Below are 56,659 nucleotides of genomic sequence, written 5' to 3'. Positions count from 1 at the left end.
ACGTAGGACTCCCTGCGCCGGCCCAGCGTACGCAGCCGCATCAGCGCCTGGCGGGTGGCGATCCGCACCAGGTAGGCACGGGGATCCTGGACGGTGCCGAGGTCGACGCCCACCCACCGCAGCCAGGTCTCCTGCAGGGCATCCTCGGCGTCGGCGGCCGAGCCGAGCATCTCGTAGGCGACGGTGAACAGCAGGTTGCGGTGGGCGACGAACGCCTCGGTGGCGGGGTCCATGCGGTCGTCCTGGCTGATGCCCTGGCCGCGATCTTCTGGTGCGGTTCGCGGCGTGCCGGCCATGGGTTGCTCCTCTTCACTCTCGATCGTTGTCACCCACTAGATGCCGGTCCCTGCAGTTCTGTGACACCGAAACGGTAGCCAATCTACGAGACAGCGGGGTCCATCCGCTCGCGGTCCGATGTGACATGACCGGATGTCACACTCCACCCGGCGACGGTCTCTCAGACGCCGTTGAACGTCTTTCAGGACCGACCACTACAGGGAGTTCCCATGCAAATCGCCTATGTCGTGACCACGCTGGTGACCATCGCCGCCAACACCTTCTCCGGATTCGCGGCCATGACCCGGCTCCAGCCCATCATGCGGGTGCTCGGGCCCTCGCTCGCGAACGCCGGGGTGCCCGAATCCTGGCTGGTCTGGCCGATCGGCGTGCTCAAGGTTCTGGGCGCGATCGGGCTGGCGCTCGGCCTGCTCGGCGTGCCGGTCATCGGAACGGCCGCCGCGACCGGGCTCATCCTGTACTTCGTCTGCGCGCTCTACACCCACGTGCGCGTCGCCGACTACTCGCGGACCTTCTTCCTGGCGACCGTGTTCTTCGGCCTGGCGGTGCTCACACTGGCGCTCGACCCCGCCGTGACACGCTGATCGCCTGGCTGTGTGTGGCGTGCCACGACGACACCAGCCGCGCCACCGGCCAGCACAACGCGCCGGCCGGACCGCCGGCGCATGATCAAGGACATGAACATCTTCTAGGCGGCCGGGCGGATCTCGCTGAACAGCCTGAGCGTCACCGGCCGCGCCCGATGCAGGCCCAGACCGGGCAGCCGCAGGCTCCGGGGGGAGAACGCCGTCTCCAGGACGATCTTCACATAGGCGGGCTCGCCGGGGACCACGACGCACAACGCCGACACGTCGGCGCGCGTCTCGTTCTCTCCCAGTCGCAGCGACACGCTCTCGTCGGTGTCCAGGTCCGCCGCCTCCCACGACAACGTCACCGGCTCGCCCCAGCGCCGCGAAAAAGGCAGCTCCAGGGAGAATCCCGCCAGTGAGCCATCGGGACGCAGGTAGAAGGCGCCGCTGATCTCAGAGGTTCGATAGAGCGTTCGCGGGCCTCTCGCCGTGCTCATCGACAGTGTCGCGTCGGTGGCCTCCAGCGCGATCTGCCACGAGCCGGGGTCGGTGTATGCAGGGGTCTCCATGTTTCACCTCGCTGTGCGGTTCGGGACCTCGCTAATGAAGACGGGATACGGCCGGAAAATGTGACACCCGGGCATGTCACACTCGGGCGGCCGGAGGAGCTCTGAGGAGTGTCCGCCGGGAAAGGAGCCCCCTGATGCGTGAGATCCCCGTGGCCGAGGCCTCAGAGGTGTTCGCCGACCACCGCGAGTTGTTGTTCTCCATCGTCTACAACATGCTCGGCACCGTCGCCGACACGGAGGACGTGCTGCAGGAGACGTGGCTGGCGTGGTCGGCGCGCGGTCTGGACGGGATCGGCAATCACCGCGCCTACCTGGTGCGCGTCGCGGTCAACCAGGCCCTCGCCCACCAGAGCGCCTTGCGCAGGCGCAAGGAGTCCTACCTCGGGCCATGGCTGCCGGAACCGTTGATCACCGGTCCCGACGCGGGCGACCCCGCCGTACGCGCGGAGACGGTGTCGATCGCGATGCTGGTCGTCCTGGAGACGCTCAGCCCCCTGGAGCGGGCGGTATTCGTGCTGAACGAGGTGTTCGCCTACCAGCACACCGAGATCGCCACCATGCTCGGCCGCAGTCCCGCCGCGGTCCGGCAACTCGCCCACCGGGCACGCGAGCACGTAAGGGCCCGGCGTCCGCGCGCCCGGACCGACCGGCGGACCCATCGGGAGGTGACCGAGCGCTTCATCGAGGCCGCGTTCGGCGGTGATCTGGGCGCGCTGATGGAACTGCTCGCGCCCGAGGTGACCCTGTGGTCCGACGGCGGCGGCAAGTCGGTGGCGGGCGGGCCCCGGCCGATCCGCGGCCGGGACAAGGTCGCCAGAACCCTCGTGGCCAGTACGGGCCGCGTCGGCGGCGTGGATGTCCGCTACCACCAGGTCAACGGCGACCCCGCGGTGGTGATCTTCGCGCAGGACGCGCCGTACGCGGTGATGGTGCTCGACCTCGACGCCGCCGGGGAGCGGGTGCAGGACGTGTACGTCGTCAGCAACCCCGACAAACTCGCCTCCATCTCAGAGATCAACCGGTGAAACCGGCCGTCGTCCAGTCCAGGTACTTGTAGCCGCGGGCGCCGAAGTTGGCGAGCGTCTTCTTGACCGCCCAGATCTCGGGACGCTGGTAGAGCGGGATGGTGTGGACCATGTCCCAGAGGAGCTTGTCGGCGGCGTTGGCCAGTTCGGCGGCCTTGGCCGGATCTGTCTCGTCCACCACCGCCTCGATGGCGGCGTCGACGGCCGGGTCGCTCGCCTTCGGGTAGTTGCTCTCGGAGCCGGTCTTGTACTTCTGCGGCAGTGAGCCCAGCGGCAGCGGCGTGCCGATCCAGGCGAACGGCGCCAGGTCGAAGTCGCCCTTGTTGAGATAGTCGGTGAAGAGCTTGTCGGCGGGGACCGGGCGGATCGTCAGCTTGATCCCGGCCTCCTTGAGCATGGCCTGCGTCAGCTCGGCCTCCGCCTTGGAGGCAGGCATCTCCGACGGGATGACGATGGTCAGGTCCAGTTCATCGCCGCCCTTCTTGCGGTATTCGCCTTCCTGCTTCCAGCCGGCCGTGTCCAGCAGCTGCTTGGCCTTGCCCAGGTCGTACGTGCCGGTGCCGCCGGAGTTGTCGGCGTAGCGCTTGTCGTTGTTCATGAAGACGTGGTTGCCGAGCGTCTGCATCGGCCAGTCCATGTCCTTCAGGTTCGACCGCGTGATCACGTCGCGGTCGATCGCGTGCTGCACGGCCTGGCGGACCGGCTTGTCCTTCAGGAACTCGCTCTGGTTGTTGACCGTGATGTGCCGCCAGTTCGGGCTGAGCGCCTTGCGGATCTCCGTGTCCGGCACCTCCTTGGCCCGCTTCAGGTCGGCCGGGCTGCCGCTCGGGACCTCCACGGCGTCGAGCTCGCCGTTGGCGAAGGCGTTCACCTCGGCCGCCGGGTCGGAGATCGTACGGAAGATGAGCTTGTCGAGCTTGGGCTTGCTGCCCCACCACTTGTCGTCACGCACGAGGGTGAGCGTCTTGGTGCTCTCGTCGATCGACTCCACCTTGAAGGGCCCCGCGGTCACCGGGATCTTCTGCAGGTAGTCCTTCTCGAACGCCTGCTGCGTCGCCATGTGCCCGGCCGGGAAGAGGTGCGAGGTGGCGCGGTTGTACAGGCCCTGCCACTCCGAGTACGGCTTCTCGAAGGTGATGACGGCGACCTTGTCCGAGTCGCCCTTCTCGATCGACTCGATCTTGTCCCAGCCGTCCGTGGAGGCGGTCTTGAAACCCTTGTTCTCGCCGTTGTCGGCCTTCCACGCCGCCGCGAGGTCCTTCCACGTGATCGGCGTGCCGTCCGACCACGTGGCCTTGTCGTTGAGCGTGTAGGTGACCACCTGCTTGCCCGACGACCTGTCCTCCTTGACGTCGGTCACGTAGTCGGGGTTCGCCTTGAAGCTCGCGTTCTCGTCGGCCAGCATCAACTGCGGCATGAGCGGGTCGAGCATCGTCGCCGTGTCCGCCTGGTTGCCGTCGATGTGGTGGACGTTCCACTGGCTGGGCCACTGCCCGATCGACAAGGTCAGCGTGCCGCCGTCCTTGACCTGGTCGTACGGGACGGGGTTGATGCTGAACGACGGGGTCTCGGCCATCTGCCGCTGGGCCTGCTTCGACTGCTCGGCGCTCGGCTGCCTGTTGTCCGAGCCGCTCCCGCCGCTGCAGGCCGCGACGGCCAGGGTCAGGGCCGCGACGCCCGCGGCAGCTCGGTAACGAACCTTCACTCTTCCTCCGGGGGACTATGACGGTCTCCCTACCGCGACGAACAGCGATCGACCTCATGGGGACGACCAGTGCTCAAGTAAGGTACCTTTTGTCCCTTAATGTTACCATCCGGCGGCCTTTCAACGGCGCGGATACAGCCCGCCCGCCCAGAGTTCGTCGACCCTCAGTTTCTGGTAGAAGTTGGGCGCCGACGGCGCGGCCCAGATGCTGTCCACCTGGAGCTTGAGGTACCGGGCGCGCTTGAGGTCGAGGTCGATGAAGCGCACGCCTCTCGCGCTCAAGTGGCGGGCCGCGGCGCAGGACCTCATCACGGGAGGCAGGACCGTCGAGCAGGTGACGGCCGCGCTGGACGACGAGTGGTCGAAGGTGTCCTGACCCATGGCGGTGCGGACCCAGGCGACACCCGCTCGGACCACGCGACGACACGCGAGCCGGCCCCAGGGGACGGTGGCGGAGAAGATCAGGACGTTCGCCTTCTTCGGCGCGCCCGGCCTGTTCGTCTACGCCTGCTTCGTGCTCGCCCCCATCCTGATCAGCCTCGGCTACAGCCTCACCAACCACAACCCGTTCAACCCGCCGACGCGGTTCGTCGGCCTGCGCAACTACCTGGTGCTCTTCACGGACGCGGAGTTCCTCACCTCGCTGCGCGTCACCACGATCCTCACCGTCATCGTGGTCATCGTGCCGAACGTGGCGGGGCTCGGCATCGCGCTCCTGCTGGACCGCAGGAGCTGGTTCTACAACGCGATGCGCACGGTCTTCTTCACCCCGATGGTCCTCAGCTCGGTCGTGGTGAGCATCGTGTGGACCCGCATGCTGGACGACCAGGGGCTGGTCAACCAGGCGCTGCGCGCGCTCGGGATCGCCGACCCGCCGGGCTGGCTGTCGGACCCGCGCATCGCGCTCTACTCGATCGCGGTCATCCTGTCCTGGCAGTTGCTCGGCTTCTGCGTCGTGGTCTATCTCGCCGGGCTCCAAGGCGTGCCCAGGGAGCTCACCGAGGCCGCGGCGATGGACGGCGCCGGTCCTGTGCGCCGCTTCCGCTCGGTGACCTGGCCGTTGCTGGCGCCGGCGCTGACCATCAACACGGTGGTCCTGCTGATCTCGGCCTTCAAGACCTTCGACCACGTACAGGTGATCACCCACGGCGGCCCGGGGACCGGGACGACCGCGACGATCGCCTACAACATCCTGCAGACCGGCCTCGTGGCCAACCGGCAGGGGTACGCCTCGGCGATGGCGATCGTCATGCTCGTCATCATCGCCGCCGCCTCCGCCGTGACGCTCAAGATCCTCAGCCGGCGGGAGATCAGCCTGTGAACGACTCGCGAGCGCCGTGGCTGCGGCCCGTCACCGCGCTGGTCATCAGCGCGTTCTTCGTGGTCCCGCTGTACATGATCCATGCTCCTGCTGCTGTCCGGCCTGATGATCCCGCCACAGGTCATCCTCATGCCGATCACCCAGGTCCTGCAGTTCCTCGGGCTGATGGGCACGGTGCAGGGACTGGTGCTCTTCAACGTCGGCTACTACATCCCGTTCGGGGTGTTCGTGTTCTCCGGCTTCCTGCGCGGCATCCCGATCGAGCTGGAGGAGGCGGCGGCGATCGACGGCGCCTCCAGGACACGGATCTTCTGGCGGGTGGTCTTCCCGCTGCTGCGCCCGGCGACCGCCAGCGTGCTGATCTTCCTCGGCGTGTGGATCTGGAACGACTTCATCGATCCGCTGGTCATCCTCGGCCCCTCCCAGGGCACGACGATCACCACCGGCATCTACCGGTCCATCGGCCAGTACCAGGCCGACTTCGGCACCGTGTTCGCGCTGATGTTCCTGGCCACGATCCCGGTGCTGATCTTCTACCTGTTCCTGCAGAAGCAGTTCGTCAAGGGCCTCACCGGGGGCGCGACCAAGGGCTGAGCGCGTGGCGACGCCCTCCGCACTCCTACTGGCCGTTCACCCGCCGCTGCTTCCAGAAGCGGCGGCTCACGACCACGAGCCCGCAGAGGACGACGAGGAGGAGCGGCAGCGTCCAGGGGACGGTCCAGGTGTCCGCGGTGCTCTCGACGGCGGTGAGCGGGGAGATCGAGTTCGCCGCGTCGGTGAGCAGCGGGACGAGGTTGATCGTCCCCGTCAGCCGTAGCGCGGGAGCCACGCCGTGCACCGGCACGGAGACGTGCCAGGCGCCGCCCGGCAAGAGCTGGGGTGAGTCGCCGATCTGACCGGCGCGGACGCCCGGGCCGCCGAAGGGGCCGGACACCGACACCGTCTGCCGGGCGGTCAGGATGGCGTTGCCCGTGTTGCGGATCGTGTACGTGACGGTGGCCTCCCCCTTCCCGAACGGATTGGGCGTGCCCGAGTAACGCACCCGGGGGTTCTCCACCGACAGGCCCGGCTTCAGCGCGCCGCCCACCCGCAGCCGGATCCGGATGCCGAGCCGCCGGCCCGTATCCGCTTCGCCGGCCTGGGCGAGCGAGGTGACGATGCCGCCCATGTACTCGCCGGGCGCGGCGTCCTCCGGTGGGGTCACCGTGAACGGCACCTCGGCCGACCCGCCCGGCGGGATCGTCACCTCGGGCCGCTCCGTGTGGACCCACGCGCCCACCGCCGCCGGCCTGGTGTCCTTGGCGGCCAGGTCGAGCCGGCCGTCCTCGGTGGTGAGAGCGTCGGCGGTGTACACCGCGAGGTGGAGCGGCGTCGTGCCGGGGTTGGCGACCACGAGGCCGTCGGTGAGCCGCCCGCCCGGGTCGACGGTGTAGCCGTAGTTCGGCCGGTCGGCGCCGAAGTCGTTGGACGCCGTCCGTACCGTCCAGGAGGTGTCCGCCGCCGCGGCGGGTCCTGGCCACACTGCCGCGAGGCCGAGCAGCAGCACGGCGGTGGCCTGGGCGATGGTCGTACGCATCCGGTGATCCTCTGGACGAAGGTGGTGGGGGTGGCGCCGGGCGTTCCGGCGCCACCCGGGTTCCTCTACTGCAGCCAGGCGGACTCGTCCGCGGCCGGCTTGGCCTCGGCGGACCTGCCCTGGTGGCCATTGTCGTCGTACGGGCGGATGACCACCTTGTCGACGGTGGAGCCGACCGGCTGGGCGGCGCTGGCGCCGCTGTCCGGGCCGCACCACGACTCCTGGCCCAGCTCGATCGCGGCGTTGGGGGCGGCGCAGGTGCCGCTGCGCAGGTTCTCCACGACGAGCTTGTCGCGGCGGACCTGGACCTTCACGTACGTACGGACGTGCTCCTGGTTCTCGACCGAGTTGGCCCAGTGGCTCTGGGGGTTCAGCGGGTCGGGGCCGTAGTCCGGGTCCTTGGTCGTGTCCGGGGCGGTGATGTCGTAGTACTTGGAACCGGACGCGGAGTTCGCCGTCACGTAGATGACACCACCCGGGCCCTGGGCCACCTGGGCGGCGCCCGGCTGCTCCTTCGGGTTCGCCTTCTGGCCGTTCTTGATCTCGTAGCTGCGGGTGTAGCTGTGGTCGTGGCCCTGCAGCACCAGGTCGACGCCGAGCTTGGAGAAGGCGGTCGGGAAGTCCTTGCGGCGCAGCTGGTTGTCGCCGTCGTTCGCGTGGCTGGCCGGCGAGTAGATCGAGTGGTGGTAGGCGAGCACCGTGTACTTGGCGTCGCCGCCGTGCTTCTTGATGACGTCGGTGACGTAACCGATGTGCGCGGCGTCCGCGCCGTTGGCGTAGGCGTTGCTGTTGAGGTCGATGAACAGCACGTCGTTGTACTCGTACCAGTAGTCGCCGCCCGACCGGGTCGCCGCGTCGCCGTTGTAGTACGGCGCGGAACGGTCGGTGTTCGGGGTCCAGAAGTGTTGTTCGTAGGCCTTGCCGCCGACGTCGTGGTTGCCTATGGTGGCGGCCCACGGGTACTGGCGCAGCTTGTCGGGCGCGAGGAAGGCGTCCCACTGCGTCTCGGTGTTGGCGCTCTCGACCTGGTCGCCGCCCGAGACCAGCAGCGCGGCCTTCGGGTTGGCGGCGAGGGCGACGTTCAGGGTGTCCGCCCATCCGGCGCCGTCCTTGGCCACGTCGCCGGACGCGCCGATCTGCGGGTCGCCGAAGAACAGGAAGTCGAAGTCGCCCTTGAAGTCCTGCGTCTTGAAGGAGTACGTGGGGGACCAGTTGCCCTCGAAGCCGACGCGGTAGGAGTAGGCGGTCTTCTTCTTCAGGCCGTCGATGGTGACGTGCGCGTTGTAACCGCCGTTGACCACGTTCGCGGTGATGGTGGCCGGGAAGGTGGCGGCGTGCTTGTCGAACTGGCCGTGCTTCAGCTTGGAGGTCGGTACGACCTGGACCACCTGGGCGGTGCCGGTCGAGGAATACCAGGACACGGCGCGCTGCGACTCGCCGGCGCCCACACCGAGGATGATGCCGGTGAGCGTCGCGGCACCGTCGGCGTGTGCGGCGGTCGCCAGGCCGCCGCCGAGCGCCGCGGTGAGGCCCATGACGGCGGCGGTGGCGCCCACGGCCACCCGGCGCCGGACCAGCCCGGCGCCCTGTGACCGATTTTCGAACTTCATCGGGTTTTCCATCCATTTAAGGGGTATTGAAGAGCTTTGTCACGTTTTCGGGCGTCGGTGTCCGGCAGGTGAACCGGGGGCGGGCGGTTCGTTGCTCTTGGCGGAAGTTGTGATGCGCTCAGCCGCCGAGAACCCGCTGCACGAACCAGACCAGGCCCATCACGGACACACCCGCCGCGATCACCCCGGTCGCCCACAGGCCCGCGACCGGCCTGCGGTGGCGCAACACGGCGAGCAGCGGGAAGACGACGATGATGATCGCGAGCTGGACGGCCTCGATGCCCACGTTGAACACCACCAGCGACCACAGGAGCGTCCACGACAATGCCTGGTCGATGCCCAGCGCCGCGGCGAAGCCGAGACCGTGCACGAGGCCGAAGCAGAAGACCACCGCGAGCCGCGTCCAGCCCGCGCGGTCCAGGCCGAAGCGGCCGTGACCGGCCCTCTCAAGATCCGTGGCGTGCGATCGCCGCCGCCAGAGCCGCCACAGATGCCAGCCCGCCACGACCGCGATCGACAGGGCGATCACCGGCTCCACGAACGCCGCCGGCACCCGTACGAGGCCGAGGGCGGCGAGGATGAAGGTCACCGAGTGGGCCAGCGTGAACGTGGTCGCCGCCAGCACGATCTCGCGCAGGCGGCGTGAGCCCGCGATGAGCGCCAGCAGGAACAGGATGTGGTCGAGGCCGGTGAGCAGGTGCTCGGCTCCCAGCCTGAAGAACTCCCAGAACCGCTCGGCCCAGCTCTGCCGCGTGGAGAACGACGGCCGCTCGGCGTCCAGGGCGGCGCTTCCCGAGGTCAGGTCGAGGTCGTAGGTGACCACCGTCTTGGTGTCGCGCACGAAACCCTCGGAGCCCGGGAACAACCCGCTGCGCACCTCGTGCGCCTCCGCGGAGCGCGGGCACCGGTGGTCGAGGATCAGCAGCGCGTACGGGACGCCGTCGCGCTGCTCGATCGTGAAGCCGCCGTCCTGGACCGGGGCGCACGCCCGGCCCCCGGCCGTGACGGCGAAGCGATCGGTCACGTACGCGATGACCGAGGCGGCGTGGGCGTCGAGCGCGGCGGCCTGCTTCGCCGCGTCGCCGGCCTCGAACGCCGCGGTGCCCGCACGGAAGAGCGGATCGTCCTTGCGCGCGTCCGCGGCCGAGACGACGAGCAGGTCGTACTCCAGCCCGAGCGCGGAGCGTACGTGCCCGGTTCCCGGCGAGGTGAGGTCCGCGTACACGGTCGAGGTGAACCCGTGGGCGAGGGCGGGGAAGGCGCTGAGCAGGACGGCCACGGCTACCGCGGCGACGACGGCACAGACACGACGCCGGGCGGCGTGGAACATGTGGCTCCTCTACGGTTGACGACCGCAATCTGCTCGGTGGAGATGAACGAACGCCAACGCATGCGCGAATCATCGATGAACCACATCAGGCGGAAATAACTCCCATCTCTAAAGATTGGGCGCAATGAGGTAGGAATTAGGCGCACTTCACGTCATTCCGGAGGACGATTCCCCATGCGCTCACGGCTCCTGCCCGCGGTGGTCGCGACCGCCGTACTGATCAGCGGGTGCGGCTCGGGCCAGGACTGGTCCCGGCCGCACGAGAAGCCGACCGCCATAGGCACCCTCGGCCCCGGGTTCTTCGACCCCGCCACCCCGCCCTCGCCGGAGGCCACGATCACGCCACGCCCCCGCTCGTGGGACGGGGTCCGCCCGTCGGAGGGCTACCGGGTGGTGCTGCTCACCGCGGGGTCGGACACCCGGACCACGACGCTGGCGAACGCCGTGACGGAGTGGGCGGAAGCGGAGGACGTCAGCCTCAAGACGGTCACGGCGGCGGCGCCGCAGGAGTACATCAAGCGCATCAGCAGCGCGATCGACCTCTCGCCCGACCTCGTCATCAGCGCCGGCGACGACCTCGTCGACCCCCTGGCGCTGGTCACCGCCAGCCACCTCGACCAGCAGTTCCTCGTGATCGGCGCCGAGCTGGCCGAGCCCACCGCGAACGTCACCGCCGCCGACTGGACCGGCGCGTCGTTCCGCGGCGAGGGCCTGGGCATGTCCTCGGCCCACGACCCGGCCACCTTCACGCCCGAGCGCGCCGGGCGCGCCGTCCGGGCCGGCGTCTCGGCCGTGCTCAACGGCCTGACCGGCATCGTGATCTGGCTCGACTAGGGCCTACCACGGGGCCCGAAGTGACCGTGATGTGCGGGACGTCCGATGATTGTCTCCTGTGCCCAGCGAGACAAGGACCTTCGTGACTCACCCTGTCGACCAGAACCCCACCGCCCCCGCCCCCGCCTCCCACACCAGCACCAGGCCGGGCGCCGGCGTCGTGCCGCAGTTCGCCGACCCGGACCCGTCGCGCCCCCGCCGCCGGTACGCCGTGGCCGGCACCGGCCACCGGGCCGGCATGTACGTCGCCGCTCTGACCGGCGAGCACGCCGACGTGGGCGAGATCGTCGCCTGGCTGGACCCGAACCCGGCGCGTATCGACTACCACGACACCCAGGTGGGCGCCGCGCTCGGCCTGGACGGGCCGGCCGGGCTGCCGCGCTACGGCCCGGAGGGGCTGGAGGCGATGGTCGGCGAACAGCGGGCCGACACGGTGATCGTCACCAGTGTGGACCGCACGCACGCCGAACTCGTCGACCGCGCCCTGCGGGCAGGCGCCGACGTCGTCGTCGAAAAGCCGCTGACGACGGACGCGGACGGATGCCGCCGCATCACCCAGGCGGTCGCCGACACTGGTCGCGACGTGGTGATGACGTTCAACTACCGCTACGCGCCGCGCAACTCCACGCTGCGGCAGGTCATCGCCTCCGGCGCGATCGGCGAGGTGACGAGCGTGCACTTCGAATGGGCGCTGGACACCGTGCACGGCGCCGACTACTTCCGCCGCTGGCACCGCGACAAGGCCAACTCGGGCGGCCTCCTGGTGCACAAGGCCAGCCACCACTTCGACCTGGTCAACTGGTGGATCGACGACGCCCCCGCCAAGGTGTACGCCTCGGGCGCGCTGCGCTTCTACGGCGAGGAGAACTCCGCCGCACGGGGCATGCGCGAGCGCCCCGAACGCGGCACGGGCGCCCACGGCGACCCCTACTCCCTCGACCTGCGCGCCGACCCCCGCCTGGACGCTCTGTACCTGCGGGCCGAGCGGCACGACGGCTACCGGCGCGACCAGGACCCGTTCGCTCCCGGCATCACCATCGAGGACAACATGTCCGTCCTCGTCGACTATCGGCGCGGGGCCACGCTCACCTACTCGCTCAACGCGCACAGCCCCTGGGAGGGTTACCGCGTGACGGTCAACGGCACCGCCGGCCGCGCCGAACTCCAGGTCGTCGAACGCGGCTTCATCGAGCTCGACGACGACGGCAACGCCGTCCTCGACCCCTCCGCCACCCCTCTCGGGGCGCACGACCCGCTGCGTCCCGAGGGCGACCATCTCATCCTCCAGCGGCACTGGCAGCGCCCCGAGGAGGTGGCGATCCCCGACGGCATCGGCGGGCACGGCGGCGGCGACGCCATCCTGCTCAAGGACGTCTTCCGCCGCGACCTGCGCATCGGCGACGACCCCCTCGGCCGGGCCGCCGACTACCGCGACGGCCTGCGGGCGGTCGCCGTCGGCATCGCCGCCAACCGGTCGTTGCTCACCGGGCAGCCCGTCGTCGTCGAGCAGCTCGGTCTCCTTCATGAGGACGGGCCCCAGTGACCGGACCGGCCGGCGCTCCACGCGTCCTGCTCGCGGGCGACTCGACGGTGGCCGCCTGCCCGGCCCACGAGACGCCGATGTCCGGCTGGGGCCCGCACCTCGGCGCGCCGCTCAACTCCCGGCTGGCCGCCGCACTCGGCTCGCCCGCGCCCACGGTCGCCGTGCTCAACACCGCCAAGGGCGGCGCCACCACGGAAAGCCACCGCGACGAAGGACTGTGGGCGGCGCTCCTGATCGAGCTGCGCCCCGCCGACGTCGTACTGCTGCAGTTCGGACACAACGACCAGAAGCAACCGCACCTCGCGGCCAGGACCGGCTACACCGCCAACCTCGAACGAGCCTGTGACGAGGTCCTGGAACGCGGCGGCCGGCCCGTCCTGTGCACGTCGGTGGCCCGGCGGCGCTTCGTCGCCGGACGCCTGGAACCGACGCACGGCGACCACCCGCAGGCCGTCAGGGACCTGGCCGGGCGGCGCGGCCTGCCCTGCATCGACCTGGCGCGCAGCACCGCGCAGTTGTACGCCGGCCTGGGGGAGGAGGCCTCAAGGGCGCTGTTCACCCACGTCGAGCCCGGCCACCATCCCCTCTACCCCGACGGCTGCGCCGACGACACCCACTTCTCCTTCACCGGGGCCGTACAGGTGGCGGACCAGGTCGCCGCGGAGCTGGTCCGGCTCTGGGTCGAACACGAGTGGTGCAAAGTCATTGTGTGACCATGAAGGAAGGTGCGGCTGTGCGGAGATTGAGGGTGCCTGGCCGGGTTCCTCCGCCGTTGGAGGGCCATCTGCGGCTGGGCGACCACGAGATCACGGTGAACTCGCGGCATCTGAGCCGGGCGGGTGAGCCGTGGTTCCCCATCATGGGCGAGTTCCACTATGCCCGTTACCCGGCGGGGGAGTGGCGGGAGGAACTGCTGAAGGTGCGGGCCGGCGGCGTGACCGTGGTCGCCACCTACGTGTTCTGGAACCTGCACGAGGAGCGGCGCGGCGTCTTCGGATGGAGCGGTGACCGTGACCTGCGGCGTTTTGTCGCCACGTGCGCCGAACTGGGGCTGGACGTGGTGGTGCGGATCGGGCCGTGGGCGCACGGGGAGTCGCGCAACGGCGGCTTCCCTGACTGGGTGCTCGGGGTGGACTGCGTGCCGCGTACCGACGATCCCCGCTACCTGGAGCTGGTCCGGCCGCTGTTCGAGCAGATCGGCGCCCAGCTCGCCGGCCATGGGGGTCCCGTGGTGGCCGTACAGGTGGAGAACGAGCTGCACGACCAGCCCGGACATCTCCGCACGCTGAAGCGCCTCGCCAAGGCGGCGGGCATCGACGCGCCGCTGTGGACGGCCACCGGGTGGGGGCACGCGCGACTCCCGCCGGACGAGCTGATCCCGCTGTTCGGCGGCTATTCCGAAGCCGCCTGGGACACCGCGCACGACGGCTGGCCGCGGCAGAGCCGGGCCCACTACTTCTTCGGCCCCGGCAGGGACGACGACTCGATCGGCGCCGACCTGCGCTCCACCGAGGCGGCCGGCTCCGACGAGAGCCATCTGGCGCGCTACCCGTTCGCCACCTGCGAGCTGGGCGGCGGCATGTACACCTCCTACCATCGCCGCCCCGTCGTGACGGCCGCCGACATCGCCGCGCTGGCGCTGGTGAAGCTGGGCAGCGGGTCGGTGTGGCAGGGCTACTACCTCTACCACGGCGCCTCGCAGAAGGCCGGCGAGCTGTCCACGCTGCAGGAGTCGCACGCCACCGGCTACCCCAACGACTGCCCGGTGATCAACTACGACTTCCAGGCCCCGCTCGGCGAGTACGGCCAGATCCGCGACTCCTACCATCACCTGCGGCTGCAGCACCTGTGGCTGGCCGGCGACGGGCCGGACCTGGCCACCATGGCGCCGGTGACGCCGCCGGACGCCCCGGACGACACCGCCGACCGGGAGACGTTGCGGTGGTGCGTGCGGTCCGACGGGCGTTCGGGGTTCCTGTTCGTCAACAACCACCAGCCCGTCGAGACGCTGCCCGACCACCACGGGGTGCGGTTCGCGGTCGAGCTGAACGGCCGGGAACTCGTCGTCCCGAGCGAGCCGGTGACGGTGCCGTCGGGGGCGTTCTTCGTCTGGCCGCTCGCCCGGCCGATCGGGCGCAGCCTGCTGCTGACGGCGACCGCGCAGCCGATGGGCACGGTCGGGGCGGATGCGCACGTGTTCACGCAGACCGCCGGCATCCCGGTGGAGCTGGTCTTCGACGCTACGACGGTGGCGGAGGTCGAAGGTCCCGCCACGGTGCGGCGCGAAGGAGACCGCGTCGTGGTCACGGGGCTGACGCCGGGGCCCGGCTGCCTGGTGCGGGTGAGCGACCCCGAAGGCGGGCGGGCGGAGATCCTCGTGCTGGACTCGGCCGGAGCCCTCACCGCCTACCGGGGCCGGCTCTGGGACGCCGACCGGCTGGTGCTGAGCGACGGGCCCGCCGTCATCGACGCCGGCCACCTGACGGTCTCCGGCTCCGGCGTACGGATCTTCCCCGCCCCGGAGTTCGCGACGCGGACCGACGGCGTGTTCGGTCGCATACCGCTGCCTGCTTCCGCGGACCGGGCACCGCACGTGAAGGTCGAGGCCGTCAAGCCGGCGGGCCCGGCACGGCAGCCGGTGATCGACGCCGTGTCCGGGCGGGCCTCCGCCCCTGCCGACGCCGACTTCGACCAGGCCGCCGTCTACCGGATCACCGTCCCTGAAGAGGCTTTCGCCGGGGACGACGAACTGCTGCTGCGGCTGGACTGGATCGGCGACGTGGGCCGCGCCTACATCGGCGACCGGCTGGTGGCCGACCAGTTCTGGCACGGCCCGGCCTGGGAGATCGGACTGCGCCGGTTCCGCGAGGACGTCCTGCAGCACGGGCTGGAGCTGCGGCTGCTACCGCTCCGCGAAGACGCCCCCGTGTTCGTCTCCCCTCAGGTACGCCCCTCGGTCTACCCGGACGGCACCGTACTGGAACTGCGATCGGCCACCCTGACCCCCGTGCGGACCACCCGCCTCGATACGCTCTCAATACCGTGAAGAGACTGATGGCCCGGCTCTGGCTCGGCATCGCCGGGCCGATGCGGTGGCGGCTGCTCTACCTGTCCCAGGCCAAGTTCATGGCCGGGGTGACCGGCGTCGTCCGCGACGGGAACGGCGACGTGCTGCTGCTGCGGCACCGGTTCTGGCGCGAGCACCGGCAGTGGGGGCTGCCGACCGGCGGCGCGAAGCGGGGGGAGACCTTCGAGCAGACGGTCGTCCGCGAGGTGCGGGAGGAGACCGGGCTCGAGGTGAGCGTGGGGGAGCTGGTGCGGCTCAGGAGCGGGTTCCGGCTCAGGATCGAGGTCGCGTACGCCGCCGCGTACGCCGGGGGCGGCACGATGCGGCTGAACCCGATGGAGATCCTGGAGGCCCGGTGGTGCGCCCCCGACGACCTCCCGGAGGGCCTGCTGGAGTCGCACCGCCAGCTGATCGAGGCGTCAGGTGGGCAGGGCGGCCGTGGTGGAGAAGGCGGGGTCGAGGTGCGCGGTGTCGTTGAAGCGGCGCAGGATCCACCGGGCCTCGGTCAGCACCAAGTGTGACACCGACGCGTTGTCGGCGCCGAGGAAGGCGAACGGCCGCGACCCGGTGGCCGCCGCCAGCGCCTCGGCGATCACACCGCCGTGGGTGACGACGACGATCCGCTGGTCGGGGTGGGCGGCGGCCAGCTTGGCGAGCACCTTCCCGACGCGATCGGAGAAGGCCGCGGCGGGCTCCGCGCCCGGAATCACGTCCCAGCGCTCCTCGGCCGACATCCGCTGGGCGGTCGGGTGACCCTCCGCGACCATGCGCCGGAACAGGCCGCCCTCCCACTCGCCGAGGTGCACCTCCCGCAGTTCGGGCTCCATCACCGGCGTCAGGCCGAGCCGGGCGGCGAGCGGCGCGGCGGTCTGGGACGTACGCCGCAGCGAGCTCACGTAGATCGCGTCGACGCGCTCCGTGGCGAGCCGCAGCGCCACCCGCTCCGCGTGCTCCCGGCCCTCGGGCGCGAGCCCCGGGTCGCCCTGCCCGTCCACCAGGGGGAACGGCTCGCCGGGACGCGCGGGCTCCGACTCGCCGTGCCGGACCAGGAGCACCTCGGTGGCCCCTGGCGGCGTACGGAATCGGCCCTGCCGGTATTCGACCTGCTTGTCACTCTCACGTTCCACAACTACCGGACACTACCCGACTGATCCGTTCGCGCCCATCCAGGATCCGGCGCCTTCCAGCAACGGCGCGAGCTTGTCCTCGCACGGCGCGTGGCCGATCTGCCTGCACAGCCGCAGGGCCTGGCCGGCCTTGCGCGCCGCCGCCTTGTGGTCGCCGCGCCGCCGTTCCAGCCCGGCCAGCTCCGTCAGCGCGGCCAGCTCCGGAAGCTGGTAGGTGTTCCCGGACGCCACGGCATGTCCCCGCAGCGCGTGGCCGATGGCCCCCTCGTGGTCGCCGCGGGCGTCGTGCAGCCGGGCACGGGCGAGCAGCGCGTAGGCCAGATGCCAGCTCAGGCCGCCCGCGCCGATGAGCTCGTCGGCCAGGTCCAGGCTCTCCGCGGCCTCCGTCGTCAGGCCGAGGCGGATGCCCGCGTCGGCCAGCGCGACCAGCCCCGCCGCCTCCACCAGCCGGTCACCCTGACCGCGGCACACGTCGAGCGCCCGCAGCGCCTCGTCCCGCGACTGCGCCCACCGGCCGTTCTCCCAGTGCAGCCGGCTGATCCAGATGTGCGTCGTGCCCGCGCCGTGGCCGCCGATCGAGGTGATCAGGGCGACCGACCGCCGGAGGCAGGTCTCCGCCTCGTCGTACCGGCCCTGGTCGAGGAGCACGGCGCCCAGCTGCCGCAGATCGGCGCCCTCGGCGTAGGGCAGTTCGTGACGCCGGCTCAGCGCGAGCGCCTGCCTGCAGTGCTCCTCGGCCAGGTCGAGCCGGCCCAGGTGGTGGTACTGGTTGCCGAGCGCGTGCAGGGCCCGGATCTGGCCGGGCACCGAGCCGACCTCGCAGAAGAGCCGCGCGGCCCGTGCGCTGTCGGCCATCGCCCCGGCGAGGTCACCCGTCCACGCGCGCGCGAAGCTCAGCCCCATCCTGGCCGCCGCCTCGACCTCCCGCCCGCCGCTGTCGCGGGCGATGCGGACCGCCTTCTCCAGGTGTACGACGGCCTCCTCACGGCGGCCGATGCGGAAGAGGCCATCGCCCATGCCGGTGTGCAGCATGGCGGTCACGACCGGCACGTCATGGGCGGAGGCGGCCTGCAGCAGGGCCGGCGCGATCTCCATCCACTCACCGATGCGGCCGGTACGGGCACAGATGGCGCGAACCATGTCGGCCAGGCGCCAGACCTCGGGACCGGGATCGCACGTGATCGCGCGCATCAGCGCGGCCATCAGATCGATGACATCCGCCGCCCCGGGGGCCGGCCGCTCACCGGCGTCCGAGTGCGGCTGCGGGGCGGGGGTCGGCCGTTTACCGGTGTCCGCGCGTGGTTGCGGGGCGGGGGTCGGCCGTTCGCCGGTGTCCGAGTGCGGCTGCCGGCCTGGAAGCAGGAACTCGCCTGGCGCGCACTGGGCGGCGATGGCGGCGCCCAGCTCCGCATAGTGGCCGAACAGGCGATGCCAGGCCGGCCCATGCTCGGGATCGCGCCCGGCCTCCGCCACGGCGTAGAGCCGGACCAGGTCGTGGAAGCGGTACCGGTCGGTGAGGTGGTGTTCGATCAGGTGCGCCGCGGCCAGCGCCTTGAGCGAGGCGCGCGCCGCGTCCTGGGGGAGACCGGTGACCGCCGCCGCGGCCCCCACGGTGACATCAGGGCCGGGCACGAGCCCGAGCAGGCGGAAGACCCGCTGCTCGGCGGGGGTGAGCACGCGGTAGGAGGCGGAGAAGGCGATGGTGACGGTGTTGTGCTCGGCGCCGTCCACGGTGAACCCCGCCAGCGGGTCGCCGGCGGCCAGCTCCGCCGCGACCGCCGCGGTGCCGTCCTGCGGCCGGGTGGCGGCGTTCGCGGCGGCGATGCGCAGCGCGAGCGGCAGCCCACCGCACGCGCGCACCAGCTCACCGCGCGCGTCCGACTCGGCCGGGTCGCCCGCCGGTCCCAGCACGCCGTCCAGCAGCTCCCGGCCGTCCTCGTCGGAGAGCGGGCCGAGCGAGCGCTGCCTGGCGCCCGCGTACGCCACCAGCTCGCCCAGCCGGTGCCTGCTGGTCACGAGCGCCACGCCGGTCGGGGGCAGGAGCTGCTCGATCTGGGCCGCCGCGCGAGCATTGTCCAGGACCAGCAGGTACGAGTGCCCCGCCAGGAGCGAACGGTAGAGGCCGAGCTGGGTCTCGAACCCGTCAGGCACCCGTTCCGGATCGACGCCGAGCGAGACCAGCAGCCGGGTCAGCGCCGCCGTCGTGGTCAGCGGCTCGTGGCCCGGATCGTAGCCGCGAAGGTCGATGTAGAGCTGGCCGTCGAGGAAGCGGTCCTTGGCCCGGTGCGCCCAGTGCAACGCGAGGGCCGTCTTGCCCATGCCGGCCGTGCCGCTCAGCACGCACACGCCGTCGCCGCCGCCCAGGCACTCATCCAGCCACGCCAGCTCGGCTTCGCGGGCGACGAACTCGGGCACATTCCTGGGCAACTCGGCCGGCCGCGCAACAAACAATCCCAGCGTTCCCGGCCGCGTCTGCCGTTCCTGCCGCGGTCCTGGCAGCGTCTGCGGTTCCTGTCGCGATGCCGGCTGCCTCTTCGGTTCCTGTCGCGGTGTTGGTCGTGCCTGCGGTGCCGGCTCAGGCTCGTCGTCCCGCAAGAGCCGTTGGTGCGACTCGCGCAGGGCGCGGCCGGGTTCGATGCCCAGTTCGTCGACCAGTCGCCGTCTCGCCTCCCGGTACACGGCCAGCGCTTCCGCGCGGCGCTCGCACCGGTGCAGGGCCAGCATGAGCTGTCCCAGGAGCCGCTCGCGCAGGGGGTGTTCGGCCGCCGCCGTGTGAAGTTCGCCGACGATCTCGGCATGCCGCCCGGACGCCAGCTCCGCGTCGTACAACTCCTCCAGGGCGCAGACCCGTCTGTCCTCCAGGCCCGGGCGTTCCTGGTCGATCAGCGCGGCGCTGGTCCCTGTCAGCGCGGGCCCGCGCCACAACTCTGCCGCGGCGCGTAACCGTGCCACAGCCTCGGTGTGGCGGCCCTGCTCGGCCTCGGCGCGTGCGACGGTTCTGTACCGCTCGAAAAGATGCAGGTCGAGCTCGTCCGCGCCGGTGTGGATGCGGTAGCCGGCGCCGACGCGGCTGATGCGCTCCTTGCCGAGCAGAGTCCGCAGCTCGTGGACGTACACCTGCAGGCGCGCGACAGCCGTCTGCGGCGCCCGCTCGCCCCAGACCAGGGCGATGAGCCGGTCGTCCGACACCGTGCGGTTCGCATTGAGGAGCAGCACGGCCAGCACGGTCCGTTGCTTCGGTGAGCCCAGCGCGATCGGACCGTCAGGCCCATCGGCCGACACCGGCCCGAGAAGCGCGAACCGCGCCTCCGACTCCATGCGTCCCCTTCACGTCCCGGTTCTCCCGCTGTGATGCTACCGAGTAAAGATCGTGCGGCTGGGAGAAACCGGATGGAAGAGGAACGGTCAGGGCGCGGGGGAGCGCATCGGATGGGCGGCTCCGGGTCCTGCGACGGTCCTGTCCAGCCTGAGCGGCTCAGGCTGGACAGCCAGATCGACGAATGGCCGCGCCGCCATCGTCTACGCGCAGGTGTGAAGGGTTACTTCAGGACCCAGAGCGCCCAGAACGGGCTGTCCCATTCGCAGTCCCAGTACTCATGGTCCCCGGAGTACTTGTTGCCCGCCGCCTCGCACTGCTTGAGGGTCTTGTGGACACTCTTGATGTGGCCGACCTTGGGCGTCACCACCTCCGCGCTCGCGGACGCACTGGCGCCGAGTATTCCAGCCATGGCCAGGGCGGCCGCTGCGACCACCACGCTCATGATCTTCTTCCGCATAGAACCTGCCTTTTTGCTCGATTGCGCGAAAAGTGTCGCAGCCGGGGCTTCCGTAACTCTTCTCCTTCACTTCCGGCCACACCCTCATCGAGATGCCCGGGCGGGCAGCAGCAGGCTGACCGCCGCGATGGCCAGGCCGAGCCCGGCCGCCATGAGGAAGACCAGGTCGTACCCCGCGGAGAGGGCGGCAGGTGAAGCTCCGCCGGCCTCCGCTGCTCTGGCGCCGGCGGCCGAGGCGAGCACCGCCAGACCTATCGACCCGCCCACCTGACTCGCGGTGTTGGCCAGGCCGCCGATGGTTCCCGCGTCACCCTCGGGAACGTCGGCGGTCGCCGCGGCCATGAGCGTGGGGAAGATCAGCCCGATGCCGACCGCGATGAGCAGCCTGTTGAGCCTGCGCCACCGGGCCAGGGCCGCGGCGCTGCTGGACCCGCTCGGCCTGCATCCCGGGCAGGAGGCGCTGCTGCTCGAACTCGACCGGACCGGCCCGATGATCCAGGCCGAGCTCAGTGAGGCGCTCGGCTGCGAGCCGCCCAGCGTCACGCTCATGTCCCGCAAGCTCGAAGCCACCGGCCACATCCGCCGCAAACCCGCCCCCTCCGACAAGCGCGCCAGCGTCGTCGAACTCACCGACAGCGGCAAGGCCCTGACCGACCAGGTCAAGCAGCTGTGGTGCGCTCTGGCGGAGGAGACCGTGACCGGCCTGCCCGCCGAAACGGTGGCGGCGCTACCCGGCATCCTCAACGCTCTGACCGGCAACGTGGACACGAGGCGTCCCCGCCACTCACACGGCCGCCGGCACGGCCGAGCCGCGCAGTCGAGAGGGGCCGAGGACCCCGCGTTGACCGGTGACTACGAACCGAGCGCGTCGGGATGGGTCCGCGAGCATGTCGAGCAGATCATGCGCACCGGCACGACCGACGGTGTCACGATCAGGGGCCTGCCCACCGTGCTGATGACCTATCGGGGTGCCAAGAGCGGGAAGGTCCGTAAGACGCCGGTGATGCGTGTCGAGCACGAGGGGCGCTACGCGGCCGTCGCGTCCAAGAGCGGCGAGCCGACCAGCCCGCAGTGGTACGCCGCCCTGGTCGCCGAGCCGGCCGTCGAGCTTCAGGACGGCACGGTGACCCGGGAGTACCGGGCGCGCGAGGCGTTCGGGGAGGAGAAGGCCCTCTGGTGGCGCCGGGCAGTGGACGCATACCCGGACTATGCCGACTACCAGCGCAAGACCGACCGCCAGATCCCACTCTTCGTGCTCGAACCGGTCGGCGAAGGCACACCGACGCAGTGACGATCCCTCCGGAAACGCGTCCCGTCCCGGGGCCCGGCGCGTCCCGGCTCGGCCTGCTCGCCGGCCGCGCCCTGCCCGGCCCGCACACCGTCCCCGACGCTTCCGTCTGGCTACTCGCCCGGCTGGCCTGGCTGCCCGTGTTCGCGCTGGCCCTGCTGGTGTGCTGCGCCGCGTTCCACACCCGGCCGGGCAGCCGATGAGACCGGTACGTCAGTGCCGAAGGTCGAGCATCAAGGCACGGTGGTCGGACACTTCGGGCGCGGTCACGATCTCGAATCGTTCGACGGCGGCGGGTTCGGAGACGAGCAGGTAGCTCGCATGCCGTACGGGCTTGAGATAGCGCGAGGTTCTGGTGTCGGCCTCCCGCACCAGGTCGACCAGCCCGAGCCCGGCGAGGATCTGGAACGTCTCACTGCCGGGCAGCAGGTTGAAGTCGCCGCACACTACCGTCAGGTCGCCCTTCTCACTCACATCGGTGATGAGGCTCGCGAGCTGTTCCGCCTGTGCGCGGCGAGCTGGTGTGTCGGTCTTCCCGTGTGCGTTCCGCAGGCCGTGGAGGTTGACGACGGTGACGAACCGCTGCGCCCGGCGGTCGAAGACGCGTACCGCCAGGGCGGCGCGGGGCCGGTCCTCGCTCGGCCATCCGTCGTGATGCTCGGCGTAGGAGCCGTGTACGAACGCCGATCGCAGGCCGACGATCGCAAGTGCCTCGGTGACGAAGGTGGCGAGCCCGAAGTCCTGATGATGCGGGCGGTGTTCGAGGTCGTGGACCGGCCCGGAGTCGCTCGCGGTGAACAGGCCATGGTGGTGGGGAAGCCGCGAGCGTACGTCTGCCAGGAGGTCCGCCCGCTGCGGCAGCGATCGTTCCGCGTCGTCGAACCGTGTCCAGCCGTGGGCGGTCGGGGTGTGGGTCACCTCCTGCAGGCACAGGATGTCGGCGTCACAGTTGTCGAGCCAGCGGGCGAGTTCGTCGAACATCGCGCCGCCCCAGGCGTTGAGGGAGATGATCCGCACGGTTGACGAACCTAGATCAAGCCGGGCACTTCTCGATCCGTTTCCTCGGATCCGCCGCGGGCGAACGCCACGGTGATGGGGTCGGCGGGCGACCATAGCGGGGAGTATGCCTCTCCGGCCTTCAGGCCGGGGCGTCCACCTTGATCAGAGCGGCTGGTTCTGCTGCTCGATGTACTGTTCGAGCACAGTTGGCGGGGGTCCGCCCACCGATCCGGCGAAGTAGGAGCCGGACCAGAAATGATCTCCATGCAGGTGCTCGCCGACGTGGTCGCCGAACTCCTTGCGCAGCATCCGGGCCGAGACGCCCTTCAGCGAGTTGACCAGCTTGGACAAGGCGACCTTGGGCGGGTAGTGGACCAGCAGATGGACGTGGTCGTCCTGGCCGTCGAACTCGCGAAGCTCGGCCTCGAAGTCGGCGCAGACGTCCCGCATGATCTGTTCGCATCGGATGAGCATCGGGTCGGTCAGGGCTCCCCGCCGATATCTGGTGATAAACACCAAATGGGCGTGAAGACGGTGTACGACGTGCCTGCCGGTTCGTATATCGGGGTTCGGTTGCCATCTCGGTGACATAAACCAAATGATACGATCACGAGTCCTCACCGGCGAACCCGTCGGCTCCTGAGGGCGCTTCACGGCGGTCTCAGTTGTGTGCCCGGCTGCCCGCTCCCCAGAAGAACGGCCCAGAGGTCGGGTGGACCTTGATGCGCCAGCCGATCTGTTCGAGCCGCCGTTCGAGGTCCGCGGGCCGGTGCGGGACCTTGACGATCCGGTACGCGGTCCCGTCCATGAGCCGGCGCCGTATGGTCGTGGACTCCTCTCCTTCGATGAGCTCGTCGGCGGTTCGGTAGCTGTCGTCGACGAAGAACACGCGCCCGGCGGGTTTCAGGCAGTCGTCCACGAGTGACCAGAAGGAGGCGAAGCGTTCGGGCGGGACGTGTGACAGCCAGAACCCGAAGAAGACGACGTCGTAACGGCGCTCCGGCCGCCAGCGGAACAGATCGGCCGGCACGAAGCGCACCCGCTCGGCGCCCACGCGGGCCGAGGCGATGGCGAGCATCTCCGGAGACGCGTCCACGGCTGTGACGTCCGCGGTGTGACGGAGCAACTGGGCGGTCCACTTGCCTTGGCCGCAGGCGAGTTCGAGCACGCTGCCGGTCGGGCGGAACGCATCGAGCGCCTCGGACAGCTCGGCGCCTCCAGGGAACGGCAGAGCGTGGTCCTCGTACTCCGCGGCGATCGCCCGATAGTAGACGACCTGCTCGTCGAGCAGGTCCTTCGACCCCTTAGCGCCGGCTGCCTCCATGCCTCGACTATCACTGAAGCATCGCCGGGCCGCAACGCCGCACGAGATCGGACCGGCAGAACACCGCCGCGCGGACTGACACGCGGAGCGGGACCCGCGAGAGGCGGGCCCTGCATGAGAGGGAGAGTCACGGGAGGCGGAGCTGCAGGAGCCGGCGAGACGCGGGCCTTGCGGGACGGGCCCTGTGGGACGGGGCCTGTGGGACGGGGCCTGTGGGACGGGGCCTGCGGGCGGGGCCTGCGGGCGGGGCCTGCGGGACGGGGGCTTGCGGGAGGCGGGCTGTTCGCTTCGCGCGTGCCATGTCGTGGTTCGCGCGTGATCTTCCAGACAAGTCTGCGCAGGCGTCAGTCTTCGGGCATGTCAGGGTCCGGCCCGCCGCCTGGGCCCTGGGAGGTGTCCGGGCCGCCACCTGGGCCCTAGATGGTGTCCGGGCCGCCACCTGGGCCCTAGATGGTGTCCGGGCCGCCACCTGGGCCCTGGGAGGTGTCCGGGCCGCGGCCTGGGCCCTGGGAGGTGTCTGGGGGAGGGGTCAGTCGGAGTCCGTCGCGCAGGATGGCCAGGGCACGCCGGGAGTCCACGCTCTGATCGGCGCGTCGGCGCAGCGCGAGCAGTATGCCGCCGAGCAGGGCCATCAGCTCGGCGATGCCGACGTCGCGACGGACCGTGCCGTCCTCCTGCGCGCGTGCGAGGAGCCTGGCCATCTCGTGGCGGAGTTCCGCCGCCGTCGCGGAGACCGTGGTCTGGACCTCGATACCGGCACCGACCAGGGCGTCGATGAGCTCCGTCTTCGCCTCCGCGTCGGTGACGACATGGTCGATGACGGTGAACAACGCCTCGGCCGCGTCAGGCGCGTCGTGCGCCGCGCGGGCCCGCTCGACCAGGAGGCGCAGGCGTTCGTGGACGACGGCTTCGAAGAGCGACTCCTTGGTGGGGAAGTGGCGGTGAAGGGTGCCCGGGCCGACGTGGGCGCGGCGGGCGATCTCGTCCAGCGGGACGGACAGGCCCTCGGCGGCGAACGCCTGCCTCGCCACGTCCAGGATCCGCTCCCGGTTGCGACGGGCATCGGCTCGCAGGGGGCGGTCGTCTGCCTGCATGCGGGTCGACTCTCCTCGTATGCATCTAACCGGGGCGCTGTCTCCGCTTATGCTAGCATCGGCGATAACCGGGGCGCTGTCTCCGTTTGGCTGACCGGCTCCGGCGGGAACGCCATGGAGGACGAGCGCGCGTCAGCACCTGTGACTGCGAGGAGAATCGATGACCATGGCCGGCCAGGAGGAGAAGACGCGGACCGCGTTCCTCGCCTTGGACTTCGTGACGTACATCGTCGACAACTACAGTCACGACCCCGCCGTCGTGCAGCATGCCTCCCAGGCGCTGAAGGGGGCGAGGACCGCGGGGCTGCCGGTGTTCCATGTCGTACCCGGGCCCATGCGTGAACAGATCCACCCGGAACTGGCGCCGGTAGGGGACGAGCCGGTGCTCGCCAAGACCTCCATCGCCGCGTTCGCCACCACCGATCTGCACGAGCGGCTGCGGGAAGCCGGCGTCGGCCGGGTCGTCATCGCGGGGGTGGCGACCTCGGGCACGGTGTTGTCGACCGCCCGGTGGGCCCACGACATCGGCTACAAGGTCGCCGTCTGCACCGACGCGTGCGCCGACCCCGACCCGGGGGCACACGCCGCGCTCGTCGACGAGTCGATCTTCCCGGAGAGCTGGATCGGGCTCTGGCGCATCGCCCGCATGATGCGCTCGGCCGAGATCGGCGACCTCAACGCCTGAGCGCGACCTGCGCGGGGCCCGACTCCCGGCATGGAGCGACGGCGACGGCCGCACGCGGCAGCGGCCGGGTGATTCGTGCGGTGAGGTGCGCTACAGCGGCCCGATGATGCGTGCGCGGTCGAAAGCGCGCGTCAGAAGTGGACGGCGCGTACCTCTGTCACGGTGAAGTCGTGGATGGTGGCCAGACTCTGCAGCAGGAACCCGACCATGCCCGCCACCGCCTCCACTCCCTGAGCGGCTCTGGCCTGACCGGTCAGGAGGAAGACCAGGGGAGTCGACGGCTGGTCGAGCGCGAAGTTGCGGCCATGGCGATGGATGGCGTGCAGAACTCTGATCGGGATGGGCCGGGGCGAGGTGAACCACACCGCGACGTCCCACAGCGGCAGGGCAGGATCGGCATCGGCCGCGGAGCCGTAGCACGTCACGCAGCCCTGGCTGACGTGCTTCTCGTGGGGACAGGTCCATCGGACGATCTCGGCGTGGGGTTGGTTGCGAGTGCCGAGGGATACTGCCTCGATGACACGACGGCGCACCGGACGGGCTTGGCTCTCGATCACGAGGGATGCTCGCTGATGATGAATCCTCCGGGTCGTCACTGACGCTCGCCATGCTTGCCAACAGCCGTGGGTGGATCGGCGTTCAGGCCGGTGCGCGGGCCAGGGCGGGTGAGTGGCAGCGGAGGAGGATCTCGCGGTCGAGGTCCGTGGAGCAGGGCCACCAGGCGTCGTCGAACACCCCGTCCCGGGTCGGCGCCGGCCCCAGGAGCACTCGGGCCGGTTGGAGAACGGGGGTCGTGATGACGCGATGGTGCTTCGGCATCTGGCGTGCCGCCTGTCTCCGGCACGGGAAGAGCCGGCTACGCCCGAGGCGATGCCGGCGCGAGTGCCGACATGCGGAAAGCCTCAGGTCAACTCACCATACGCCTTCCCCCTGCGCTGCACCGCATACGTCGACACGCGTCGGTGCGGTGATCCATCGCGTTGGGGAGGGCGAGAGAGAACGGCGCTGGGACGGGACGGCCGGGCGGGCGCTCCCGCCGGACGGCCACGCGGTCGAGGGATGGTTGCCACGCCCGACGGTCCTGTTCGGTGTTGACGGGCCGAACACGTGCCGGGGACCGAAGGCGTGGATCGTCACAGCTTCACAAGCTTGGCGTACGGTGCGGCGATCCGGTAGGTCTCCGCGCCGAAGTCAACGAGAACGGTGATGTCCTGCTCGACGGCGAGGACTCGGCCGAGGCCGTACTTGTCATGGCTCACCCGGTCTCCCGCCACGAACTGCTCGATGGGGGGAGGGGGGACCTCGGGAACGTTGAAGGGACTATTTGGCAGGCGTCGCCGGGCCGCGGCTTGAGTAGGTCTCATTGACACCAGTATGCGCCCATCTGGGGAAATAAACCGACTAAAAGTACGAATATCGGTGGATCTTCGTACGGCTGTGACCTGGGGAGGCGTCGAAGACGGAGATCCGTGGTTCTGGGGGAGAACGAGAACCGGGCCCGCACCGGAACGATGCGAGCCCGGCCTCATGAGGCGCGCCAGGTCAGGCGGCGACGATGTTCTCCGCCTGCGGGCCCTTCTGGCCCTGGACGATGTCGAAGGACACCTTCTGACCCTCGCTCAGCTCACGGTAGCCACCGTTGGCGACGATGTTGGAGTAGTGCGCGAAGACGTCGGCGCCGCCGCCGTCCTGCGCGATGAAGCCGAAGCCCTTTTCAGAGTTGAACCACTTGACGGTTCCGCTAGCCATGTCGATCTCCTTCGGAGATGTGCAGGGAAACTAGAGAGCCCGCGACTTGCGAACCCCCCGGTGTCGCCGCGATGAGCCCATCCGGAGATGACCGGTAAAACAGAAACGCGCCTGAAGATCGATGTCTGTCAGGCGCGTCAAGAGTCTTTATGGGTGCCATAACTGCAACTCGTACACGCTACCACACGTTCCTGAGTGCCGTCGCGCTGGGCCGGTACGAGCAGGCGGTCGAAGCGGCAGGTCAGTGGGCGGTAACGACTCGTGAAGTACGTCAGATTTCGTCGTGGGGGCCAGGGCCGTGTGCCACGAAAGGTCGGCCATGTGATGAATTTGAGACCCATAATGATCTTCAAGCGAAGCGGGCGCTCGGGCGACGACGGACGTGACAGCCGAACGGAAGGACTCGCATGACGCATGACCGGGAGAAGCCGACGCTCATGACCCGGATGGCCGCCGCCTTCAAGGGCGAAGTGCGGGCGGACGAGCTTGAGGCCTACCGGCGCGCGGGTGGGTTCGTCTACACGCAACTGGAACAGGCCGAGGCATTGCGCCGCCGGCTCGCCCAGGACGGCGTGGACCTGTGGCACGGTCCGCAGGCCGCCGCCGGGCAACTGCTGTGCACCTGGAGCGCGTTCGTCGTGCAGAGCATCGGCGAGCACCTGCTCGACGCCGACTACGCAGCCGATCCCCAGACGGTCGGATACGTTCCCGAGGTCACCCGCCGGCAGGTGGCCGCCTGCTTCGCCCAGGTCGAGGGGTGGGTCTCCCGTGCCCGCCAGGCGGCGAGCAACCCCGCGTACCTGGTGGAGAGGGAGCTGCGGCTGCCCGCGGGCCTGCCCGAGTGGGCCGAGGCCGACCCGTGCCCGCTGCCGCACCTGCGCGGAATGCTGGCGGCCGCCCGCGCCGTCCGCGAGCACGCCGAGGTGACCCTCGGCGTTTTCGAGCAGACCGTCGTGCACGCTGACCGGTACAAGGCGGACCTGCAGCGGTTGCGGCAGCTCACGGCCGAGGCGGCGACCTCGGCCGACTACGCCGAGGGCCTGCTCGACGCCGATCCGGGGCCGCGCATGCATGAGGCGATCGAGCAGCGGCTGCAGCGCGCGCTGGAGAGCTACTACCACCTCGGTCAGCTGATCGCGATGCCGCGGTTGATCGCCGGCTATCGGGGGCGTGCGGCACGCCCGACGGCGCGGCCGGCTCCGGTGCCGGTGCCGGTGCCGGTGGTGAGCCCGCGTGATCTCGACCCATGGTGTCTGACCGGGCGGCAGCAACGGGCCATGTTGCAGGCGGATCCCCGGGCCCGGCAGGCGATCAAGGAGATGTGGCGGTCCGACCCCGATCCCGCCGCGACCGTCCGCGTACAGGCGCAGATCGACGCCGAGTTCGAGGCGGGCGCCATCACCTACGCGACCGACGCCCGGGGCAGGCGGCTCGGCAGTCACTACAGCTGTCCGTGGGGATCGATCTACATCGTGCTGAGGCCGGCGTCGATCGGCGGCAGGGTCCTGCATGCGATGCAGCAGTTCACCTTCAAGGTGTCGGCGCCGGAGACCGGGGGGTTCACGCGGGAGATCGTCGTGTCGAACTTCTCGCATACGAGCAAGGTCGGCTTCTGAGGCCCGCGGACCGGCCGAGCAGGCAGGTCAGGCCGGGAACGGTGGCCGCTCCGCGAGGCCGGCGAGCAGGAGCGCCTCGGCGAGGCAGGCGCGTTCGAAGTCGGCGAGCAACAGGTTCTCGTCGGTGCTGTGGGCGCGGCTGGCCGGATCGCCTCCGGGACTCGTGACGAGGATGGCGGCCTCCGGGTACGCGGCGGCGAATTCCGCGACGAAGGGGATGGCGCCGCCGCCTCCGACGTCGATCACGTCGTGGCCGAAAGCCTCCCGGTAGGCGCGCCGTGCCACCTCGAAGGCCGGCCCCCGGGTGCCGACGGCGTACGGCTGGGCGATCTCGGCCTCTGTGACCTCGACATGGACGCCCCAGGGAGCATGGCGGCGCAGGTGATCGGCCAGAGCCGCGCGGGCCCGTACCGCGTCCTCGCCCGGCGCGATGCGCAGGCTCACCTTGGCGCGGGCGGACGCGGTGAGGGCGTTGGCGGCCTCCGGCACGGAGGGCGCGTCGATGGCCAGGACGGTCGCCGCGGGGCCGGCCCAGACGCGCTCGGCGACGCTGCCCGAGCCGAGCAGCCGGACGCCGTCGAGCACGCCCGCCTCGGCCCGGAACCGTTCCTCCGGCCAGCCGGTCTCCGGCGCGCGGCCGGTGATGAGGCCCTCCACCGCGACGTGACCGTCCTCGTCGTGCAGGGTGGCGAGCAGGCGGCACAGCGCGGTGAGGGCGTCGGGAGCGGCCCCGCCGTACGTGCCGGAGTGGATGCTCTCCGCCAGCGCCCGCACACTGACGACGCAGTTGGCCATGCCGCGCAACGTGGTGGTGAACGACGGAACGCCCGCTTCGGCGTTCTCAGAATCGGCGAGCACGATGACGTCGGCGGCGAGCCTGTCGCGGTGCCGGTCGAGGAAGGCGCCGAGCGTGGGGGAGCCGATCTCCTCCTCTCCCTCGACGATGACGACGACGCCGACCGGCGGACGCCCGCCGTGCGCGCGCAGCGCGGCCACGTGCGCGGCGATCCCGGCCTTGTCGTCGGCGGACCCACGGCCGTACAGCCGCCCGCCGCTCTCCCACGGCTCGAACGGCTCTCCCGACCACCTGGCGGGATCGCCGGCGGGCTGCACGTCGTAATGGGCGTAGAGCAGCACCGTGGGCCGGCCGGGCGGCGCGGGACAAGCGGCGACGACCACCGGGCGGCCGCCGGGGACGTCGTCCAGGATCTCGACCTCCTGCGCGGCGCCGTCGCGGAAGAGCTCCGCGGTCAGCTCCGCGCATCGGCGCACCTCCTTCGCGGCGGCCGGGTCGGCGCTCACGGAGGAGATGCGGATGAGGGCTTCGAGGCCGGCTCGCACGCCCGGCAGCACCTCTCGTACGGCACGTCGCAGGTCATCGCTCATTGTTGGTCTTCCTTTCCGATCGGGTGTCGAGCCAGGAGGGGAGAAGGGCGAGGGCCAGCACGGCACTGATCAATGCGAACCCCGCCGGGTACCCCGCGGGTCCTGCCACGAGCCCGAACCCGACGGCGCCCAGCCCCATCCCGCCGTCGTAGGCGAGGTTCCACAGCGCGCTCACCTGGCCGAACCGGGACGGGGATGATCGCTCGAACATCAGCGCCAAGGTCACGTTCTGGGCGGCGCCGAAGCCCGCGCCGAACAACGCCGCCCCCGCGATGACCGCGTAGGCGTTGTCCAGCCAGACGAGCCCGGCCATCCCGGCAGCCGACGCGAGCACCGCCGGGATCAGCAGGACGGCCGTGCCATGGCGGTCGCCGTACCGGCCGGCCGCCCACCGCGCCGCCGGCATGGCACAGGAGTGCGCGAGCAGCGCCGCCGCGGCCGTCCCTGATGAGGCGACGGGCACGGCCAGCGGCAGGAAGGTCAGCACCACACCGGCCGCCAGGGTGATCGCCGCGAAGACGAGGACGGGCCGGGCGAGACCGGCCTGGCGCAGAGCGCCAAGGACGCCCCCATGGCGCTCGGCCGGCGTGGACTCGGACGGCAGCCCCGGAACCCCGATCAGCGCGAGCAGCGCCAGCGCCGTCCCCATCAGGAAGACCGGTTCGTAGCCGATGAGCGGAACCAGCCACAGGCCGGCCGGCAGCCCGATGATCGCCGGGATCCCCACCACCACGCCGTAGACGGCCAGCGCCTGGCCCCGGCGCTCCGCCGGGGCCGACTGCGCCACCATGGCGGGGCCGGCCACGACCACGATGGCCAGACCGACGCCCCGCGCCAGGCTCGTGGCCAGCACCATCGGCAGCGCGGGCGACAGGACCAGCGGGGCCGAGGAGGCGCCGAGCAGGATGACGCCCAGCGCCATGCCGGCGCGATAGCCGTACCGGCTCAGCAACGCCGGCGTGAGCAGTTCCATGAGGACGGTGGCCAGCATGGTGACACCGGTGGACAGCCCGGCGCCCACGTCACCCCACCCGTGGGATGCCGTGTAGAGCGGGACGACGGGGACGAGCAGGTAGAAGCTCGTCATCGAGGCGAGCGACGCCATCCCCAGCAGAACCATCGGACGAGTGGACGCCGCTTGTACGCCGGTCTTGGTCACCGGCTCAGCTTCGTGCGAACGGCGGCGGAAGAGATCGGGCGAATGCCCTATCCGGCATCCCTATATTTCGACGCGGGTTCCCCACTCCGGGAGGATGAGGCCATGGTTTTCGTGGGGAGGGGCGCGGAGCTGGCCGAGCTGGACAGGGCCTACGCACGTGTCCGAGCGGGTTCGCCCGCCACCGTGCTGCTCGGGGGCGAGGCGGGAGTGGGCAAGACGCGGCTGATCACCGAGTTCGCCACGCCACTGGCGGGGGAGGCGCGGCTGCTCCTGGGCGACTGCCCCCAGATGGGCGAGAACGGCCTGGCGTTCGCGCCGTTCACCGCCATGTTGCGCCGCCTGATGCGGAAGATCGGCACGGATGGCTTCCTCCGCTTCCTGCCCCGCGGCGAGCCAGGCGAGCTGTCCAGGCTGCTTCCTCTCCTCGGCCCGCCCACCGCCGGGGGCGATCCCGCTCTGACGCGGGCGCGGTTGTTCGAGGAGATCCTCACCCTGCTGGAGAACCTCGTCGAGGACCGGCCCTTGGTGATCGTCGTCGAGGACGCGCACTGGGCCGATCGATCCAGCCGGGAGCTGCTCGACTTCCTCATCAGGAACCAGGAGGCCGCCGCCGCCTTCTTCCTGGTCGTGACCTACCGCAGCGAGCAGTTGCACCGGGCGCATCCCCTCCGCCCGGTGCTGGCCGAATGGCATCGCCGGCCGTGGACGACCCGGACAGAGCTCGGCCGCCTCGGCAGGGGCGAGGTGGTCACGCAGCTTCGGGACCTGCTCGGCGGCGAGCCGGCCCCGGCGACGGTCGAGGACGTCTTCCGGCGCAGCGAGGGCAATCCGCTGCTGGTCGAGGCGCTGTCGGCCAGGGCAGGCGCGCCGGTGCCCGCGTCCATCCGCGACCTGCTGATCACGCCTGTCGACGACCTGCCGCCGGAGACGCGGCGGGTGGTTCAGGCGGCGGCGGTCGGCGGTGTGCGGGTCGGCCACGCGCTGCTGCGCGCCGTCACCCGGCTGGACGACGCCGGCCTCACGGACGCGTTGCGGCCGGCGATCAGCGCGAACCTGCTGCTGACCGAGGAGGACGCCTACGCCTTCCGCCACGCGCTGATCCAGGAGGTGCTCTACGACGACGTCCTGCCCGGAGAACGCGGGCTCCTGCATGTGCGCTACGCCGAGGCCGTGGAGAAGGACCCGGCGCTGTCCCCCTTGGGGCGGGCGGCGATCGAGTGCGCGCAACACTGGCACGCCCCCAAGGGGGAACCGTCCAAGGTGCTGGCGGCCACGCGCCGCGCCGCCGACGAGGCCGGAGCGTCACTCGCCCACGCCGAACGGCTGCACATGCTCCTTCGCGTACTCGAGCTGTGGGAGCAGGCGCCCGATCCCGACCTGTCCAAGGCCCAGCTCCTGGACCAGGCGGTGGGAGCCGCCGTCGCCGCGGGTGAGAACTCCGTCGCCATCCAGCTGATCGAGACGGCGCTCTCGGACGACGTCGCTCCCGCGCGGGCCGGCTGGCTGATCGCCCACCGCGGCGAGCTACGTCATCTCCTCGGGCTGCCGGGCGATCTGGACGATCTGCGCGAAGCCGCTCGTCTGACCCCGCGCGATCATCCGTCACGCGCGGCCGTGCTCAATCTGCTCACGAACCGGCTGCTGACGGTTCCCCACGAGGCGGAGGGCCGCGCCACGGCTCTCGAAGCGCTGAAAGCTGCCCAGGCGGCGGACGACGTGAAGGCCGAGGTCATCGCGACCGTCAACCTGACGTACGCGCAGGCACGTGCCGGTGACCTCGACGCGCGGCTCCCGTACCTGGTCGACGCCCAGGCGACGGCCCGCCGCATCGGCGATCACGGGGCGCTCATGCACGCCTGCCGGTGCGAGGCGGACGTCCTGCAGGGCGTCGGCAGATACGCCGAAGCGGCCGAGGCGTCCCGGCGCGGGCTGGCCGCCGCCACGCGGGCGGGTCTGGCCCGTACGGCGGGCCCGACGCACGCGGGAAACCTCGCGGAGGCGCTGATCGCGCTGGGCAGGTGGGAGGAGGCCGCCGAGAGCATCGAGCACGCCCTGCGGCTCACGCCGACACCGAGTCTGCGTGCCTACCTCATGGTGCTGGACGGCACCATCGCCCTGGCCGGCGGCGACCTCGCGACCGCCCAGAACGCGGCGGCCTACGCGCGCGAGGTCTTCACCGCGGGCACCTCCTACGCTCAGGACCACCTCCTGCTGGTGCACATGGAGGTCGATCTGTGCAAGGCGCGGGGGCGTACGGCCGACGCCGTGCGGCTCGTGACGGAGGCACTCGAGAGCGGCAAGGCCAGCCCGCGCTACCTGTGGCCGGTGATCGAAGCGGGCGCGTCCCTGCCCGTGCCCGGTCTGTCCGAGACTGCGGAGGCGTTGCCGGTGATCGGACCCGTCCAGGAAGCCTGCCGGCTCGCCTACCTCGCGGAAGCGGGACGGCCGGACCTGTGGCCGGTCGTCGCGGCCGCGTGGGAGGACCTGCGCCAGCCGTACCAGCACGCGCTGGCGTTGTCGCGGGCGGCGGAGGTCGCCGCCGAAGCGGGCGACCGCTCGTCGGCCACGTCTCATCTGGGCGGCGCCGCGCGGGAGGCGGACCGCCTGCGAGCAGCGCCCCTGCGCGTCCGGATTGACCGGCTGGCCCGCCTGGCCAGGATCTCCCTCGTCGAGCGGGGCGAGCCGGGCCCGGACGGAGGGCGGGACTTCGGCCTGACGCCGCGCGAGCACGAGGTGCTGCGCCTGCTCGCCGACGGCCGCACCAACCGGCAGATCGCCGAGGCGCTGTTCATCTCCGTCAAGACGGCGGGCACACACGTCGGCAACATCCTGGCCAAGCTCGGCGTGAGCAGTCGCGTCCAGGCCGCCACGGCCGCCCACCGGCACCACCTGGTGCGGCTGAACGAGACCGGCGAATAACGCATGATCGGTGCTTTTAAATCGCATCCATAACGAATCAAAAGGCGTCGTTCCTAGTATCGCCCAGGACAAATCAGTTTCGGCAAGGGGGATCTGGAATGCGACTGCACACGAAGATCGCGACGGCGGTCGGCGGGCTGGCACTGATCGGCACGAGCCTGCTGGTGGCGGGTCCGGCGCAGGCTCAGGCCAACCCGCCGTGCTACGCCAAGAGCGGGCACCTGTACTGCGGGAACAAGGCCGGTGTGAGCCTGTGGCGCAGCGCGCGCTACAGCGAGCACGACCAGGACGTCGTCGACACGCTGAAGTCGAACCCCAGCTACTTCCAGTGCTACGTCCGCGGGCAGAAGCACGGCGGCGGGAACAACGTCTGGTACCGGACGTACGGGGACGTCACCGGGCGCAGCGGCTACGTCGCGGCCGAGAGCGTCTACACCTCAAGGGACCCGTTCCCGGGTGTGAGCCACTGCTAGCGCGCGCTTCTCCATGCGCGTGGGGATCGCCTCCGTCCGGGATTCCGGGCGGAGGCGTCCCGCATGAGCCCTCAGCTCACCGCCTGCTTCACCAGCGCGGCGATCCGCTCCTCCACCTCGGCCGTCACCTCGGTCAGGGCGAAGTCGGCCGCCCACATCGCGCCCTCGTCCAGCTTCGCTTGGTCGCTGAACCCGAACGTCGCGTAGCGCGCCTTGAACTTCGCCGCGCATTGGAAGTAGCACACCATCTTGCCGTCCAGCGTGTAGGCGGGCATCCCGTACCAGAGCTTCGGCGCGAGGGCCGGGACGGTGGCGGTGACGACGGCATGGACACGCTCGGCCATGATCCGGTCCGGCTCCCGCATCTCGGCGATCTTCGCGAGCACGTCCCGCTCCGCCTCCGCCGCCTTGTCCGCGGCCGAGCCGCGGCGTGCCGCCCTCTTCAGATCCTGGGCGTGCTCCTTCATCGCCGCCCGTTCTTCTTCGGTGAACCCGTCGAAGTTCTTTTCGGCCTTGGGCGTTTCCTGCATGGTGAAATCTCCTTGTCAGTGAATGCGGATAGGGACGGCGCGCCTTACCCCCATGCGCCGGCGATCTGCCGGGTGGTGGCGTTGAGCCGGTTGAACAGGTTGGTGACGCCGACCATCAGGACGATCGCGGCCAGCTGCTTCTCGTCGAAATAGGTGGCGGCCCTGTCCCAGACCTCGTCGCTCACCGCGTCGGCACGGTCGGCCAGCCGGGTCGCGGCCTCGGCCAGCTCGAGCGCCGCCCGCTCCTCGTCGGTGAAGTACGGGGCCTCCCGCCACGCGACGACCGTGGCCAGCCGCTCCTCGCTCACTCCCGCTTTACGGGAGGTCTTGGCGCCCCCGTCGACGCAGGCGCTGCAGCCATTGATCTGGCTGACCCGCAGATGCACCAGCTCCAGTGTCTGACCGTCCACTCCACCGGCGTGCACGGCCTTGAAGAGCTCCTGGATGGGCTGCATCGCGCCGGGCAGGACGACGGCGGGGTTCTGCATACGAGACTGCATCTTGGTTCTCCACTTCCGGCTGGTCGCCCCGTCGCTCGGGGCATGACTCCATTGCAGCCGGACGGGCTCGCCATGACGATGGCGGTGGGACACCCTGGGACAGGCGAAACGGCTTTGACCTGCGGCGATTCGCCCCGATGGGTTTCTCCCGCGACGGGACAGCGTGCGGCTGCGGGCGGCGGGCCGCCCGTAGCCGCCGCCGGGTCACTGGACGGTGATCTTGTCCACTTCGACGGTGATCCCCCTGACCTGCGGTGTTGAGGTGGCTGTCGTCACCTTGCCGACTCCCGGGCTGACTCCCTTGATCTTCATCGAGTACGTCAAGGTGCCGCCGGGAACCGCGGGTGTGCTCCTGACGACCAGGTCCTCGGCAGGCGGGCCGGTGATCTGGTCACCTGCCGTGCCCGCGTCGTTCTCCGCCCCGACGGTCAGGCCCGCTCCGGCCGGAGGGGCGCCGGGCAGGTGGTCCGGGTCGTAGGCGTAGCTGATGTCCTCCACGCCGTTGAGCCCGACCCACTGCTGGAACACCTTGGTGTCGGTGGTGCCGAAGAGGTTCACCCGCCACTCCACCACCAGCCAGCGGCTGGCGCCCTGGGCCAGGATCGTGGCGAAGACGCCCGGGGCGCCGGTGCCGTCGAGGTCGGTCCAGTACGAGGCGAGCACGCCGTTGGGCCGGGCCGGGTCGGGCAGCGACTGCGGGAGGAAGGATATGTCGTCGCCGCCGGCGGTGCCGCCCGCGATGCTGTAGCCGTTGGAGGTCACGGCGAACCTGGTGTAGCTCCTTCCCGCGAAGGTGAAGGCGGGGACGGTGAAGTTCACCGCCTGCTCGTCACCGATCGGGAGCGGAGTGACGCCGAAGCCGTCCAGCGGGAGGTAGCCGGCCGGTCCCGCGCCCGGTGCGATCGTCGGCCGGGCGGGCTGCGTGGCGGCCAGCGTCGTCCTGGTGGTCGCGACCTGGGTGCCGACCTTGGTGGCCCCCGTGACGCCGGTCAGCCGCAGGCGGGCGTCGAGCGTGCTGAGCGCGGTCACCTCGGCGTTGGCGAGGGTGGTGTTCCGCACGGTTACCGTGCAGGTGGACTCGCCGGTGTTCCTGGCGATGGTGGCGGGCGCGCAGGTCTGGTCGACGGGCACCGCGCCTTCCTGGCGGAAGAAGGCCACCGGCAGGTGCAGCGCGCGTGAGCCGCCGACCTGCTTGAGGTCCACCTGGCCGAAGTACTGCCCGTCGGGCAGTTCCGGCGCGGTGATGACCACGCTCAGGTCGGCGCTCCTGCCCGGCGCGACGGACAGGAGCGGCGGCAGCACCGTGATGTTCGCGCCGCTGACGGTCTTGCCCGAGGCGGAGAAGGTGAGCCTCTTGCCGGTGGTGTTGGTGACGGTGCGCTTGGCGGTGATAATGCCCGGCATGGTCGCGGCGTTCACCGAGGGCAGGTTGAGGTCGATCCGGTCGAGCGGGTCGGTGGCCGAGGCGACGAAGTCGGCCGCGCTCTCGTCCAGGGTCAGCCCGGGGTCGCCGGCCTTGGTCAGGTCGATGCGCCCGCCGCCCATGTCGAACGGGTCCGCCGGGGTGGTGCGGTCCTGCTTGGTGACCGCGGTCCTGGCGGTGGTCTCCAGCGCCGACTTGACCTGTCCCGGCGTCCAGGCCGGGTGCAGGGCGAACACCAGCGCGGCGGCGCCGGTCACGTGTGGCGCCGACATCGAGGTGCCCGCGATGACCTGGTAGAGGTTGCCGGGCGGCCCTTCGAGCGGCGACTCGGGCGTCGGGGTCATGCCCGCCAGGATGTGCAGGCCGGGGGCGGTGACGTCCGGTTTGAGGAAGTCGCCGCCGGGGCCGCGGGAGGAGAAGTGCGTGATCGCGTCGCCCTGCCAGGTGGCCTTGGCGCCCTGGGTGAACGACGCGGTCGCGCCGGGGTGCGCGGCCAGGAAGGCCAGCAGGGTGTCGGTCTCGGGCTTGTCGATGTGCACCGACGGGATCCAGTGCGAGTCGGTGAAGACGTCGAACGGGAAGGCGTTGTAGAGGATCATCCCGGCCGCGCCGCCCTGCCTGACGTTGAAGCCCTTCAGCACCCGGTTGGGGGTGCGCTCGCAGGCGACGATCTTCCCGGCGAAGATCCCGGCGGGCGCCGGGACGTCGCACGCGGCGTTGGAGTACGGCGGCGCCGACGCAAGCACGACCGGCAGCGGCGAGGCGAGGCCCGCGGTGATGGAGGCGCCCTTGATCGTCGCGGTGGCGCCGCCGCCGGACATCGTGATCGTGGACTGGAACGTCCTGGTCTGCGTGGATGCGGCCACCGTGGTCACCCACGGGCCGCGGTGGTCGGTGGTACCCGCGCCGGGTCCCGAGTTGCCCGCCGACGCCGAGACCAGCACGCCGGCCGCGTACGCGTCCAGGAAGGCCAGCTCGACCGGGTCGCTGTACGGATCAGAGCCGCCGGAGATGGAGAAGTTGATGACGCGGACGCCGTCCAGGATGGCCCGCGCGACCGCCTGCGCCGAGTCGGACGGGAAGCACCCCTCCGCGCCGCACACCTTGTAGACCGAGACCTCGGCGGCGGGCGCGATGCCGTGGATCGGCCCGCGGCTGATGCCCAGGGGGTTGGCGTCGGCGACCGGGCCGCCCGCGGAGGTGGTCGCGGTGTGGGTGCCGTGCCCGTTGGAGTCGCGGGCGCTGTCGGGGTAGACCTCGCCGCCGAAGACGGCGTTGTAGGTCTCCAGGAACGGCCGCCCGCCGATCAGTTTGTTGTTGCAGGCGAACGGGTCGTTGGCCGGGGTCAGCGGGTTGTCGCCGAAGTCACAGACCCGCGGCGTGCCGTCCTTGGTCGGGCCAGGGGCGGGTAGCCCGGGTGCGGCGGCGAAGGAGGGGTGCTCGGGCCAGCCGCCGCTGTCCAGCACGCCGACGATCACGCCCTTGCCCGCGGAGCCGCTGCCGCCGAGCTGGTTGTAGATGGTGTCGGCGCCGATGAAGCGCGGGCTGTCATCGGTGAGGAGCCGCTGAGGTTTATCCTCCTGTACGGCGACCGCGCCAGGCAGCTTCAGCACCTCGGCGGCCTTGTCACCGGGGATCCTGAGCGCGATGCCGCCGTAGACCGTTCTGATCCGCTGGCCGGTCACGGCCCCGGGCACCTTCTCGGCCAGCTCGTCCAGGAACGCCTTCTCGACGCCCTCGATGTGCTGGGCGTACTTCCTGGCCTCGGCGCTCCTGGTGTCCAGCGCCTTGCCGGTGACGGCGGGGCTGGTGCCCGCCAGACCGGGCAGGCCGCCCTGGTAGGCGGCGAGCGAGTCGTAGTCGAGCTTGACCACGACGTTGACCGGCGCGGGGGAGGTGACCTGCAGCAGCGACTGGTCGCTCCTGGCGAGTCTGCCCGTGGGGGACTTGGCGCCGTCGACGATCTCGGCGGGCGTGAGGGGGGTCGCCGTCCACTGCGTACTGGGCGGGGCCGGGGACGCGAGCGCCGGCGCCGGGCTCATGAGCACGACGAGGCTCAGGCCAAGGCCGACCGAGCCCAGCCGCCGTGCGCGGGATAAGCGGGAGCGGGATGACACGAGGGGACCTCCTGGTCGAGGGGCTGCCTGGATGCGCCAGTCCGCCCAGGAGGCGCCGTGTCACCCCGTCTTGAGGTACACCGGAGAGAGCACTGACCCTCCCCGGTGGGTGACGATCTTCATGACCGCCCGGTGGGGCGGCGTGAATCCGAACAGAGTGTAAACAGCGGCGATCTGGCTGGAAACCTCCTGACTTGCCAGAATCCATCCGGCATTCCGGCACTTCTCGCGGCGGCTCTTGGGCGCGGGCACGGCCGGTGGCCGTTTCGCGGAGGTGAATCCCCCATGTGAGGGAGGTGCCCATCGTCCACGGACAGGACCCTTGTGGTGTCACGGGTGTTCGACGTCTGGAGGGCGTATGGCTGCTTCGTTCCGGGTCCGGGTGGCGGTGTGCCTGCTGCTGTGCGGGCTGGTGCCGTGGGCGGGGGTGAAGACGGTGTGGACCCTTGGCGGTGATGCCCTTGGAGTGAGCGGGCAGGCCTGGATGCGGGGAGTCGAGAGCGATGGGGACGCCGTCTATCGGGCGCTGGCGGCTGTCGGCGTCGATCTGACGGTGCTGGCGGCCTCGCTCGGGGTGTTTCTCGCTCTGGGGCTGGTGCATCGGTGGGGGATGGTCTTTCCGCGGTGGACCCTGCTTCTTTCCGGGCGGCGGGTGCCTGCCCTCCTGCCCCTGGTCCCGGCCTGGGGGGTCGGGTCGTGCCTGGGGGTGTACGGGGTTGTGCTGCTGGTCATGGTGCCGCTCAGCCTTGCCGGGGTGATCCCGCGGTTCGCGCCACCGGCGCCTTTCACCAGCAGCGGGGACGTGACATGGATGATCTTGTTCGGGGGGCTGGCGTTCGGAGGACTCGGGGGCGCGCTGGTCGTCGGAGCGTGGTCCTACCTGCGGCGCGTGAAGCGCGCGCGCTCTTCCCACGTTGTGCCGGAGTTCACGTCCTGAGCTCGACGACCGGCGCGGAGCGGCCCGCGCCGCGACTACCCCAGCGGGCGTACGCGTGATGCCGTCGAGAAGGTGACGACCGCCCGCCCGGCGCACCCGTAGCTTGCCTCCTGACGGTCATCTCCAGCGTTGAGGAGGCAGGGGTTGTGAGTGAAGCCAGCGGGGCCAGTGGGTGGACCCTGAACGCCGTCCGCTCCGGCCCCTGGACGCCGCACCTTCCCGAGATCCAGGCGCGGAAGAGCGAGGCTCTGAAACGCGCCGGCGAGATCGGCCTGACCTCATGACCCACCCGGGAAGCGGACCGGTCGCCGCCAAGCCGGCGAGAGCCCGCCGGGCCTGGCTGCTGCTGATCCTGGCGGCCGTGTTCGGGGCCGTGCTCGTCACCCCGTACCTCACGTTCGACATCGACGACAGCCGCCTCGACGTGGGCGGTGGCGCGCACTACTACCTGCTCGTCACGCACATCTTCACGGCGCTGGTCGCGCTCGTGCTCGGCCCGCTGCAGTTCGTCCCCGCCATCCGGGCACGCAGGCGGGTGCACCGGGCCATCGGCCGGTCCTATCTCCTGGCCGGGGTGCTGCCCTCCGCGCTGGCCGGGATACCGGTGGCCCTGCTCTCGGGACGCCTCATCACCCAGATCGGGCTGGTGATCCCCGCCGTCCTGTGGCTCGTCACCGGCTGGCTCGCCCTCCGAGCCGCCCGGTGCCGCGACTTCGCGCGGCACCGGGAATGGATGATGCGCAATTACGCGCTCACCTTCCTCGCCGTCAGCTCGCGCATCCTGGTGCCGCTGATCCTGCTGGCCCAGATCCCGTTCAGCGACATGGTGGAGGCCGGGTCGATCGCCGCCGGCGCGCAGTCCGTGATCCCGATCGGGCAGGTGCTCGGGTGGGTCGTCAACCTCATCGTGACGGAGATCATGATCAGACGCGGATCCCACCTCGCTCCCGTACGGTGAGCCGTGCTTCTTATAGTCAACGTAAGGATCGGGTGAATGTAAGCTCCGGCCATGGCCTCTGGTGAGCGGGTCCCCGCCAGGCGGGAGCGGAAGAAGGCGGAGACCCGGAGCGCGATCGTCGCCGCGGCTCGGCGGCTGTTCGGTGAGCGCGGGTTCGACGCGGTGACCGTGGTCGAGGTCGCCGAGGCGGCCGACGTGTCAGCCAAGACCGTGTTCAACTACTTTCCCGCCAAGGAGCAGCTCTTCTTCGAGGAGGGGCCGCTCCTGGCCGGGGTGCCGTCCGAGGTGGTGAGCGGGCGGCCGGCGGGGGAGTCGGTGGCGGGGGCGCTGCGGACGCTGTTGCCGTCCTCCGTGGCCGATCCGGCCGCGCTGGTGGAGTGGGCGCGGGTCTATCACGGCAGTCCCGCCCTGCGGGCGTTCGGGCGGGAGATGTTCGCCGAGCAGGAGAGGGCGCTCGCCGGCGTGCTCGCCCGCGACCGCGGCCCGAACAGGGTCACGCCGGGGATTTTGGCCGCCGTCGTGCTGAGTCCCGTCCGCGAGGTGTGGGAGACGGTCCTGACCCGCATGGCCACGGGCACGGGGCCAGAAGACGCTCTCGAACAGGGGGTCCGGGCTCTCGGCGCGGCGCTCGCCATGCTCGGCCAGGGGTTTCCCGGCCTGGCCGAGGGCGTGCCTGTCCGCACCACCGCCGGAGGGGTTGGTGACGGCTCGGGCGGCGTTCCCGGTCGGGTTGGTGACGGTTCGGGCGGCGTTCCCGGTCGGGTGGGTGACGGTTCGGGCGGCGTTCCCGGTCGGGTTGGTGACGGCTCGGGCGATGTTTCCGGTCGGGTGGGTGAGGGTTCGGGCGGTGTTGCGGACGTTCAGGCAGGCGCAGCCGGTCGGCGGGGTGAGAGGGCCGGCATCATGCGGGTGGCCGCGCTGGCCGGGGTGAGCGCGACGACCGTCTCGCACACGCTCAACGGGCGCCGCCCGGTGGCGGAGAAGACCAGGCATCGGGTGCTGGAGGCCATCGACCAGCTCGGCTACCGGCCGAACGTGCTCGCGCGCAGCCTGCGAACCAGCAAGAGCCAGACGATCGGGCTGGTCATTCCCGACATCACCAACCCGTTCTATCCGGCGCTCGCCCGTGGCATGCAGGACGTCCTCGGGCCCGCCGGATACGACCAGATCATCAGCAACACCGACGGTGAGCGGCGGCTGGAGCGGTCCGCGCTGGAGCAGATGATCGCCCGGCAGGTCGACGGGCTGGCGTTCGCGGTGTTCAACACGCACGCCGAGGACCTGCTGCCGGTCATCGAAAGGGGGATGCCGGTGGTCAGGCTCGGCGGCAGGCTCATCCAGCACGGGGTGGACGTCGTGCACAGCGACGACGAAAGCGGTGCCAGGGAGGCGACCCGCTACCTGCTGGACCGCGGCTACCTCAGGATCGGGTTCGTGTGCGGGCCCGCGGAGGAGGGGCCGGCCGCCGAGCGCGTGGCCGGCTACCGGGCCGCGCTGGCAGACGCAGACGCAGACACAGACGCAGGTGCAGACGTGAACGCGGACACGGACACGGGGGTGAAGGGCAAGGGCGAGGGAGGGGGTGTGGGCGTGGACACGGGTCGGGGGGCTGTGGCGGGGCTTGTGGTGCATACGCACTTCAGCCGCCAGGGCGGCGCCATGGGCGCGGCGCGGCTGCTCGATCTGCCCGAGCCGCCCGACGCGCTGCTGTGCGCCAACGACGTGATGGCCATCGGCGCACTGGACGTGGCCGTCGAGCGCGGGCTGCGGGTGCCGGACGATGTGGCGATCATGGGGTTCGACGACATCGAGTCGGCCAGCATGGTCACCCCCCGCCTCACCACGATGGCCAACCCGGCCAGGGAGATCGGGCAGGCCTGCGCGCGCAGACTGCTCGACCGGCTCGCGGGCAAGGTGAGCGAACCGTACAGCGAGGTGGTCATCCCCGCCCGGCTGGTACGCAGAGAGTCCGCCTGACGCCACCCCCGCCGCAGTGTTCCGACACCGATCTTAACGATTTGCGCACGAGCGCGAAGCGGATGGAGATCGCCAGGTCGAACTACCCGGCGGATGCGGTGCCGATCAGCCAGTGGGCCGATCGCCGGGCGGGGCCCGATCACGGGGTTGGGCCGGTGGACGATGGCTGCGCGTATGGCCGACCATAGGGTGATGTCACCGCGTACGCACGAGGCCGATCTGTTCGAGAGCTTCAGAGGCCGCTTGGAGGCGATCGCCTACCGCCTGCTGGGGTCGGCCGGTGATGCCGAGGACGCGGTGCAGGATGCGTTCCTGCGGTGGCATGCGGCGGACCGGGAACGGATCGAGACGCCCGAGGCGTGGCTGACGAAGGTGCTCACCAATCTCTGCCTCAACCAGCTGTCCTCGGCGCGGGCCAGGCGGGAGACCTATGTGGGACAGTGGCTCCCGGAGCCGGTCCTGGCCGGAGATCGCATGCTCGGCCCGGCCGACACCGCCGAGCAGCGCGAGTCGGTCTCCATGGCGGTGCTCACCCTCATGGAGCGGCTCTCGCCCAACGAACGCGTGGTGTACGTGCTGCGCGAGGCGTTCGGCTACACGCACCGCGAGATCGCGGAGATCCTCGACCTCACCGAGTCGAACTGCCAGCAGATCTACCGGCGGGCCAAGCAGCACGTCACCACCGACCGGCCCCGTACCGAGGTCGATGCGGCGGCCGCGAAGAAGATCGTTCAGGAGTTTCTCGACGCGGCCCTCAGCGGCGACACCGAGCCGCTGATCCGGCTGCTCACCGACGACGCGGTCAGCGTGGCCGACGGCGGTGGCCGGATTCCGGCCCGCAAGGGCCCGATCATCGGCGCGCTCGGTATCGCGCGCTTCCTGCGTGGCCTGTTCCAGCCGACCGACGCCAAGCGGGTCTTCGTCGGCGTCCCCGCCATTCACGCCGTCGTCGTCAACGGCGGTCCTGCCGTGCTGGTCGAGGCCGGCGGGCAGGTCTTCGGCGTCTTCTGCCTCGACGCGACCCCCGACGGCGTCGCGGCGCTCCACCTCCAGGTCAACCCCGACAAGCTGGAACGCGTCACGCGCCAGTGGGCGGCCACCGGACCCCATATCCCGCTCGTGGAGAAGTGGTGACCCACTTCACACTCGTTTCCTGTCAGGGATCGTGCGGCTGTCCGGTTCAGGAGGTGAGCGCAACCAGACAGGAGCGAAGCCATGAAGCACCGCATCGTCGTTCTCGGAGCCGGGTACGCGGGAGCCACCGCCGCCGGTCGCCTCGCCAGGCGGCTGCACCGCGACGACGTCGAGATCACTCTGGTCAACGGCGACCCCGAGTTCGTCGAGCGGGTGCGTATGCACCAGCTCGCGAGCGGGCAGGAGTTGCGGCACCGCCCGCTGCGCGAGGTCTGCGCGGGCACCGGCGTGCGGGTCCGGACGGCGCGGGTCACCGCGGTCGACGTGGACCGCAAGACCGTCGATCTGGCCGGCGAGACCCTCGGCTATGACACCCTCGTGTACGCCCTCGGCAGCACCATCGCCGACCACGGCGTCCCCGGTGTCGCCGAGTACGCCTGCGACGTCGCCGGGAAGCAGGCCGCCCTGCGACTGCGGGCACGCCTGAACGAGCTGAAGCCGGGCGGGACCGTGCTGGTCGTGGGCGGCGGTCTGACCAGCATCGAAGCGGCCACCGAGATCGCCGAGGCGCACCCGGGCCTCAAGGTCGCCATCGCCACCCGCGCCGGTGTCGGCGACTGGCTCAGCGACAAGGCCCGGCGTCACCTGCGCGGCGTCTTCGACCGGCTCGGCATCACGGTCCACGAGCATGCCGACATCACGCGCGTCGAAGCGAACGGCGTGGTCACGGGCGCGGCCGGGGAGATTCCGGCCCAGGTGACCGTGTGGACCGCGGGTTTCACCGTGCACCCGATCGCGGCCGCCACCACCCTGGAGGTGTCCGGCACCGGGCGGATCGTCGTCGACCGCACCATGCGCTCGGTCTCGCACCCCGATGTGTACGCCGTCGGCGACGCCGCGATCGCCGAAGGAGCGGGCGGCAAACCGCTGCGGATGTCCTGCGCCTCGGCACACCCGATGGCGTGGCTGGCCGGCGACGCCATCGCCGCGCGCCTGACCGGCCGCAAGGTTCCCGAGACCACGATCGGCTACACCATCCAGTGCATCAGCCTCGGACGCCGCGATGGCATCGTCCAGCGGGTGACCCCCGACGATCAGCCCACGTCCACCGTCGTCAAGGGCCGGACCGCCGCCCGCATCAAGGAGTTCATCTGCGCGAGCGCGGCCTGGGGCGCCTCCCACCCGACCTTGATGCTGCCGAGCCGCCGCCGCCACGTCGTGGCGTCCGGCGAGGTGAAGACTCACCTCGCCGGACGGTGATCAGTTCGACGCTACGGCCGATGCGATCGAAGGCTGAAACCGCTCCACCCAGTAGCGCGTGCGGTCCAGGTACGCGGTCTCGGCGGCGGCGCCGGTCTTGCCGTACGCGCCCTCGAAGCTCTGATAGCCGGACCTGGCGACGGCGGGCTCGATCACGCTGCCCTCGTGCCATTCGTTGAACGAGGTGATCGAGACCCAGTTCGGGGCGGTGTTGATGGCGTTGGTCCACTGCCTGTCGTAGGCGGCGCCGTTCTCGCGGGCCAGGGTCGGGGTCGTGTTGCCGGGGACGGCTCGGTCGTCGATGTAGCCGGGCCCGATCGACGGCGCCCAGATCAGGTTGTGCTGCTTGGCGTAGGCGGCGGCCTGCTGCCAGCCGGGCGCGGTGGCGCCGGCGATCGCGTCGTAGGTGTACAGGCCGGAGAAGTGCGCGATCTTTGAGGTGTCGGTGGTCTGGGCGAGCACGACGTTGGCGCCGGTGACCTGGTCGAGCGCCGTCCAGTCGGTGATCTTCAGGCTTTCGAAGACGTAGAACGCGTTGCGGAAGGCCGGGTGCGTGCCGTAGGTCTGGTTGAGGTACTGGACGTCGGACACGACCGACGCGGCGGTGCGGTTCGCGTACGGCTCGATGTGCCAGGCGACCTTGATGCCCTCGCGCTGGGCGGCGTCCATGACCCGGCGGGCCAGGTTGTCCTCGTAGCCGCCGCGGCCCCACCAGCTGTAGACGAGCACGCCCGCCCCCGACTGCCTGATCCAGCGCATGTGCTGGTCGATCGCGGCCGTGTCGCCGGAGTCGTAGGGGCCGAGCTTGGGGTAGAGATCGGCGCCGATGTCCGCGGGCGGGGTGCGGCCGCCCTGCTCCCAGTGCCGCCAGGCGCCGTTCACGGACGGGCTGCCGTACCAGGGGTAGTAGAAGACGTGCACGTTCGGTGAGACCGGCGCGGCGGCGGTGCTCAGGGTGAAGGTGTCGATGTCGAACAGGGCGCCGGCGCCGCCGGTGAAGACGAGGAACAACGGGCCGGAAGCGCTGCCGGTCAGCGTGGTGGTGACGGTCTGGAAGCTCTCCCAGCCACCCGTGACCGGGACGGCGACCGTGCCGAGCAGGGCGCCGGTGGCCGAGCCCGAGCGGATCTGTACGGTGCCGCCCGCGCCTCCGGAGGAGACCCGGGCGCTGAAGCCCTTGGCGTTGGCCGTGTTGACCTGCGAGTATCCCGCCCAGTCGCCGTTGTCGATGTGGCCGAGCGTCCTGCCGCCGCTGGCGGGCGTGTGGTTGGCGATCTGCACGCCCTGCCCGGAGGTGTACGCCTCACCCTCGATCGCGGACGGTGTGGCGGTCACGCCGGCCGCGTACTGGATGCCGCCGAGCAGGAGCTGCCGGAAATTTCCGTCACTGTATGACTCGATGGTGTGGCCGAGGCCGGTGTAGAACGACCTGCCGCTGCCCTGGCTGTGGTACCACGTGATGGGGTGGTCGGCCCCCATGGTGCCGCCGGAGTAGGTGCTCTCGTCGAGGGTCTGCAGCACCTTCACGTTGGGCCGCGGATTGGTGCGGTAGTCGTACCACTCGTCCGTGCGCGTCCACGTCGGGCCCAGATGCGCGGTGGCCGGGTGCGACCTGTCCTCGTTCCTGACCACGGCCTGCTGGATGGCCGGGTGGCTCTTGAACCAGGCGCCGACGAGCTGCCCGTAGTAGGGCCAGCCGTACTCGGTGTCGGCCGCCGCGTGCACGCCGGCGAACCCGCCGCCACCGTCCACGTACGACTGCAACGCCGCCTGCTGGCCGTCGTTCAGCACGTCGCCGGTGGTGCTGAGGAACACCACGGCCCGGTAGTTCGCCAGGTTGGCCGTGGTGAAGGCGCCCGCGTCCTCGGTCGCGGTGACGGTGAAGCCGTTGGCCGCGCCGAGGCTCCTGACCGCCTCGACGCCGGCCGGGATGGAATCGTGCCGGAAGCCGGCCGTCTTGGAGAAGACCAGCACCTGGTAGGCGGCGGCTTCGGCGGTGACGGCCGCGGGAGTGATCACGCACATGAGCAGAGCGAGGACGATTCCTAGGAAGTAACGCATCCCTGTGCCTACCTCGTGAGGGTGAAGGAGTCGACGTCGAACAGGTAGCCGGTGCCGCTGCCGGTGAACACCAGGAACAGCGGGCCCGTCGCGGTGCCCGTCAAGGTGGTGGTGACGCTCTGGAAGGTCTCCCAGCCGCCGGTCACCGGGACGGCGACCGTGCCGAGCAGGGCGCCGGTGGCCGAGCCTGAGCGGACCTGGATGGCGCCGCCCGCGCCCGCGGAGGAGACCCGGGCGCTGAAGCCCTTGGCGTTGGCCGTGCTGACCTGCGAGTATCCCACCCAGTCGGCGTTGTTGACGAAGCCCGCCGTCTTGCCGCCGCTGGCGGGCGCGTGGTCGGCCACCTGCACGCCCGAGGTGGACGTGTACGCCTCCGCCTCCACCGTGGTCGGGGTCGTACCGGTCTCGAACGTGAACGCGTCCAGGTCGAGCAGGTTCCCCTGTCCGGTCACGCCCTTGAACACGAAGAAGAGGGTCGTGGTGCCGGAAGGGGCGTTGGACAGGTTCGCCGAGGCGTTCACGAAGGTGTCCCAGCCGCCGGTGTTCGCCACGGTCACGGTGCCGAGCAGGGCGCCGGTGGCCGAGCCCGCGCGCACCTCGATCGTGCCGCCGGGCCCGCCCGACGACACGCGTGTGGTGACCCTGGTGGCGTTGCCGAGCGCGTACGGCTGGAAGGAGATCCAGTCGCCGTTGTCGGTGAATCCAACCGTCTTGCCGCCCTCCGCCGTGCCGTGGTCGGCGCTCTGGATGCCGGACTGGGCGCCGAAGTGCTCGGCCTGCCGGTGCCTGGGCTGCAACGTTCTGGCCTGGTGCGTGGTCAGGCCGCCCTTGTCGGTGTACTCGGCGTCGAAGACGCCGTAGATGTTGGCGGCGCTGTCGTGCTCGCCGTCCACCGGCACCGCGATCGAGCCCGTGCAGCCGGTGCCTGAGGTGATCGCGTGGTTGTGGCTGTCATGCCCGAGCAGGTACGTCACCTTGACCTTCGTGCAGTCGATCGTCCCGTCCTCCGGATCGGTGACCGTGACCGCGAACGGCACGGTGTCGCCGAAGGAGAACAACTGGCCCTGCGCCGGCTGGGTGAGCGTGACGGCGGGCGCGGTGTTGCCGACCGTGACCACCAGGCTCGCCGTGCCCGTCAGCCCCTGCGGGTCCCTGACGGTGAGCGTGGGTGAGTAGGTGCCGTTGGCGGTGTAGGTGTGCGACGGGTTGGCCTGGGTGGAGGTGGCGCCGTCGCCGAAGGTCCACGCGTACGTCAGCGCGCCGCCCTCGGGATCGGAGCTGCCCGCCGAGGAGAACGCCACGCTCAGCGGCGCCTGGCCGGAGGTCTTGTCGGCGGCGGCCTTGGCGATCGGGTTGCGGTTGGTGCCGCCGATGTACTCGATCCTGTACAGCGCCTGGTTGCCCCCGCCCGTGCCGTAGTCCAGCACGTAGAGCGCGCCGTCGGGGCCGAAGTCGGTGTCGATGATCTGCGTGCCCGTCCACGGGAACGCCTCGATCGTCCCGTACGAGCCGTCGGCCTTGACCTCGACGGCCTTGATCCACTGTCGCCCGAACTCGGCGGCGAAGTAGCGGCCGTCCAGCGCGGCGGGGAACTTGACGGCGGAGTTGAGGGCCGCGTCGTACCGGTAGACCTCGCCGCCCATCGGCGACTCGGAGCCGCCGCCGAACTCGGGTGGCGAGCCCGCGTCGCCCGCGTACCGGATCCAGCTCGGCTTGACGGGCGGCAGCGTGGGCAGGCCCGTGTTGCGGAAGGAGTTGTTCGCCGGGCCGCTCGCGCAGGCGTACTTCGCGGCTGAGGGGCCGCTGGGGAAGGTGTACTCGTTGTAGGTCTCGGTGGTGGTGTTGGTCCCGGTGCAGTAGGGCCAGCCGTAGTTGCCGGGGGCGGTGATCCGGTCGAACTCGACCTGGCCGCTCGGGCCTCGGTTCGCGTCGGTGACACCCGCGTCGGGGCCGTAGTCGCCCAGGTAGACGATGCCGGTGGGACGGTCGACCGACATCCTGAACGGGTTGCGGAAGCCCATCGCGTAGATCTCCGGCCTGGTCCTGGCCGTGCCCGGCGCGAACAGGTTCCCCGTCGGGATCGTGTACGTGCCGTCGGCCTGCGGCTTGATCCGCAGCAGCTTGCCGCGCAGGTCGTTGGTGTTCCCGCTGGAGCGCTGGGCGTCGAACTGCGGATTGCGGTCCGTGCGCTCGTCGATCGGCGAGTAGCCGCTGGACTCGAACGGGTTGCTGTCGTCGCCCGTCGTCAGGTACAGGTTGCCGGCGTTGTCGAAGTCGATGTCGCCGCCGACGTGGCAGCACTGGCCGCGATCGTTCGGCACCTGGAGGACGACCTTCTCGGTCGTCAGGTCGAGGGTGTTGTCCGCTTTCAGGGTGAACCTGGAGAGGTTGAGGTGGCCTTTCCACGACTCGAAGTCGGCGGCCGTGCCCGTCACGGGGGCGTCGCCCGCCGGGGTGGTGAGCTTGGGGGAGTAGTAGAGGTAGACGAAGCGGTTGGTGGCGAAGGCGGGGTCGGCGGCGATCCCCTGCAGGCCCTCCTCGTCGTGGGAGTAGACCTCCAGCTTGCCGGCGACCTTGGTGTTGCCGGCCGGGTCGGTGTACCTGAGCGTGCCGTCGCGGGCCGTGTGCAGGATTCCTCTGCCGGGGAGGACGGCCAGCGACATCGCCTCGCCGAGCTCGGCCGCGCCGGTCGCGAGCTGGACCTGCTGATAGTCGGCCGGCGGGATGACCAGCGCCGTCGCGGCGGCGGTCGTGGCGGTCGTGGCGGCGGCGCCGGGGAGCACCAGGAGTAAGGCCGTGAACAGGTGTGCTGCTGCCATGGTCTGTGGTTTCTTTCCTGACCTGGGGGGTTGAGTCAGGCAAGGCGCGCGCAGCTCCTTGCGCTTAACGTTTTGTACGGCGGATGGAGCTATTTCGCCAGTGTTTCGAAGTGGTTGCGATCGTGACACCGGCCAGATGCGCTGTCAAGACGGGTGATTTTTACAGTTGATGTACGAGAGTCAGTGCAGGTCAGCGCAAGGATCTGACAGTGATCGCGAAAATAGTGCAGCTAGCACACCTGGGGCCAAACATCGGAGGTATCGAGGCTCTCTTGCAGGTTAACCGACAAATCTGTGCAAATAGCTAGCGAGTTTGGGCAAATTTGTGGGGTTCTGTGCTGCCGGGGGAGTCGGCGCCCCTATTGACCAATGAATACATCCAATGTTAACTGCGCCTGACAGTCCGAACTCGGGAGATGTGCATGGTGAAGAGGTTGTTACGCTCCCTGCCCGCGTTGACACTCGTCGCCGGCCTGCTGAGCGCGGGCATGGCTTCGCCCACCCTCGCCTCGACGACCGACGCCGCCTTCGACCAGGCGGCCGGCGCGCTCAACGTGGACTACCAGGGATACCTGTCCAAGCACGACGTCGTGTACAACCGGCCCAACACCAACCCGCTCCACGGCCTGACCGTGGGCAACGGCCGCACGGGCGCCATGGTCTGGAACCAGAACGGGCTGACGATGCAGGTGTCGGGCGTCGACCTGGCACAGCAGTCCGCGTTCGCGGCGGGTCTGGTGAACCTGTCCTCCACCCCCGGAATGGACACCGGTTACTCCACCTACCAGCAGCGTCTGTCGCTCTACGACGGGACGCTGACCACCAGGTACGACTCCAACAGGACCGTCACCGTCCTCGGCTCGCCCAACTCCGAGGTGATGGGCATCCACGTCGAGGACACCCGTGCCGGGGTCTCCGGCGTGGCCCTGGATCTCAGCATGTGGGATCCGGCGACCGTCACCAACAGCGGCGACGTGCCGGACCTCACCACGTGGAAGACGATTTCCACCTTCGCCGACTCCGCGGGCGCCGGCCTGAGCCGGGGGCAGAGCGACGCCAACGGCTTCGGCTACACCCTGGCCGCCACCGTGGAGGGCGCGGGGTTCACCACCCAGGTCGTCGACGGCAGGAAGGTGCGGCTGAACATCACCCCCACCTCCGGCTACACGATCTGGATCACCGCCTCCAGCAGGCTCAACGCGCCCAACCGCGACTCGGTGGCGCAGGCCCGCAACCAGCTCGCCTCGGTCAAGAGCACCGGGTACGCCACCACGTACACCAACTACCGCAACTGGTGGCACTCCTTCTGGGGCAGGTCGTTCGTCCAGTACGCCAACGGCTCCGGCGACGCGGACTACATGGAGAACGTCTACTACCTCAGCACGTACATGATCGCGGCCGGCGGCTACGGCAGCTACCCGCTGCACTTCATCAACGGGGTCTTCCGCGCGACCCAGGACGCCACCAAGTGGAGCAACGCCTACTGGTACTGGAACCAGCGCGACGTCTACAACTCCTTCCTGGCCTCCAACCACACCGACCTGATGGACGGCTTCAACAGGCTCTACAGCCGCAACTACGCCGCGCTGAAGTCGTACACGCAGACCAGGTACGGCGTGGACGGGTTGTGGGTGCCGGAGACGATGGGCTGGGACGGCAACGCGCGCGGCACGGTGGGCAGCGACTACACCAAGAACATCCTGTCGACCGGCTACGAGGCCGCGTACAACATGTACCTGCGCTACCGGTACACGAACGACGTGAACTACCTGCGCGACGTCGCCTACCCGTACATGCGGGAGACGGCGAAGTTCTACTCGGCCATGTTGTCGCACGACAGCGCCACCAACACCTACTACATGGCCAACTCCAACTCCCACGAGACCTACTGGAACGTCCGCAACGCCATCACCGACCTGGCCGCCGTGCGCGCCATCTTCCCGCTGACCATCCAGGTCAGTCAGCAGCTCGGGCTGGACGCCGGCCTGCGGTCCGGCTGGCAGAACGTGCTGGACCACCTGGTGCCCTACTCGATCGCCAACGGCGCCTACCAGCCGCACCAGCCGCCGATCGCGCAGACCAGGAACAACGAGAACGTCTCGGCCGAGCTGATCTGGCCCTACGACATCACCGGCATCGGCTACGCCGACTACCAGACCGCGGTCAACACGTGGAACCAGCGGCCCTTCCCCTACGGCAACGTCTGGTCCAACGACGCGGTGCAGGCGGCCCGCCTGGGCCTCGGCGACCAGGCCTACCAGGGCATGAAGACCATGCTGCAGAAATACCAGAACTACCCCAACGGCATGACGAACAACACCAACGGCGTCTTCGAGTACCTCGGCGTGCACCTGTCCGCGATGAACGAAGCGCTCATGCAGAGCTACAACGACAAGATCAGGGTCTTCCCCGCGGTGCCGGGCGACTCGTCCTTCGTCGGGAAATTCACCCTGCTGGCCAAGGACGGCTTCCAGGTCAGCTCGGAACGCGAGGCCGGTGAGATCAAGTACGTCGGACTCAAGAGCCTGTACGGCAAGCAGGCCACGGTGGTCAACCCCTGGGGCACCCAGCAGGTGCGCGTGCGCCGGACCTCCGACAACGCCATCCTGACCACCGGTTCCAGCGCGGAGATCTCCTTCGCCACCGCGGCGAACACCGTTTACGTCGTGGAGCGCACGGCCAAGCCGCTCAGCTCCTACTCGCCGGCGCGCCTGACCGGCTCGGCGAACCAGAGCGTCAAGACGCTGAGCGGCACCAGCTCGGCCCTGGGCACCGGGTCGACGGCGAACCCGATGGTGAACGACACCGAGCTGACCTACGACGCCAACTGGTACCACACGACCGGCCGGGGCTACGGTGACCACAACGACGACACCCACCACAGCAACACCGTCGGCGCCACCGCCCAATACACCTTCACCGGGACCGGCGTCGAGTACCTCTCCGAGCGCAACGGCGACATGGGCAACGTGGACGTCTACCTCGACGACGTCTTCCAGGCGAACGCGAACCTGTACGTCTCCGGCGCCCGGCAGGCGCAGCAGGTGGTCTTCCGCAAGAGCGGGCTGCCCAGCGGCCGGCACACGATCAGGATCGTCAACAAGAGCACCGCCGTCGGCATGGTCGACGCCCTGCGGATCCTCACCACCACTCAGCAGGCGATCAGCCTGCGCTCCAGAGCCAACAACCTGTACGTCACCGCCGCCGCCGGCGCGCCCCTGATCGCGAGCAGGACCAGCGCCGGGACGGGCGAACAGTTCGACCGCGTCGACCTGGGCAACGGCAACATCGCGCTGCGGGCCAGGAGCAACAACCAGTTCGTGAGCGCGGAGAACGCCGGCGCCGCGGCCCTGATCGCCAACCGCCCCTCGGCCGGCGCCTGGGAGACCTTCCAGCTCGTCAACAACCCGGACGGCACGGTCAGCATCAAGGCCCAGGTCAACGGCAAGTACGTGTGCGCGGAAGGCGGCGGCGCGCAACCGCTGATCGCCAACCGCACGGCCGTCGGCCCGTGGGAGTCGTTCGACCTCGTCACCGGCTGACCGCTCTACCTTCCCGAACGACCCCTCGACACAAGGAGTGCACGTGACCGTCTCCCGCCGGGGATTCCTGGCCTCAGCAGCGACCGGATCGATTGTGGCCGCGGTGTCTTCCTCGCAGCTCCTTTCGGCGCTGACCAGCGCGGCGAACGCGGCCAGCCCGCCCGGTGACGTGGTGGGGAAGATCACGGTCGGCTATCAGGGGTGGTTCGCCTGCAAGGGCGACGCGGCCCCGATCAACGCGTGGTGGCACTGGAGCGCGAACAACCAGCAGCCGCCGTCGCCGGGCAACACCACGATCGTGGCCTGGCCGGACATGCGGGAGTTCACCCAGGCATACCCGACCGCCTACGCCGCTCTCGGCAACGGCCAGCCGGCCACCCTGTTCTCCTCCTACGACCAGCAGACCGTGGACACCCACTTCCGGTGGATGCGGGAGAACAACATCGACACCGCCGCCCTGCAGCGGTTCAACCCGAACGGCGGCGAAGGCGCCACCCGCGACGCGATGGCGCAGAAGGTCCGCACCGCCGCGGAGGCCAACGGGCGCAAGTTCTACATCATGTACGACGTCACGAGCTGGACCAACATGCAGCCGGAGATCAAAACCGACTGGCTGAACAAGATGTCCGCCCACACGGCCTCTCCCATGTACGCCCGCCAGAACGGCAAACCCGTGGTCGGAATCTGGGGATTCGGCTTCAACGATCCCGGACGCCCCTGGGCCCCCGCACCCTGCCTGGAGGTGGTGAACTGGTTCAAGGACCAGGGCGTGTACGTGATGGGTGGGGTGCCGACCTACTGGCGGCAGGGGATCAACGACTCCCGGCCGGGATTCATCGACGTCTACCGGGCCTTCCACATGATCTCGCCGTGGATGGTCGGCCGGATCAGCACGATCGCGGACGCGGACAACTTCTACACCAACCTGACCGTTCCCGACCAGGCCGAATGCAACGCCCGTGGCATCGACTACCAGCCGTGCGTGATGCCCGGCGACGTCACGCTGCGGCACCGGCGGCACGGCGACTTCATGTGGCGGCAGTTCTACAACGTCATCCGGGCAGGTTGCCAGGGCATCTACATCTCGATGTTCGACGAGTTCAACGAGGGCAACCAGATCGCCAAGACCGCCGAGACCGCCGCCTGGTTACCCACGAACTCCGGGATGCTGGCGTTGGACGAGGACGGCACCTTCTGCTCCTCTGACTACTACCTCCGTCTCACCGGCGACGGCGGGCGCATGCTGAAAGGCCAGCTCGCCCTCACCGCGACCCGCCCCACCCCTCCCGTGGGCGGCGGCGGCACAACCGGGTTCATCGCCCTGCGCTCCCGGGCCAACAACCGGTTCGTGACGGCCGCCGCCGGCGCGCCGCTGATCGCCGACGGCGCCTCCGCCGGAACCGCGCAGCAGTTCGAGCGGGTCAACCTGGGGAACAACGCCATAGCGCTGCGGTCCCGGACCGGCAACCAGTACGTCTGCGCGGAGGCGGCCGGCGCCCAGCCGCTGATCGCCAACCGGGCCGCCATCGGCCCGTGGGAGACGTTCACGCTGGTCACCAACGCGAACGGGTCGATCAGCCTGCGCGCCCAGGCCAACAACCAGTACGTCTGCGCGGAGGCGGCCGGCGCCCAACCGTTGATCGCCAACCGGGCCGCCATCGGCCTCTGGGAACAGTTCGACATCGTCACGACTTGATCGAAGACCAGCGGCTTATCATGACCTTCGGACCGCGAACGACGATTCCGTCGTGGTCCACGAGCCATCGAGCGAGATGTCGCGCCTGCTCGCCCAGATCCGCCGTGGACACGTCATCGGGTTCCGGACACCGCCATCGGCGGGACCGGCCCGGTGGCGAGCGGTCGGAGGGAGGGCGGAGTGTCCGGACCAGACCCGTCGGCCGCCCATGGCCCCGAACGGATCGGACCCTACCGGCTGCTCGGAGTGCTGGGTGAAGGCGGCCAGGGTGTGGTCTACCTCGCCCAGGCCTCCTCGAAGCGTGAAGTGGCCGTCAAGGTGCTGCACGATCGGCTGGCGGCCGACCCCCGGAGCCGGGAACGCTTCAGGCGTGAGGCCGATCTGGTCCGGCAGCCGCCTGGAGCGGCTGGCCATCACCACGCTGAGCGCGCTGGAGGTGATCCATCAGGCCGGAGTCATCCACCGCGACTTCAAGCCCAGCAACGTGATCATGAGCCCGGAGGGGCCGGTGGTCATCGACTTCGGCATCGCCCGCGTGCTGGAACAGACGACCTCCCATTCCGGCCCTGTGGGAACCCTCGCCTACATGGCGCCGGAACAGTTCAACGGTCAGGCGGCCGGCACGACGTCGGACGTGTTCAGCTGGGCCGCGACCATGGTCTAC

At 70.2% G+C, this 56,659-nt stretch carries 50 protein-coding genes (2 of these 50 only partly in view); 24 read left to right on the top strand and 26 right to left on the bottom strand.

What is annotated here, in order from left to right; all coding sequences use genetic code 11:
- Positions 1-296, bottom strand: partial view of an RNA polymerase sigma-70 factor gene (locus tag ACFPZ3_RS31205; protein ID WP_379517862.1) — the beginning only. 634 nt of this gene lie to the left of the window's left edge; only the first 296 of its 930 coding nucleotides appear in the window; its start codon is at positions 294-296; its stop codon lies off the left edge, out of view.
- 210 nt (positions 297-506) lie between these two features.
- Between ACFPZ3_RS31205 and ACFPZ3_RS31200 the strand changes: the two genes are divergently transcribed.
- The gene (locus tag ACFPZ3_RS31200; protein ID WP_379517861.1) at positions 507-881 is read left to right on the top strand and encodes a DoxX family protein; all 375 of its coding nucleotides are present in this window, start codon (positions 507-509) and stop codon (positions 879-881) included.
- A 104-nt stretch (positions 882-985) separates the two neighbouring features.
- Here ACFPZ3_RS31200 and ACFPZ3_RS31195 read toward each other — a convergent pair whose 3' ends face one another.
- Positions 986-1,435: a hypothetical protein gene (locus ACFPZ3_RS31195; RefSeq protein WP_379517860.1), complete on the bottom strand. Its 450-nt coding sequence runs from the start codon at positions 1,433-1,435 to the stop codon at positions 986-988.
- A gap of 134 nt (positions 1,436-1,569) precedes the next feature.
- On the opposite strand from ACFPZ3_RS31195, the gene sigJ reads away from it, so the two are divergent.
- On the top strand, positions 1,570-2,460 hold the full coding sequence (gene sigJ, locus ACFPZ3_RS31190) for an RNA polymerase sigma factor SigJ (RefSeq protein ID WP_379517859.1): 891 nt from the start codon (positions 1,570-1,572) through the stop codon (positions 2,458-2,460).
- Here the strand turns inward: sigJ and ACFPZ3_RS31185 are convergent.
- Positions 2,450-4,165 (bottom strand): ABC transporter family substrate-binding protein, encoded by a 1,716-nt coding sequence (locus tag ACFPZ3_RS31185; protein WP_379517858.1) that lies wholly within the window; start codon positions 4,163-4,165, stop codon positions 2,450-2,452. The two genes, sigJ and ACFPZ3_RS31185, sit on opposite strands and share 11 nt — an antisense overlap.
- A gap of 120 nt (positions 4,166-4,285) precedes the next feature.
- On the bottom strand, positions 4,286-4,432 hold the full coding sequence (locus tag ACFPZ3_RS31180) for a hypothetical protein (protein WP_379517857.1): 147 nt from the start codon (positions 4,430-4,432) through the stop codon (positions 4,286-4,288).
- Positions 4,433-4,544: 112 nt separating this feature from the next.
- Here ACFPZ3_RS31180 and ACFPZ3_RS31175 point away from each other — a divergent pair, with 112 nt between their 5' ends.
- Both ACFPZ3_RS31175 and ACFPZ3_RS31170 read left to right on the top strand, forming a co-directional pair.
- A complete protein-coding gene (locus ACFPZ3_RS31175; protein ID WP_379517856.1) occupies positions 4,545-5,486 on the top strand; it encodes a carbohydrate ABC transporter permease in 942 nt (313 codons plus the stop codon).
- Positions 5,487-5,567: 81 nt separating this feature from the next.
- A complete protein-coding gene (locus tag ACFPZ3_RS31170) occupies positions 5,568-6,080 on the top strand; it encodes a carbohydrate ABC transporter permease (RefSeq protein ID WP_379517855.1) in 513 nt (170 codons plus the stop codon).
- Between the two features lie 25 nt (positions 6,081-6,105).
- On the opposite strand, the gene ACFPZ3_RS31165 is transcribed toward ACFPZ3_RS31170, so the two are convergent.
- From ACFPZ3_RS31165 to ACFPZ3_RS31155, 3 genes are all read right to left on the bottom strand, one after another.
- Positions 6,106-7,062 (bottom strand): WxL protein peptidoglycan domain-containing protein, encoded by a 957-nt coding sequence (locus ACFPZ3_RS31165; RefSeq protein ID WP_379517854.1) that lies wholly within the window; start codon positions 7,060-7,062, stop codon positions 6,106-6,108.
- Positions 7,063-7,127: 65 nt separating this feature from the next.
- Complete coding sequence (locus ACFPZ3_RS31160) at positions 7,128-8,672, bottom strand: purple acid phosphatase family protein (RefSeq protein WP_379517853.1); 1,545 nt, start codon at positions 8,670-8,672, stop codon at positions 7,128-7,130.
- A 118-nt stretch (positions 8,673-8,790) separates the two neighbouring features.
- Positions 8,791-10,002: a HupE/UreJ family protein gene (locus tag ACFPZ3_RS31155; RefSeq protein ID WP_379517852.1), complete on the bottom strand. Its 1,212-nt coding sequence runs from the start codon at positions 10,000-10,002 to the stop codon at positions 8,791-8,793.
- A gap of 174 nt (positions 10,003-10,176) precedes the next feature.
- Between ACFPZ3_RS31155 and ACFPZ3_RS31150 the strand changes: the two genes are divergently transcribed.
- From ACFPZ3_RS31150 to ACFPZ3_RS31130, 5 genes are all read left to right on the top strand, one after another.
- Positions 10,177-10,836 carry a type 1 periplasmic-binding domain-containing protein gene (locus ACFPZ3_RS31150; protein ID WP_379517851.1) on the top strand — a complete coding sequence of 220 codons (660 nt, stop codon included), beginning with the start codon at positions 10,177-10,179 and terminating at the stop codon, positions 10,834-10,836.
- Positions 10,837-10,918: 82 nt separating this feature from the next.
- Positions 10,919-12,379, top strand: coding sequence for a Gfo/Idh/MocA family protein (locus ACFPZ3_RS31145; protein WP_379517850.1), 1,461 nt, complete (start codon positions 10,919-10,921; stop codon positions 12,377-12,379).
- Positions 12,376-13,092 carry a rhamnogalacturonan acetylesterase gene (locus ACFPZ3_RS31140; protein ID WP_379517849.1) on the top strand — a complete coding sequence of 239 codons (717 nt, stop codon included), beginning with the start codon at positions 12,376-12,378 and terminating at the stop codon, positions 13,090-13,092. Before ACFPZ3_RS31145 ends, ACFPZ3_RS31140 begins: the two co-directional genes overlap by 4 nt.
- A 20-nt stretch (positions 13,093-13,112) precedes the next feature.
- On the top strand, positions 13,113-15,425 hold the full coding sequence (locus ACFPZ3_RS31135; protein ID WP_379517848.1) for a beta-galactosidase: 2,313 nt from the start codon (positions 13,113-13,115) through the stop codon (positions 15,423-15,425).
- Positions 15,422-15,967, top strand: coding sequence for an NUDIX hydrolase (locus tag ACFPZ3_RS31130; protein ID WP_379517847.1), 546 nt, complete (start codon positions 15,422-15,424; stop codon positions 15,965-15,967). Before ACFPZ3_RS31135 ends, ACFPZ3_RS31130 begins: the two co-directional genes overlap by 4 nt.
- Here ACFPZ3_RS31130 and ACFPZ3_RS31125 read toward each other — a convergent pair.
- From ACFPZ3_RS31125 to ACFPZ3_RS31110, 4 genes are all read right to left on the bottom strand, one after another.
- Entirely contained in the window at positions 15,866-16,573 is a 708-nt protein-coding gene (locus ACFPZ3_RS31125; protein ID WP_379517846.1) for a histidine phosphatase family protein, read from the bottom strand. The two genes, ACFPZ3_RS31130 and ACFPZ3_RS31125, sit on opposite strands and share 102 nt — an antisense overlap.
- A gap of 12 nt (positions 16,574-16,585) precedes the next feature.
- Positions 16,586-19,891: an AfsR/SARP family transcriptional regulator gene (locus ACFPZ3_RS31120; RefSeq protein WP_379517845.1), complete on the bottom strand. Its 3,306-nt coding sequence runs from the start codon at positions 19,889-19,891 to the stop codon at positions 16,586-16,588.
- A 221-nt stretch (positions 19,892-20,112) separates the two neighbouring features.
- A complete protein-coding gene (locus ACFPZ3_RS31115) occupies positions 20,113-20,349 on the bottom strand; it encodes a hypothetical protein (protein ID WP_379517844.1) in 237 nt (78 codons plus the stop codon).
- A gap of 84 nt (positions 20,350-20,433) precedes the next feature.
- Entirely contained in the window at positions 20,434-20,691 is a 258-nt protein-coding gene (locus ACFPZ3_RS31110) for a hypothetical protein (RefSeq protein WP_379517843.1), read from the bottom strand.
- A gap of 34 nt (positions 20,692-20,725) precedes the next feature.
- Here ACFPZ3_RS31110 and ACFPZ3_RS31105 point away from each other — a divergent pair, with 34 nt between their 5' ends.
- Positions 20,726-21,640: a nitroreductase/quinone reductase family protein gene (locus tag ACFPZ3_RS31105; protein ID WP_379517842.1), complete on the top strand. Its 915-nt coding sequence runs from the start codon at positions 20,726-20,728 to the stop codon at positions 21,638-21,640.
- Positions 21,637-21,840 (top strand): hypothetical protein, encoded by a 204-nt coding sequence (locus tag ACFPZ3_RS31100; protein ID WP_379517841.1) that lies wholly within the window; start codon positions 21,637-21,639, stop codon positions 21,838-21,840. The genes ACFPZ3_RS31105 and ACFPZ3_RS31100 overlap by 4 nt, the downstream gene beginning before the upstream one ends.
- Positions 21,841-21,850: 10 nt before the next feature.
- Here ACFPZ3_RS31100 and ACFPZ3_RS31095 read toward each other — a convergent pair whose 3' ends face one another.
- The 4 genes from ACFPZ3_RS31095 to ACFPZ3_RS31080 form a co-directional block, all read right to left on the bottom strand.
- Positions 21,851-22,654, bottom strand: coding sequence for an endonuclease/exonuclease/phosphatase family protein (locus ACFPZ3_RS31095; RefSeq protein WP_379517840.1), 804 nt, complete (start codon positions 22,652-22,654; stop codon positions 21,851-21,853).
- Positions 22,655-22,798: 144 nt separating this feature from the next.
- The gene (tnpA, locus tag ACFPZ3_RS31090; protein WP_379517839.1) at positions 22,799-23,227 is read right to left on the bottom strand and encodes an IS200/IS605 family transposase; all 429 of its coding nucleotides are present in this window, start codon (positions 23,225-23,227) and stop codon (positions 22,799-22,801) included.
- Between the two features lie 70 nt (positions 23,228-23,297).
- Entirely contained in the window at positions 23,298-23,960 is a 663-nt protein-coding gene (locus ACFPZ3_RS31085) for a class I SAM-dependent methyltransferase (protein ID WP_379517838.1), read from the bottom strand.
- Between the two features lie 446 nt (positions 23,961-24,406).
- The gene (locus tag ACFPZ3_RS31080; RefSeq protein ID WP_379517837.1) at positions 24,407-25,054 is read right to left on the bottom strand and encodes a TetR/AcrR family transcriptional regulator; all 648 of its coding nucleotides are present in this window, start codon (positions 25,052-25,054) and stop codon (positions 24,407-24,409) included.
- Positions 25,055-25,214: 160 nt separating this feature from the next.
- Here ACFPZ3_RS31080 and ACFPZ3_RS31075 point away from each other — a divergent pair, with 160 nt between their 5' ends.
- Entirely contained in the window at positions 25,215-25,739 is a 525-nt protein-coding gene (locus tag ACFPZ3_RS31075; RefSeq protein WP_379517836.1) for a cysteine hydrolase family protein, read from the top strand.
- Between the two features lie 131 nt (positions 25,740-25,870).
- Here the strand turns inward: ACFPZ3_RS31075 and ACFPZ3_RS31070 are convergent, their stop codons facing one another.
- The 4 genes from ACFPZ3_RS31070 to ACFPZ3_RS31055 form a co-directional block, all read right to left on the bottom strand.
- Positions 25,871-26,296, bottom strand: a complete 426-nt coding sequence (locus tag ACFPZ3_RS31070) for a hypothetical protein (RefSeq protein WP_379517835.1) — start codon at positions 26,294-26,296, stop codon at positions 25,871-25,873.
- Positions 26,297-26,378: 82 nt separating this feature from the next.
- Positions 26,379-26,558 (bottom strand): hypothetical protein, encoded by a 180-nt coding sequence (locus ACFPZ3_RS31065; RefSeq protein ID WP_379517834.1) that lies wholly within the window; start codon positions 26,556-26,558, stop codon positions 26,379-26,381.
- Between the two features lie 314 nt (positions 26,559-26,872).
- Complete coding sequence (locus ACFPZ3_RS31060; protein WP_379517833.1) at positions 26,873-26,998, bottom strand: hypothetical protein; 126 nt, start codon at positions 26,996-26,998, stop codon at positions 26,873-26,875.
- Between the two features lie 283 nt (positions 26,999-27,281).
- Positions 27,282-27,488 (bottom strand): cold-shock protein, encoded by a 207-nt coding sequence (locus ACFPZ3_RS31055; RefSeq protein ID WP_379517832.1) that lies wholly within the window; start codon positions 27,486-27,488, stop codon positions 27,282-27,284.
- A gap of 407 nt (positions 27,489-27,895) precedes the next feature.
- On the opposite strand from ACFPZ3_RS31055, the gene ACFPZ3_RS31050 reads away from it, so the two are divergent.
- Positions 27,896-29,104 carry a hypothetical protein gene (locus ACFPZ3_RS31050; protein WP_379517831.1) on the top strand — a complete coding sequence of 403 codons (1,209 nt, stop codon included), beginning with the start codon at positions 27,896-27,898 and terminating at the stop codon, positions 29,102-29,104.
- Positions 29,105-29,131: 27 nt separating this feature from the next.
- On the opposite strand, the gene ACFPZ3_RS31045 is transcribed toward ACFPZ3_RS31050, so the two are convergent.
- Positions 29,132-30,490 carry a M20/M25/M40 family metallo-hydrolase gene (locus ACFPZ3_RS31045; RefSeq protein ID WP_379517830.1) on the bottom strand — a complete coding sequence of 453 codons (1,359 nt, stop codon included), beginning with the start codon at positions 30,488-30,490 and terminating at the stop codon, positions 29,132-29,134.
- Positions 30,480-31,610 carry an MFS transporter gene (locus ACFPZ3_RS31040; protein WP_379517829.1) on the bottom strand — a complete coding sequence of 377 codons (1,131 nt, stop codon included), beginning with the start codon at positions 31,608-31,610 and terminating at the stop codon, positions 30,480-30,482. The genes ACFPZ3_RS31045 and ACFPZ3_RS31040 overlap by 11 nt, the downstream gene beginning before the upstream one ends.
- Before the next feature lie 141 nt (positions 31,611-31,751).
- On the opposite strand from ACFPZ3_RS31040, the gene ACFPZ3_RS31035 reads away from it, so the two are divergent.
- Together ACFPZ3_RS31035 and ACFPZ3_RS31030 are read left to right on the top strand one after the other, a co-directional pair.
- Positions 31,752-34,568, top strand: coding sequence for an ATP-binding protein (locus ACFPZ3_RS31035; protein ID WP_379517828.1), 2,817 nt, complete (start codon positions 31,752-31,754; stop codon positions 34,566-34,568).
- Between the two features lie 98 nt (positions 34,569-34,666).
- On the top strand, positions 34,667-35,041 hold the full coding sequence (locus ACFPZ3_RS31030) for a hypothetical protein (protein WP_379517827.1): 375 nt from the start codon (positions 34,667-34,669) through the stop codon (positions 35,039-35,041).
- Between the two features lie 71 nt (positions 35,042-35,112).
- Here the strand turns inward: ACFPZ3_RS31030 and ACFPZ3_RS31025 are convergent, their stop codons facing one another.
- The 3 genes from ACFPZ3_RS31025 to ACFPZ3_RS31015 form a co-directional block, all read right to left on the bottom strand.
- Positions 35,113-35,571: an iron chaperone gene (locus ACFPZ3_RS31025; protein ID WP_379517826.1), complete on the bottom strand. Its 459-nt coding sequence runs from the start codon at positions 35,569-35,571 to the stop codon at positions 35,113-35,115.
- Between the two features lie 44 nt (positions 35,572-35,615).
- Positions 35,616-36,071: a carboxymuconolactone decarboxylase family protein gene (locus tag ACFPZ3_RS31020; protein WP_379517825.1), complete on the bottom strand. Its 456-nt coding sequence runs from the start codon at positions 36,069-36,071 to the stop codon at positions 35,616-35,618.
- Between the two features lie 204 nt (positions 36,072-36,275).
- On the bottom strand, positions 36,276-39,611 hold the full coding sequence (locus tag ACFPZ3_RS31015) for a S8 family serine peptidase (protein WP_379517824.1): 3,336 nt from the start codon (positions 39,609-39,611) through the stop codon (positions 36,276-36,278).
- Positions 39,612-39,969: 358 nt separating this feature from the next.
- On the opposite strand from ACFPZ3_RS31015, the gene ACFPZ3_RS31010 reads away from it, so the two are divergent.
- The 6 genes from ACFPZ3_RS31010 to ACFPZ3_RS30985 all read left to right on the top strand — a co-directional run bounded on the left by ACFPZ3_RS31010 (position 39,970) and on the right by ACFPZ3_RS30985 (position 45,877).
- Complete coding sequence (locus tag ACFPZ3_RS31010; protein ID WP_379517823.1) at positions 39,970-40,548, top strand: hypothetical protein; 579 nt, start codon at positions 39,970-39,972, stop codon at positions 40,546-40,548.
- Between the two features lie 146 nt (positions 40,549-40,694).
- Positions 40,695-40,832: a hypothetical protein gene (locus ACFPZ3_RS31005; RefSeq protein WP_379517822.1), complete on the top strand. Its 138-nt coding sequence runs from the start codon at positions 40,695-40,697 to the stop codon at positions 40,830-40,832.
- Positions 40,829-41,506 (top strand): DUF2306 domain-containing protein, encoded by a 678-nt coding sequence (locus tag ACFPZ3_RS31000; RefSeq protein ID WP_379517821.1) that lies wholly within the window; start codon positions 40,829-40,831, stop codon positions 41,504-41,506. Before ACFPZ3_RS31005 ends, ACFPZ3_RS31000 begins: the two co-directional genes overlap by 4 nt.
- Positions 41,507-41,557: 51 nt before the next feature.
- Entirely contained in the window at positions 41,558-43,483 is a 1,926-nt protein-coding gene (locus ACFPZ3_RS30995) for a substrate-binding domain-containing protein (RefSeq protein ID WP_379517820.1), read from the top strand.
- A 192-nt stretch (positions 43,484-43,675) separates the two neighbouring features.
- Positions 43,676-44,617 (top strand): RNA polymerase sigma-70 factor, encoded by a 942-nt coding sequence (locus tag ACFPZ3_RS30990; protein WP_379517819.1) that lies wholly within the window; start codon positions 43,676-43,678, stop codon positions 44,615-44,617.
- An 81-nt stretch (positions 44,618-44,698) separates the two neighbouring features.
- Positions 44,699-45,877: an NAD(P)/FAD-dependent oxidoreductase gene (locus ACFPZ3_RS30985; protein WP_379517818.1), complete on the top strand. Its 1,179-nt coding sequence runs from the start codon at positions 44,699-44,701 to the stop codon at positions 45,875-45,877.
- On the opposite strand, the gene ACFPZ3_RS30980 is transcribed toward ACFPZ3_RS30985, so the two are convergent.
- Together ACFPZ3_RS30980 and ACFPZ3_RS30975 are read right to left on the bottom strand one after the other, a co-directional pair.
- Positions 45,878-47,938, bottom strand: coding sequence for a glycoside hydrolase family 99 protein (locus ACFPZ3_RS30980; protein WP_379517817.1), 2,061 nt, complete (start codon positions 47,936-47,938; stop codon positions 45,878-45,880).
- 8 nt (positions 47,939-47,946) lie between these two features.
- Complete coding sequence (locus tag ACFPZ3_RS30975) at positions 47,947-50,757, bottom strand: carbohydrate-binding protein (protein ID WP_379517816.1); 2,811 nt, start codon at positions 50,755-50,757, stop codon at positions 47,947-47,949.
- A 422-nt stretch (positions 50,758-51,179) separates the two neighbouring features.
- Between ACFPZ3_RS30975 and ACFPZ3_RS30970 the strand changes: the two genes are divergently transcribed.
- The 3 genes from ACFPZ3_RS30970 to ACFPZ3_RS30960 form a co-directional block, all read left to right on the top strand.
- Positions 51,180-54,299, top strand: coding sequence for a glycosyl hydrolase family 95 catalytic domain-containing protein (locus tag ACFPZ3_RS30970; protein ID WP_379517815.1), 3,120 nt, complete (start codon positions 51,180-51,182; stop codon positions 54,297-54,299).
- 43 nt (positions 54,300-54,342) lie between these two features.
- Positions 54,343-55,995, top strand: a complete 1,653-nt coding sequence (locus tag ACFPZ3_RS30965; RefSeq protein WP_379517814.1) for a hypothetical protein — start codon at positions 54,343-54,345, stop codon at positions 55,993-55,995.
- 370 nt (positions 55,996-56,365) lie between these two features.
- Positions 56,366-56,659, top strand: the beginning of a protein-coding gene (locus ACFPZ3_RS30960) for a protein kinase domain-containing protein (RefSeq protein ID WP_379517813.1). It continues 573 nt past the right edge of the window; only the first 294 of its 867 coding nucleotides appear in the window; its start codon is at positions 56,366-56,368; its stop codon lies beyond the right edge, outside the window.

It is taken from the genome of Nonomuraea insulae, assembly GCF_042656245.1.
Note: the sequence above shows the minus strand (reverse complement) of the source record. Positions and strands in the feature narration are given on the sequence as shown.

Excerpts from the sequence above, each read along its gene's own strand:
- ACFPZ3_RS31200 (WP_379517861.1), top strand. The coding sequence starts at position 507 with ATGCAAATCGCCTATGTCGTGACCACGCTGGTGACCATCGCCGCCAAC.
- ACFPZ3_RS31195 (WP_379517860.1), bottom strand. The coding sequence starts at position 1,435 with ATGGAGACCCCTGCATACACCGACCCCGGCTCGTGGCAGATCGCGCTG.
- sigJ (WP_379517859.1), top strand. The coding sequence starts at position 1,570 with ATGCGTGAGATCCCCGTGGCCGAGGCCTCAGAGGTGTTCGCCGACCAC.
- ACFPZ3_RS31175 (WP_379517856.1), top strand. The coding sequence starts at position 4,545 with ATGGCGGTGCGGACCCAGGCGACACCCGCTCGGACCACGCGACGACAC.
- ACFPZ3_RS31170 (WP_379517855.1), top strand. The coding sequence starts at position 5,568 with ATGCTCCTGCTGCTGTCCGGCCTGATGATCCCGCCACAGGTCATCCTC.
- ACFPZ3_RS31165 (WP_379517854.1), bottom strand. The coding sequence starts at position 7,062 with ATGCGTACGACCATCGCCCAGGCCACCGCCGTGCTGCTGCTCGGCCTC.
- ACFPZ3_RS31160 (WP_379517853.1), bottom strand. The coding sequence starts at position 8,672 with ATGAAGTTCGAAAATCGGTCACAGGGCGCCGGGCTGGTCCGGCGCCGG.
- ACFPZ3_RS31155 (WP_379517852.1), bottom strand. The coding sequence starts at position 10,002 with ATGTTCCACGCCGCCCGGCGTCGTGTCTGTGCCGTCGTCGCCGCGGTA.
- ACFPZ3_RS31150 (WP_379517851.1), top strand. The coding sequence starts at position 10,177 with ATGCGCTCACGGCTCCTGCCCGCGGTGGTCGCGACCGCCGTACTGATC.
- ACFPZ3_RS31120 (WP_379517845.1), bottom strand. The coding sequence starts at position 19,891 with ATGGAGTCGGAGGCGCGGTTCGCGCTTCTCGGGCCGGTGTCGGCCGAT.
- ACFPZ3_RS31115 (WP_379517844.1), bottom strand. The coding sequence starts at position 20,349 with ATGCGGAAGAAGATCATGAGCGTGGTGGTCGCAGCGGCCGCCCTGGCC.
- ACFPZ3_RS31110 (WP_379517843.1), bottom strand. The coding sequence starts at position 20,691 with ATGGCCGCGGCGACCGCCGACGTTCCCGAGGGTGACGCGGGAACCATC.
- ACFPZ3_RS31105 (WP_379517842.1), top strand. The coding sequence starts at position 20,726 with ATGAGCAGCCTGTTGAGCCTGCGCCACCGGGCCAGGGCCGCGGCGCTG.
- tnpA (WP_379517839.1), bottom strand. The coding sequence starts at position 23,227 with ATGTCACCGAGATGGCAACCGAACCCCGATATACGAACCGGCAGGCAC.
- ACFPZ3_RS31085 (WP_379517838.1), bottom strand. The coding sequence starts at position 23,960 with ATGGAGGCAGCCGGCGCTAAGGGGTCGAAGGACCTGCTCGACGAGCAG.
- ACFPZ3_RS31080 (WP_379517837.1), bottom strand. The coding sequence starts at position 25,054 with ATGCAGGCAGACGACCGCCCCCTGCGAGCCGATGCCCGTCGCAACCGG.
- ACFPZ3_RS31075 (WP_379517836.1), top strand. The coding sequence starts at position 25,215 with ATGACCATGGCCGGCCAGGAGGAGAAGACGCGGACCGCGTTCCTCGCC.
- ACFPZ3_RS31065 (WP_379517834.1), bottom strand. The coding sequence starts at position 26,558 with ATGCCGAAGCACCATCGCGTCATCACGACCCCCGTTCTCCAACCGGCC.
- ACFPZ3_RS31055 (WP_379517832.1), bottom strand. The coding sequence starts at position 27,488 with ATGGCTAGCGGAACCGTCAAGTGGTTCAACTCTGAAAAGGGCTTCGGC.
- ACFPZ3_RS31050 (WP_379517831.1), top strand. The coding sequence starts at position 27,896 with ATGACGCATGACCGGGAGAAGCCGACGCTCATGACCCGGATGGCCGCC.
- ACFPZ3_RS31045 (WP_379517830.1), bottom strand. The coding sequence starts at position 30,490 with ATGAGCGATGACCTGCGACGTGCCGTACGAGAGGTGCTGCCGGGCGTG.
- ACFPZ3_RS31040 (WP_379517829.1), bottom strand. The coding sequence starts at position 31,610 with ATGGTTCTGCTGGGGATGGCGTCGCTCGCCTCGATGACGAGCTTCTAC.
- ACFPZ3_RS31035 (WP_379517828.1), top strand. The coding sequence starts at position 31,752 with ATGGTTTTCGTGGGGAGGGGCGCGGAGCTGGCCGAGCTGGACAGGGCC.
- ACFPZ3_RS31030 (WP_379517827.1), top strand. The coding sequence starts at position 34,667 with ATGCGACTGCACACGAAGATCGCGACGGCGGTCGGCGGGCTGGCACTG.
- ACFPZ3_RS31025 (WP_379517826.1), bottom strand. The coding sequence starts at position 35,571 with ATGCAGGAAACGCCCAAGGCCGAAAAGAACTTCGACGGGTTCACCGAA.
- ACFPZ3_RS31020 (WP_379517825.1), bottom strand. The coding sequence starts at position 36,071 with ATGCAGTCTCGTATGCAGAACCCCGCCGTCGTCCTGCCCGGCGCGATG.
- ACFPZ3_RS31010 (WP_379517823.1), top strand. The coding sequence starts at position 39,970 with ATGGCTGCTTCGTTCCGGGTCCGGGTGGCGGTGTGCCTGCTGCTGTGC.
- ACFPZ3_RS31000 (WP_379517821.1), top strand. The coding sequence starts at position 40,829 with ATGACCCACCCGGGAAGCGGACCGGTCGCCGCCAAGCCGGCGAGAGCC.
- ACFPZ3_RS30995 (WP_379517820.1), top strand. The coding sequence starts at position 41,558 with ATGGCCTCTGGTGAGCGGGTCCCCGCCAGGCGGGAGCGGAAGAAGGCG.
- ACFPZ3_RS30990 (WP_379517819.1), top strand. The coding sequence starts at position 43,676 with ATGTCACCGCGTACGCACGAGGCCGATCTGTTCGAGAGCTTCAGAGGC.
- ACFPZ3_RS30985 (WP_379517818.1), top strand. The coding sequence starts at position 44,699 with ATGAAGCACCGCATCGTCGTTCTCGGAGCCGGGTACGCGGGAGCCACC.
- ACFPZ3_RS30980 (WP_379517817.1), bottom strand. The coding sequence starts at position 47,938 with ATGCGTTACTTCCTAGGAATCGTCCTCGCTCTGCTCATGTGCGTGATC.
- ACFPZ3_RS30975 (WP_379517816.1), bottom strand. The coding sequence starts at position 50,757 with ATGGCAGCAGCACACCTGTTCACGGCCTTACTCCTGGTGCTCCCCGGC.
- ACFPZ3_RS30970 (WP_379517815.1), top strand. The coding sequence starts at position 51,180 with ATGGTGAAGAGGTTGTTACGCTCCCTGCCCGCGTTGACACTCGTCGCC.